Here is a 56,148-nt window from a genome sequence, read left to right on the forward strand (position 1 = left end):
TCTCGACGTCGGCACCGGCGGAGCTTCCGTCGGCACCCTGCGCGAGGACCTCGGTGTTGGCGGCGAGCGAGATGTCGCCGTTACCCTGGCCGTCCTGGTCTGCGGACTGGTGCACGGTGGCGGCGCCTGCTCCGGTGGCTCCTGCAGCGGCGACGCCGGTGGCGGCGATCGCAACGAACGCCATGCGGCGCTTTGCAGCGGTGTCCAGCTTGCGGTGGGCTCCGCCTCGCCGTGCGTCAGTCATCAGTCTGTGTACCTCTCCGTAGTCTTGCAGTCGTGCAGCCTCAGGGCTTTACGGCTTCATAGCCTTGCCGTCATCTGATCGGTCCCAAATCGTGACCGGATCGTTATCAACGAGTCGCAACTCTATCGGCATGGACCTCCTCGGGCAAGCCACTTCGCCAAAAAGGTCACGAATCTATATCGGTGGGTAGGTGGGTTGAGGGGGGTTGATCGGGGCGTTATTTGGTAACGGGCAGGTCACGGCCACCGTGTGACGGGTGTGACGGGGGTAGGTGTGATGTAACGCTCGCAGGTGGGCGTGCCTTCCCGGGGGAGGGCGCCGACGTTGTGCACAATGGGACGGGTGAGTAGTGAATCCCAGCGACCGACGTCGAGACGACAGGGGCCCCGTCGTGGCACACGACGTGGCCCGGACGCTCGACGCCGCGGTACGGCCCGTGGCGCGAGCGGAACGGGGACGGAGCGGTTCGTCGCGGGCGAGAACGGGCGCGTCGCGTCGCGCTCGACCGGCGCCTCGCAGCGTCCTGCGACCGAACGCCCGGGTGAGGACGCCGCACGCCCGGCGCCGACCGGCGCGGAGGGCACCTCCGGCGGCCGGCTGGCACGGTGGTGGGCCCTGTGGGGCCCGCACATCCGCCGCTTCGCCCCGACGGTACTGGTCAGCCATGCGGTGACGCTGGCGATCGCCATCGCCCTGGCCGTGGTGGTCGGGGTGGGCGAGACCTTCACCGCGGTGCCCGCGATGGTCGGTTCGTTCTGGATGGTCGCCAACCTGGCGCCGGTGGGGTTCACCGGCGCGCAGCTCGGCATCGTGCCGTTGCTGCCCGCGGCGTTGATCGTGCTGGTGCACTCCCGTCGGATCCGGGCGACCTGCGGGACGCAGATCACGGTGCGCAACATCAGGGTCTTCGCCTCCCTCGCGGTGGTCGTGCCGATGGTGCTGACCTGCCTCGCGTGGCTGGTGCTGTGGGACGCCTCGCACGTGTTCGCCATCTCGCCGCCGAATATCTTCGTCGCGTTGCTGTCGACGGGCCTGCTCAACGGCTTCATCTTCGTCCTGGGGCTGGGGCCGAAGATCTGGCGGGCGCTGCTGCTGCGTCGCGGTCTGCCGACATGGCCGGTGGAGTCGGTGCGTCTGGCCGGCAGCTTCGTGCGGTGGGTCCTGGTCGCCGGACTGGTGGCCACGCTGGTCCAGCTCCTCTTCAACCTGTCGATGCTCTCCGACGCCTACTCGATCGCGCCGGACGCCTGGGGCAAGATCGGCCTGACGGTGCTCTCCGTCCTCTACCTCCCGAACCTGGCGGTCGGCGGGGCAGCGGTGCTGACGGGCAGCGAGATGCATGTCGGCGACGCCTCGGCGTCGTTGTTCGCGGTGACGAACGCGAACCTGCCGCCGCTGCCGGTGCTCGCCGCCATGCCCCACTCCGACCTGCCGTTCGGCGAGGCGCTGCTCGTGGTGCCCGCGGCGATCGCGCTGGTGATCGTCTACCGCTTCTTCACGGTGCGCTCCTTCGTGGAGTCCCCGGTGTTCACCGCCGTGGGGGCGGGTGTCTGCGCCGGGGTCCTGGGTCTGCTGGTGAGTCTGGCGGCCGGGGGCACGCTGGGTGTCTACGGGTCGGCCGGACCGTTGCTGTGGCTCACCCCGCTGGTCTTCGCCTGCTGGCTGCTGGTTCCGGCACTGCTGGTGCTGGGCTGGGTGTCGCGGAAGGGCGCGCGGGTCATGGAGACCGCCGGCGAGGACGACGAGCCCGAGTTCGAGCCAGAGGCCGAGACGGAGGAGCCCGAGGCTGAGGAAGCGGCCGACGAGTCCGAGCCCGAGGACGCCGACGGGGTCGCCGACGAGCCCGAAGGCGTCGAGGACGACGCCGACGCCGAGGAGTCTGAGCCAGCGGATGAGCCCGCCGACGAGCAGGACGACGAGCCGGAAGACGACCCCGAAGCCGAGCCCGAAGCAGAGCCCGAAGGGGACACTGAAGAGGACCCAGGGGAGGACCCCGGGGACACCGACGTCGAGGAAGACGGTAGGACACAGTAAGCTGGCACATCGTGAGTGAGTCAGTAGCCCCAGCAGTCCCGGCAGACCCGGCAGCGGTCCGCCGCACGGTGCAGCGCGCGGGGGACGTCCTGCGCGTCGTTGTCCTGGCCTCGGGAACCGGGACACTGCTGCAGTCGATGCTCGACGACCTCGGCGAAGGCGTCGAGGTCGTGGCGGTGGGGGTCGACCGGCCGTGCGCCGCCGAGGAGCGTGCCGCGCAGGCCGGCGTCCCCTCCTTCCGGGTGGACTACAACCCGGAGCGGGTCAGCGGCTACGACCGTGCGGGGTGGAATGAACGCCTGGCGTCCGAGATCGCCGCCTACACGCCGGACGTCGTCGTCAGCGCGGGGTTCATGCGCATCCTCGGCGCGCCGGTGGTCGAGCGGTTCCGGGGGCGGATCATCAACACGCACCCGGCGCTGCTGCCGTCCTTCCCCGGCGCCCATGCCGTGGAGGACGCCCTGGCCTACGGCGTCGCACTCACCGGATCGACCGTCCACGTCGTCGACGACGGGGTGGACACCGGACCGATCATCGCCCAGCGTGCTGTGCCGGTGCTCCGGGCCGATTCAGTGGAGTTGCTCCACGAGCGGATCAAGACCGTCGAACGGGCGCTGATCGTCGACGTGCTCCACCAGACCGCGCAGAGCGGTTACACCATCGAAGGACGAAAGGTCTGCATCAATGACTGAAACCACGACTGGAACGACCCGCCCCATCCGCCGCGCGCTGATCAGCGTGTACGACAAGTCCGGGCTGGAGGACCTCGCCACGGGTCTGCACCGTGCCGGGGTGGAGATCGTGTCGACCGGGTCCACCGCCGCGAAGATCGCGGACGCCGGGGTGCCCGTGGTGCGGGTCGAGGAGCTTACCGGGTTCCCGGAGTGTCTCGAGGGTAGGGTCAAGACGCTGCACCCGCGCGTGCACGCCGGCATCCTCGCCGACACCCGTAAGGATGACCACCTGGCCCAGCTCAAGGACCTGGGTGTGGAGCCCTTCGACCTGGTCGTGGTGAACCTGTACCCGTTCACCGACACGGTGGCCTCGGGCGCGGACTTCGACGCGTGCGTGGAGCAGATCGACATCGGGGGCCCGTCGATGGTGCGTGCCGCGGCGAAGAACCACCCGTCCGTGGCCGTGGTCGTCGACCCGGCCGCCTACGGCGACGTGCTGTCGGCCGTGGAGGCCGGCGGGTTCACCCGCCAGGCCCGTACCCGGCTGGCCACCGAGGCGTTCCGGCACACCGCGTCTTACGACGTGGCCGTGGCGTCCTGGATGACGGAGCAGGTCGAGCAGGTCGAGAAGGACGCCGAGGACGAGCAGGACGCCCGCTTCCCGGAGTGGATCGGTCAGGTCAACGAGCGTGTGCACTCGCTGCGTTACGGGGAGAACCCGCACCAGGCCGCCGCGGTGTACACCGCACCGGGCCAGGAGGGTGGGCTCGCCAACGCCGAGCAGTTCCACGGCAAGGCCATGAGCTACAACAACTACACCGACGCCGACGCCGCCTGGCGTTCGGCCTGGGACCACGAGCGTCCCTGCGTGGCGATCATCAAACACGCGAACCCGTGCGGCATCGCCGTGGCAGACGACGTGGCCACCGCCCACCGCACGGCCCACGCCTGCGACCCGGTCTCGGCCTACGGCGGAGTCATCGCGGTGAACCGCCCGGTCTCCGTGGAGATAGCCGAGCAGGTCGCCGGGATCTTCACCGAGGTCATCGTGGCCCCCGGCTACGAGGACGGCGCCGTGGACGTGCTGAGCCGCAAGAAGAACATCCGTATCCTGCAGACCACCCCGCCGGTGCGTGAGGGTGCCGTGGAGCACCGCGAGATCTCCGGCGGTGTGCTGGTGCAGGAGCGCGACCTCGTCGACGCCCGCGGCGACGACCCGGCGAACTGGACGCTGGCCGCCGGTGGGGCCGCGGACGCCGCGACCCTCGCCGAGCTGGAGTTCGCCTGGCGTGCGGTGCGCGCGGTGAAGTCCAACGCGATCCTGCTGGCCAAGGACGGTGCCACCGTGGGAGTGGGCATGGGCCAGGTCAACCGCGTGGATTCGGCGAAGATCGCCGTGGACCGGGCGAACACCCTGGCGGGCGACGAGCGTCGCTCCGAGGGCTCTGTCGCCGCGTCCGACGCGTTCTTCCCCTTCGCCGACGGTTTCGAGACCCTGGCCGAGGCCGGGGTGCGTGCCGTGGTCCAGCCCGGTGGGTCGGTGCGTGACCAGGAGGTCATCGACGCCGCGGTCGCCGCAGGCGTGACGATGTACCTCACCGGGGAGCGCCACTTCGCGCACTGAGTGAGTGCAGGGCGGTTCCGCGGTTACGGGGCTACGATGAGGGTCCATCCTCGAGAGGACCCCACCATGAGCCGCAGGACCACCGCCCACCTCTTCCATTCCCTCGACGGTGTCGTCGAGGACCCCCACCTCTGGCAGTTCGACGCCTTCGGCCCGGAGGAGGGGGAGGCCATGGACGGCCTGCTCGCCCCGGTCACCGACGCGGTGATCGGGGCGACGTTGTGGCGGCAGTGGTCCGAGTACTGGCCCGCCGAGGTTGCCGGCGACGAGACGGACGGCTTCGGTGCCTGGGTGAACCCGGTGCGCAAGCACGTCGTCTCCTCGACGTTGGGGGACGAGCACCCGACGGGCTCCCGTGGAACAGTACGTTGATCACCGGCGACCCCGTCGACTACCTCCGGGACCTCCGGGACTCCGAAGGCGGCGGCATCGCCGTGCTCGGCGGGATCACCACGGTACGCACGTTGTTCCTCGCTGGCGTCATCGACGAACTCACGCTCACGACCCACCCCGTCCTCGCGGGGACGGGTCGCCATCTCTTCGACGCGGAGATGCCCGTCACCCGGCTACGTCTGCTGGACGCCACGAAGACTTCCGTGGGCAACGCCGTGTTGACCTACGGGCTGCGACAGGGTGACTGACACGAGCGCTCAGGTCAGTTGTTTCGCGCCAGCCCGGCGTCGAGCATTGACGACCACCTGTCGACGGTCCGGCGCCGCTGATCCGAGTTGTCGACCAGGACCGCGCCCAGGCCGAGGCCGCGCGCCAGGTCGACCGTCATGCGCAGGAGCTCGCGGGTCGGGGGGTCGAGAAGGTCGGCGTCCAGTGCGATGGCCATGAGTTGCTGGACCTCACGTGCATACCTGCTATCGACCGACACGATCAGTTCGCGCAGGTCACCCTCTGATCCGGCTGCTGCGGACCACACATGCAGGGCGGCGCGGAACGAATCGCTGGTGAAGGAGTCGAAAACGAGTTCCATCACCTCGACGGTCGGTGAACCGCCAGGGGGCGTCCCGAGATCGGCGACGGCCCGGCGAAGTTGATGGGTGAGCCTGGAGTAGAACTCCGCCACCGTTTCCTCGATCAGCACGTCGCGGGTCGGGAAGTGTCGCTGGGCGGCGCCGCGGGAGACGCCGGCCCCGACAGCCACCGCACTGACAGTCGTGTCGGCGGCCCCGTGGTGGGACAGCGTCGAGATTGCGGAGTCGAGGAGTTTTCGGCGTGTCTCCCGGCTCCGGGCCTGTTGTGGGGTGTGCGACATGTCGCCTCCGTTGGTCCATCCACGTCTGGGGTGTTGCTGGACAGGGTAGCAGTGTGGCGTGGTGGACAGGTGCGGAGGAACGCGGAAATGCATCATCTGTGATTCGATATATTGTGCTCTGCCTGGGGATATATCTCTTGTCTGTACCTAGTCCTTGAAATGAATCGTTGGTGATCTCTTTACTTTGTGTGCTGCATCACATACTGTCGTGCTTCAGAACCACATGCTGAGCATTGCAAAACGGAAGTAGTTCCGTGGTGCGAGGAGAGGACCACATGATGACGGCACCAACCGGAGCACCCGACCGCGCCGAGCACACCGTTGACCTCCGTTCGATGGTCACCGATCTTGAAGAACGTCTTGCCCGGGTTCGGCGTGGTGGGGGAGAGAGGGCGAGGCAACGACACGTGGACCGGGGAAAGATGCTTCCCCGCGACCGTGTCGACTCCCTGCTGGACCCCGGCAGTCCTTTCCTGGAGATCGCACCGCTGGCAGCGGAGGACATGTACGACGGGAAGGTGCCGGGTGCCGGAATCGTCGCCGGGGTCGGACTCGTGGAAGGCCGGCTATGCCTCATCGCAGCGAACGACGCGACCGTGTCAGGGGGCACCTACTACCCGGTGACGGTCAAGAAGCACCTACGTGCCCAGGAGATCGCGGAGGCGAACCGGCTTCCCTGCATCTACCTGGTCGACTCGGGCGGGGCGATGCTGCTCCAGCAGGACGAGGTCTTTCCGGACCGGGACCACTTCGGACGCATCTTCTACAACCAGGCCCGGATGTCCGCTGACGGGATCCCCCAGCTGTCAGCTGTGATGGGGTCGTGCACTGCAGGTGGTGCCTACGTTCCGGCGATTTCCGATGAAGCGGTCATCGTCGACGGTCAGGGGACGATCTTCCTCGCGGGCCCACCGCTGGTCAAGGCGGCGACAGGGGAGGACGTGAGTGCCGAGGACCTCGGCGGCGGTGCCATGCACTCCAGGATCTCCGGAGTCACCGACCATCTCGCCGCGGACGACGCGGACGCCATCCAACGAATCCGCGACATCGTCGCAACCCTTCCGCCGGACGCTCCCGCCGGAGCGTCGGACGAACGCGGCACCGCAACGTCCTGCCGGCCACAGACCGACCTCTACGACATTGTGCCGCCGGACCTCAAGACCCCCTACGACGCACGTCAGGTCATTGAAATCCTGACGGACACGGGTTCCGTCCACGAGTTCAAGGCAGAGTACGACGACTCCGTGATCACCTGCTTCGCCAGGATCGAGGGGCACAGGGTCGGGATCATCGCCAACAACGGCGTCATCTTCGGAGACGGGGCGGTGAAGGCGGCCCACTTCATCGAGCTGTGTGAACAACGGGGCACACCGCTGCTGTTCCTCCAGAACACCACCGGGTTCATGGTCGGCAAAGACTATGAACAGGGAGGCATCGCCAAGAACGGCGCCAAGATGGTCACCGCCGTGGCGACGGCGAGCGTACCGAAGCTGACCGTGATCACGGGCGGAGGATTCGGAGCCGGGAACTACGCCATGTGCGGTCGCGCCTACTCACCCAGGTTCCTCTGGACGTGGCCGAACGCCAAGGTCTCGGTGATGGGCGGGGCCCAGGCCGCCATGACGCTGTCCACCGTGCGTGCCGCGAAACAGGAGCGCGAGGGCCACACATGGTCTGAATCGGACCGCGCGGAGTTCGAGCAACCGATCCGGGACCTGTTCGACGAGAAGTCCAGCTGCTGGTACGGCACCGCCCGCCTCTGGGACGACGGCGTCATCGACCCCGCCGACACCCGGCGCATCCTGTCCATGGCCCTGGACGTCTGTGCACGGGTCCCACGTGATGACCAGGCCGGTTCCGGCTTCGGCGTATTCCGGATGTGAGGAAGCAGAATGAACATGTTCGACACCGTCCTTGTCGCCAACCGGGGCGAGATCGCCTGCCGGGTCATACGCTCGGTCCAGGACGCGGGGCTACGCGCCGTCGCCGTCTACTCCGACGCCGACGCGGCCGCCCCGCACGTGGGTGCCGCGGACCTGGCCGTGCGGCTCGGCCCGGCCGCGGCCGCCGAGTCATACCTCAACATCGACCGGGTTCTCGCCGCCGTCGCCGCCTCCGGCGCCGGTGCCGTCCACCCCGGTTACGGGTTCCTGTCCGAGAACGCGGACTTCGCACGTGCCTGCGAGGACGCCGGCATCGTCTTCATCGGGCCGTCCGCCGAGGCCATCGAGGAAATGGGTGACAAGATCACCGCCAGGGCCACCGTCGAGTCCAGGGGAGTGCCGACCGTGCCCGGCATCTCGCGCCCCGGTCTCACCGACGAGCAGCTCGTCGACGGGGTGACCGGCGCCGACGGAGGCGACGGGGTGGAGTTCCCCGTGCTCATCAAGCCCTCGGCCGGGGGCGGGGGCAAGGGCATGCACGTCGTGGAGGAGCCGGACGGACTACCGGGGGCCATCGCCACGGCACGTCGGGAGGCGGCGTCCACCTTCGGCGACGACACCCTGTTCATCGAGCACTACGTGGAGACTCCACGGCACATCGAGGTGCAGGTCATGGCGGACGCACACGGCAACGTGATCCACCTCGGCGAGAGGGAGTGTTCGCTGCAACGGCGCCACCAGAAGGTCATCGAGGAAGCGCCGTCGACGTTGCTCGACGCACAGACACGGACACGTATCGGCGAGGCGGCCTGCGACGCCGCCCGGGCGTGCGGCTACCGGGGTGCCGGAACCGTGGAGTTTATCGTCTCCGCCTCGAGGCCGGACACCTTCTTCTTCATGGAGATGAACACCCGGCTGCAGGTGGAGCACCCGGTCACGGAGCTGGTGACGGGCATCGACCTGGTGGACCTGCAGATCAAGGTTGCCCAGGGCGAGCACCTGCCCATAACCCAGGAACAGGTGACGATGACCGGACATGCCGTGGAGGCCAGGGTGTACGCCGAGGACCCCGCCAACGGCTTCCTGCCCACCGGCGGGCTGATCACCTCCCTGCGTTGGCCCACCGGCCCCGGCGTACGCGTCGACGCAGGAGTCGTCGAAGGCCAGGAGGTCAGCCCGGACTACGACCCGATGCTCGCCAAGGTCATCTCCCACGGTGCCGACCGGGACCAGGCGGTGCAGCGCCTCGACGAGGCTCTCGCACGGACTCTCATCGTGGGGCCCGGCACCAACATCGAGTTCAACCGGTACCTCCTCGAGGATCCGAAGGTTCGCGCCGGGGAGCTCGACACCGGACTGCTCGACCGCATCGCAGACGACTTTGCGGAACGCCAGGCACCCGGGGAGGCCGTTCTGGTCGCCGCGCTCGCGCTGCGGGACTCGGCGAGGCAGGAGGAGGGTAGGTCTGGCCGGCACCGTGCCTGGGCACAAGCCGACGGCTGGAGGCTGGGTGGGGTACCGGCACCCTTCCGGACCAGACTCGCCGTGCCCGGTACCGGTCCCGTCGACGTCCGCCTGGACGTGGACGGCGACCGGGTGACCTGTACGCAGACCCCGGTGGATCCGGAGCAGACCGCAGATGGGCCGGTGCAGGCCACGCTCACCACCTACCCGGGTTCCGGGAAGGACGAGACGAACCGTGTGCTGACCCCGCGAGGGGAGATCGCGCCGGGGCGTCGCTGGTTGAGCAGGAACCTGGCTGTCCTGCTGGACGCGGCGGGTGGGCGGTCGGTCGCCGTCTCCGGCAGTGAGGGGACCTGGGTTTTCGAACCCCTCGGCCTGTCCAGTTCCGCGGTGGACCTCCAAGGCGGGGAGGACGACGTCCTCAGCCCCATGCCCGGCACCGTCGTCGCCGTGCCCGTGCAGGACGGCGCGACGGTGACCGGGGGCCAACCGCTGATCGTGCTCGAGGCCATGAAGATGGAGCACTGCCTGACCGCAGCGCATGACGGAACCGTGAGCCTCGGTTGCGCCGTGGGCGACAAGGTCGGCGCCGGCACGGTCCTGGCGACTGTGGCCGCCGTGGCCGCCGTCGCCGACACCGAACCCGAACAACCACACCACTCGTGAAAGGACGCACCATGTCTCCTCAGTCTGTATCTTCCACACGTTCCTCCATCGCCGATGACGGACTCTCCACGGAACTCGCTGACCTGCGTCGCACGGTCGAGGAGTTCGCCAACGAGGTCGTCGACCCGAAGGCCGCCGACAACTACCGGAACCACACCTTCGACTACGACATCGTCGCCCAGATGGGGGACCTCGGACTCTTCGGTCTGCCGTTCTCCGAGGAGTACGGCGGCATGGGCGGCGACTACTTCGCGCTCGGAGTCGCCCTCGAGGAGCTGGCCCGCGTCGACCAGTCCGTGGCCATCACCCTTGAAGGCGGATGCTCTCTCGGAGCAATGCCGATCTACCGCTTCGGTGATGAGGCGCAGAAGGAGAGGTGGCTTCCCGACCTCGTCACGGGCCGGGCACTCGCCGGATTCGGTCTCACCGAACCGGGTGCCGGATCGGATGCCGGCGGGACGGCGACCACCGCGAAACTCGACGACGGTCACTGGGTGGTCAACGGGTCGAAACAGTTCATCACCAATTCCGGGACCGACATCACCTCGCTGGTCACCACGACCGCGGTGACCGGCACCCGCGAGGACGGGAGGAAGGAACTCTCGGCGATCATCGTGCCCACGGATACACCCGGGTTCACCGCGGAACCCGCCTACGACAAGGTTGGTTGGAACAGTTCGGACACCCACCCGCTGAGCTACGACGACGTCCGGGTCCCGGAAGCCAATCTCCTCGGCACCCGGGGCAGGGGATTCGCGCAGTTCCTCTCCATCCTCGCCGAGGGGCGGGTGGCGATCGCGGCACTGGCGACCGGCGTGGCCCAGGGATGCGTGGACGAGGCCGTGTCCTATGCGAGGCAGCGGACGTCCTTCGGCCGGCCGATCGCGGAGTACCAGGGGATTTCCTTCAAGATCGCCCGGATGGAGGCACGCGCCTGGTCCGCGAGGCAGGCGTGGAGGTCTGCGGCGAGGAAGATGCTCACCGGTGCCGACTTCAGCAGGGAGGCGTCCATCGCGAAGATGCTCTCCGCTGAGGCGGCGATGGACAATGCACGCGACGCGACACAGGTGTTCGGCGGTGCCGGCTACATGAACGAGACCCGCGTGGCCCGTCACTACCGTGACTCCAAGATCCTCGAGATCGGTGAGGGCACCACGGAGGTCCAGCTCATGCTCATCGCCCGGTCGCTCGGCCTGGAGGGCCCCGAGAGCGGGAAGGGGAGGTCATGAACACGGTCGAACAACGTGGCCTGTGGCTGGAGGAGTTCAGTGAGGGCACGACCTACCTGCACCGTCCGGGGCGGACGGTGACGGAGGCGGACAACACCTTCTTCACCACGCAGACGATGAACACCCAGCCACTCCACCTCGACGCGGCGTGGGCGTCGACCCAGCACGGTTTCCGGGGTGAGCGCCTGGTGAACTCGATGTTCACCCTGTCCACGGTGGTGGGCCTGTCGGTGAACCAGCTGACGCTCGGCACGATCGTGGCCAACCTCGGTTTCACCGACGTGGCGTTCCCGGCCCCCATGTTCCACGGAGACACCCTGTACGCCGAGACCACGTGCATGTCCACCAGGGTCTCGGAGTCACGACCTGGCCAGGGTGTGGTGGAACTCCGGCACGTGGGGCGCAACCAGCACGGCGACGTCGTGTGTACTGCAGTGCGATCCACGCTGGTGCGACGTCGGCCGGAACAGCCAGGGGAGCAGGGGGCCGGGTCATGACGCAATCGGTAGATCGCTGGGCCCCGCCCGGCCCGGCCCTGCTCTTCGCCCCGGCCGACCGCCCGGAGCGTTTCACCACCGCGGCCGAGCGGTCGGACGCCGTCATCCTCGACCTGGAGGACGGGTGCAGGAGGGAGAACCGTGCCACCGCCCGACGGAACGTCGTCTCCGCCGGACGTGAGGGCACACTGGATCCGGCACGCACGGTCGTGCGGGTCAACCCGCCGGGCACCGGCGACTTCGGGGAGGACGTGCGCGCGGTCGCCGCGTCCGGTTTCCGGACGGTGATGCTGCCGAAGACCGAGGGCGCCGACTCGGTGGAGGCATTGCGTGACGTCCTCCCCGAGGCGGAGGCTTGGCGGGTCATCGCCCTCGTCGAGACGCCGAGAGGCGCCTTGTCCCTGGCCTCCGTCGCCGACCATCCGCAGGTGGACGCCCTGATGTGGGGTGCCGAGGACCTGACGGCGGCCCTCGGCGGCACCGCCTCACGGTACGGTGCGGACGAACTGCCCACCACTGGTGGAGGCGTCTCCGGAAGTCCCGGAGGGTACCGGGAGGTACCGCGGCTCGTCCGCTCGATGGTCCTGCTGCACGCAGCGGCGGCGAACATCGTCGCCCTCGACTCGATCCACGCCGACACCTCGGACACCACCGGTGCGGGGGCCGAGGCCGTCGACGCGGCGGCCAGCGGTTTCTCGGCGACCGTCGCCATCCACCCCGGTCTCGTCCCCGTCATCCGGGAGGCGTACCGGCCCACCCGGGAGCAACAGGAGTGGGCCCGCCGGGTGGTCGCCGGGGCCGCCGCCAACTCCGGTGCCTTCGCCGTCGACGGCAGGATGATCGACGCACCGCTGCTCCGCCAGGCAGAGGAGATCCTGAACCGTACGTCCACCACAACACAACCACCACACGAGCACAGGAGCTGAAACCCATGGCACCCGTTTTCCTTTCCTCCCCCGGCGACATCGACCCGTCGTTGTCCCACGCGCTGGGGCCGACGGACACACACCTGCTCGACGAGACCATCGGCCAGAACCTGGCCCGGACGGTCGCCGCCTTCCCGGACAAAGACGCACTCATCGACCTCTACGGCGACATCCACCTCAGCTACCAGGAACTGCACCGCAAGGTGCTCAAGCTGGCGTCAGGACTGCACAACGCCGGATACCGGAGGGGCGACCGCATCGGGGTGTGGTCACCGAACCGGTGGGAGTGGGTCATCCTGCAGTTCGCCACCGCGGAGATCGGTGCGATCCTGGTCTGCATCAACCCCACGTACCGTGCCCGTGAGCTGACGTACGCGGTGAACCAGTCGGGGGTCAAGGGACTGTTCTCCGCCGGTAGGTTCAAGGACTCCAACTACCGGGCGATGGTCGGTACGGTCGAGCACACCTTCGACCGGCCCTACAAGGAGACGATCTTCTTCGGCTCCGAACGCTGGGAGGAGTTGGCCGGCCACGCGGTCCTGGACCTGAAGGCGGTGCGGGATTCACTCGATCCCCACGATCCGATCAACATCCAGTACACCTCGGGGACGACCGGCATGGCCAAGGGAGCCACGCTGACCCACCACAACATCCTCAACAACGGCTACCTCATTGGTGAACGGCTGAGCTACACCGAGAACGACCGGGTGGTCGTTCCGGTACCGATGTTCCACTGCTTCGGCATGGTTCTGGGGGTTCTGGCCGCCTTCACACACGGGGCGGCGGTGATCTTCCCGGGGCCGGTCTTCACTCCGGAGAGCACGTTGGAGGCGGTCCACCTCGGACAGGGGACAAGCTTGCTCGGCGTCCCGACCATGTTCATGGCCGAACTGCGGGCACTGGAACAGCTCAAGGAGAAGGGCAAGGAGTTCGACCTGTCCGGTCTGCGCACCGGGATCATGGCGGGGACCTCCTGTCCCACGACGACGATGCGTGAGGTCATCGACGTCCTCGGCATCACGGAGATCAGCATCTGCTACGGGATGACCGAGACCTCGCCGGTCAACCACCAGACCCTGCCGGATGACCCGGTGGAGAAGAGGGTCGAGACGGTCGGCCGGGTCGGTCCGCATCTGGAGGTGAAGGTCGTCGACCTCGACGGGGCCACTGTGCAGCGTGGGGTACAGGGTGAGCTGCTGGTGCGCGGTTACTCGGTGATGCGTGGATACTGGGACATGCCGGAGAAGACGGCGGAGGCGGTCGACCCCGAGGGGTGGATGCACTCCGGTGACCTCGGTGTGATGGACACCGAGGGTTACGTCCAGGTCACCGGCAGGATCAAGGACATGGTCATCCGCGGCGGGGAGAACATCTACCCGCGGGAGATCGAGGAGTTCCTGTACGAGCACCCCGACATCGCCGACGTCCAGGTCATCGGGGTGCCCGACGAGAAGTACGGCGAGGAGCTCATGGCCTGGGTCATCATGGATGACGGCAAGGAACCGCTGACCGTGGAGGACATCCGTTCCTACTGCGACGGCCAGTTGGCCAGGTTCAAGGTGCCCAGGTACGTGCACGTCACGGACGCTTTCCCGATGACCCTCTCCGGCAAGGTCAGGAAGGTCGAGATGCGGGAGAAGTCCATCAGCATCCTGGGGATCTACGAGAAGTCCTCGCCCCGTCGGTGAGCGCCCGCCGTGCGGCGTTGACGCCGCACATGAAGTGCACCCCGCCGCCGGGAGCGGTGGACGAGGAGCACAGGTAGACCCCCTCCACCCCGGTGGAGTAGGGGTCCGGGCTCAGCCGGGGACGGGCGATCAGCTGGACCAGGTCGTTGGCCCCGCCGGAGATGTCCCCGCCGAGGTTGTTGGCGTTGTGCTCCTGCACCGCCGACGGGGGAGAGGCGACCCAGTCCACGACCATGTCGCGGAAACCGGGGGCGGCCCGCTCGATCTGGGCGGTGACGAGCTCGAAGGTCTCCTGCGCGCTGCCGTCCCATCCGGCGGGCACGTGGGCGTAGGCCCACAGCGGGTTCAGCCTGCGCCCACCGGTGACTCTGCTGCGCGAGGGGTCGGCGAGGTACTGCTGGCCGACGAGGGTGAACGGGCGGCGGGGGAGCCGTCCCGACCAGCAGTCCTTCTCGGCGGCGGCGATCTCCTCGGCCGTGCCGCCGAGGTGGACGGTGCCGGCGCGGTGGGCGTCCGGCGACAGCCACGGTACGTCGCCGTCGAGCACGTAGTCGATCTTGGCGACGGCGGGGCCGCGGCGGAACCGTGACCATGCCCGCGCGGTGCGGGCGGGCAGCCGCTCGCCGAGGATGCCGGCGGCGGTCTCCACGGAGGTGTCGAGCAGGACGATGTCGGCGTCCTGCGCCTGCGCCAGGTCGGTGACACGGGTGTCGGTGAGCACCGTGCCCCCGAGCTCCTCGAGCTCGGCGACCAGGGCGTCGGCGATGGACTGGGACCCTCCCACGGCGACGGGCCAGCCGTGCCGGTGTCCGGCGACGGTCAGCAGCGTGCCGGCTGCGGAGGACGCCGGGAGGTGCAGCGGGGTGAAGGCGTGGGCGGCGACACCGGCGAACAGGGCGCGCGCCTCCGCCGAACGCCACCGCCGCCACGACCAGGACGCCGGCAGCGCCGCACCGGCCCCGAAGGCGGCCAACAGCACCGGGTGGCGGGGCACGTGCAGCAGCGGGCCGAGGAACTCCTCGGCGACGGCGTCCGCCCGCGTCGCGAGCGGACCGAAGGACGCCTGCCAGAGCCGTCCGTCCTGCCCCGGGAGTCCTTCGCCGGTGGTCTGCGGCGAGGTGTGCAGTGTGGCGGAGCGTCCGGCGGACAGGACGTGGACCATGTCCACCGGCGCGGAGGCGAAGCGCAGCCCGTGGCGTCGCAACGCCGGCCCGAGCGAGGGGTCACGCAGCAGCGGGCTGGCCTGGGCCAGCGGATGGGCCGCCGAGCACAGGTCGTGCAGTACCCCGGTGTGCATCAGTTCGGCGCTGCGCACCCCGCCGCCCACCGTGGGTTCGGCCTCGAGCACGGTGACGTCCAGCCCGGCCCGGGCCAGGACGACCGCGGCGGCCAGTCCGTTGGGGCCGGAACCGACGACGGTGGCGGTGGATGCAGGCATGGCACCGACCCTATCGCGCGACCGTCGAATATCGCCCGAACCGCACCCGGAACGCCGTCGGGGACCATAATGGGACGCACGGAACTCTTCCACGAAAGGAACATGGCACCATGAGCAACCCCACCCCGTCCCCCGAGGACGTCGTCATCGTCGGAGCCGCCCGCACCGCCCAGGGCAAGATGCTCGGCGCGCTGGCCTCCAAGTCCGCCGTCGAGCTCGGCGCGGCGGCCATCACCGGTGCCCTGGAGAGGGCGGGTGTGGCGGCGGAGACCGTCGACTACGTCTACATGGGCCAGGTCGTCCAGGCCGCCGCCGGCCAGAACCCGGCGAAGCAGTCCGCGGTCACCGCGGGCCTGCCGATGTCCACCCCGGCGGTCACCGTGAACAAGGTGTGCCTGTCCGGGCTGGACTCGGTGATCAACGGTGCGCGCATGCTCAAGGTGGGTGACGCGCAGGTCGTGGTCGCCGGTGGTCAGGAGTCGATGACCAACGCCCCGCACCTGGCCGCCGGTGTGCGCGCCGGGGCGAAGTTCGGTTCGCTGGCGCTGCAGGACTCCCTGGAGCGCGATGGTCTGGCCGACCCGGTGCACGGCACGGCGATGGGTGTGGAGACCGAGGCCGGCAACACCGACCGAGGCATCACCCGTGAGGCGCAGGACGAGGTCGCCGCCCTGTCGAACCAGCGCGCCGAGGCCGCCATCGCCGACGGCACCTTCGCCGAGGAGATCGTGCCCGTGGAGGTCCGCAAGCGTCGCGAGACCGTGGTCGTCGACACCGACGAGGGCGTGCGCCCGGGCACCACGCAGGAGGGGCTGGCCGCGTTGCGTCCGGCGTTCGCGAAGGACGGGACGATCACCGCCGCCTCAGCGTCGCAGATCTCCGACGGTGCGTCGGCCGTGGTGCTGACCACGCGTGCCTACGCCGAGGAGAACGGGTTGACCGTCCTGGCCACCCTGGGTGCCTCCGGCGAGACCGCGGGGCCGGACACGTACCTGCACTCCCAGCCGGCGCAGGCGGTCTCCGCCGCACTCGACAAGCAGGGCTGGTCGACGTCCGACCTGGACTTCCTGGAGGTCAACGAGGCCTTCGCCTCCGTGGTGGTGCAGTCGGTCAAGGACCTTGACTACCCGCTGGAGAAGACGAACATCCACGGCGGCGGTATCTCGCTGGGCCACCCGATCGGCGCCTCGGGCGCCCGCCTGGTGGTGACCGCCGCCTACGAGCTCAACCGTCGTGGCGGGGGACGTGCTGCGGTGTCACTGTGCGGTGGCGGCGGTCAGGGCGACGCGCTGCTGCTCTGGCGCTGACGTCCCCCACGGCTTCGGGGAGGTGGGGTCAGGGGCGGTAGCCGAGCCGGCGGGCGGCGAGTTCGCGCAGGATCTCCACCGTCCCGCCGCCGATCCCGTTGATCCTCATGTCACGGTACTGCCGCTCGACCTCTGTGCCCTCCATGAACCCGGCGCCGCCGAACAGCTGGACGGCCTGGTGGGTCACCCATTCCCCGGTCTCGGTGCAGGTGTTCTTGGCGAAGCATGCCTCGGCGACCAGGTCGTCCTCCCCGTCCTCCACCCGGTCGACGAGACTGCGGACGTAGGTGCGTGCGACCTCCGTCCGTCGGGCCATCTCCGACAGCGTCATCTGGATGCTCTGACGTGCGATCAGGGGTTCACCGAAGGTCTCCCTGTCGCGGCACCACTGGACACTGAGGTCGAGGCAGCGCTGCGCCTGGGAGTAGGCCTGGATGGCCATGCTCAGCCGTTCGGTCACGAAGGCCATGGAGATCAGGAGGAACCCGGAGTTCTCCTCACCGACGAGGTTGCCCGTGGGGACGCGCACGTCGGTCAAGGAGATCTCGGCGGTGTCGGACGAGCGCCACCCCATCTTCGTCAGCTTGCGGGTGACCTCGAAGCCCGGGGTGTCGTTGTCCACGACGATCAGCGAAACCCCCCGGGCACCTTTGAGCGCATCGCCGCCGGTGCGGGCGGCGACGACGGTGAAGTCACCGCGGACGGCGGAGGTGATGAAGGTCTTCGAACCGTTGATGACGTACTCGTCGCCGTCCTTGACGGCGGTGGTCTTCAGGTTGCCGACGTCGGAGCCGCCACCGGGTTCGGTGATCCCGAGGGAGCCGATCCTGTCGCCGCTCAGGGTGGGACGGACGTACTTGTCGATGAGGTCGTGGTCCCCGCCGGCGACGATGTGGGGGCAGGAGATGGTCACGGTGAACAGTGACGCCTGGACACCGGCGGCCACCCCGGCCTCGTGCATGGCCTCGGCGACGGCAGTCGACTCGCGCATTCCCGCGCCCTCCCCACCTGCCTCGGTGGGGAATGCCAGGCCCAGGAGGCCGAGTTTGCCTGCTTTCCCGGAGAGCTCCCGGGGGATCTGTCCATCCTCCTCCCACTGGTCCTGGTAGGGGAGGATCTCGGCCGCGGAGAAGTCGACGGCCGTCTTGCGGAGTGCGGCGATCTCTGGGGTGTTCCAGTGCTTGTGGCTCATACAGGTCCTTTCGTGATGTGGGTCAGGTGTCTGTTACCGATTACGGACGACTGATTTCGGCGGGCCGGCGAAGATCTGCGCGAATTCCGCCCACCGCCGGGGTTCCTCGCCCTCGAAGACCAGGGAGAGATCCTTGACCTCCCGTCGCTGTGAGACGAACAGGCAGAAGTCCAGCGCAGGCCCCTTCACCGTCCCGATGGCAGATCCGTCGTCGGGCCCCCACGACCACGTCCCGCCGTCGGGGGACTCGAGTTCGACGAGGAACTCCCCCTCGGGCGCGGTGAGGTCGTTGATGACGTAGGAGAAGTCGCGGGTGATCACCCCCAGGTGGCAGATGTCCCGCAATCCGCCGGACACGGGGCGTTCGATGCCCAGGGCGTCCGCGACGTCCTGGCCGTGGGCCCACGTCTCCATGAGTCTCGCGGTCGCCATGGAGCGCAGGCCCATAGGCGGTCCGAACCACGGGTACTTGCGTGGCGTGCCGGCCGCCTCCTGCCGAAAAGCCTCGTCAAGTTGCTTTCTCGATGTGCGCCAACGTTCCAGCAGCTCCGGGATGGGGGATGCTGCCCCCTCCGCCGCCGTCCTGTCGGTGATGCTCTCCGGGTTCGCCCGCGCATCGAGGTCGTAGGTCGAGAAGGGCCCGTCGTCGCTGGTCGAGGCGAGCGAGGCCGAGGCTGCCTCGTCGGTCCATGACAGATGGGCGATCTGGTGGGCGATGGTCCACCCGGGCGCGGGGGTCGGACGAGACCATGTGGAGCCGTCGATGTCCCGGACCAGCCCTTCGAGGGCGTCGCCCTCTTTTCTGAGGACGTCCAGGGTGGCGAGGGTGGGATCGGGGGAAGTGGGCATGGAACCTCCGGTGTCGGGGTGATGTGCACCACATACTGACATACTTTCCTGCAAAAAAGAAGCACTTGCGATTAATTTTTGAACCCTGTATGTCTTGTAGGCAAAACAAGATTCGCGGATCAGATGACGGATGGGAGAGGTAGCCATGGGAGACAGGCTCGATCGTGGGTTCGGCAACTGGGTCACACTGCACAGCAAGAGGTATCCGGAGTCGGTGGCCTACATCGACGGTGAGACCGGATCCGTACGGACGTATGCTCAGCTCGAGGAGCGTACGAACGCGCTGGCGGACGTGCTCGCCAAGCGCGGTACGGCACGTGGGGACCGGGTCGCCCTCGTGACGATGAATTCCATCGAGACGATGGAGATCCTGGTGGCGGTGGCGAAGCTCGGGGCGATTGCGGTGCCGATCAACTACCGTTTGACGTCGAAGGAGATCGAGTTCATCCTCCTGGACTCGGGCGCGTCGAGCCTGTTCTTCTCGATGCCGTTCCTCGACCTCGTGAATGACGCGTGTACGGACGAGACCAGGGTTCGTGACCGGTTCGTGGTCCCGGATTCGGAGATGAGGTTGACCGGGAAGTCGTCGGACCTCGAGGCCATGATCACCCGGGGAAGTTCGGAGCGAGTGGTGCGGGAGGTCAATGAAGCCGACATCTGCGTGGTGATGTACACCTCCGGCACCACCGGCAAGCCGAAGGGCGCCATGCTGAGCCACGGGAACTTCGTCTGGAACGCGGTACACAGTCTAGGGCTCGGTGATGGGTGGACCGCAGGGGACAGGACGATCTCAGCGGCACCCCTGTTCCATATCGGGGCGCTCGGCGTCAACACCCTGCCGTTCCTCTTCATCGGCGGGAGTTGTGTGGTCCTGGAGAACTTCGTCCCGGCGAACTGGATCTCCTCCGTCGAGAAGTACGGGGTCACCAATGCATTCCTCGTGCCCGTGATGTGGTCGGCCGTTCTCGGTGACGCGTCCTTCGGGGCAGGGCAGGTGCGGAGCCTACGTTTTGCCGTCTCGGGAGGAGCTCCCTGTCCGGTCGCGGTGATTGAGGCTATGCGTGAACTCGGGGTCCCGTTCACCGAGGGGCTGGGGATGACCGAGACGAGCCCCCTTTGCGCCGTGCTACGTCAGGACGAGGTACTTCGGAAGAAAGGCACGGTAGGAAAGCTCGTACAGCAGGTCGAGTTCCGGATCGAGGACGACGCCGGGGAGGACGTGGGGGTTGGACGCGTTGGCGAACTACTCGTGCGCGGCCCGAACGTGTTCTCCGGCTACTGGAACAATCCGAAGGCGACGTCCGAGGCTCTCCGGGACGGCTGGTTCCACACCGGAGACCTGGCCAAGGTGGACGAGGAGGGGTTCTACACGTTGGTGGACCGCAAGAAGGACATGGTCATCACCGGAGGGGAGAATGTCTATTCAACCGAGGTGGAGTCGGTGGTGCGCGGGCACCCGGACGTTCGCGACGTTGCGGTGATCGGCATCCCGGACGAGAAGTGGGGTGAGGCGGTGACCGCGGTGGTGGTTCGAGCCGAAGGTTCCTCGCTGACGCCTGAGGAGCTGATCGCGTGGTCGCGCCGAAGCTTGGCGGGGTTCAAGGTGCCGAAGTCCGTGGAGTATGTCGACGTCCTACCGCGCAATGCCACCGGTAAGGTCCTCAAACGAACGCTGCGCGCTGAACGCACCGGGAGTGAGATGTCTGTACGCCGGTGACGATGCGCTTGTACTCACCCGAGCAACAACGTGATCACCGCGATGGAGGGGATGGACAGCATCGTGCTGATCACCGCGGTATCGCGGGCCAGCACGGTGTTCACACCGAAACGCTGCGAGTAGGTGAACACGTTCTGCGCCGTCGGCAGTGCCGCCACCACGACGAACACCAGGAGAGCGGCACCGGAGGCGTCGAAGAGCAGGCGGGCCGCGGCGTAGGCGATCAGGGGGTGCACGACGGTCTTGGTCAGTGCGGCGAGCCACACGCTTCGCCGTGGACTGGTCTCCCGGTCGAGGACGGAGACCTCCGCCATCGACAGCCCGAAGGCGACGAGGGCGGCCGGCACGGTGCCCGCGGCGAGCAGTGCGACGGGCTCGGCGAGCATTTCCGGCAGCGTCCAGCCGGTGTTCGTGTACAGCAGGGACAGGACGATGCCCACGGTGGCCGCCACGATCAGTGGGTTCCGGATGACGCCGAGAACGAGTTCGCGCACCAGGGGGCCGATGCTGCTGCCGGCACCCGCGGCGTCCCGGCGGGCCTTGCGGGTGGTCACATCCAGCAGTAGGACGGTGGCCGGACCGTACAGGGCGACCTGGAAGATGATCACCGGGAGTGAGGCGGTCGGGTCGTCGAGGACGTGGGTGGTGATGGGCACGCCGAGGTTCGAGCCGTTGCAGTAGGAGCAGGCGAGCATCGTGATCAGGCTGTCGGACGTCGGCCGGCGGGCGAGGAAGCGGTAGCCCAGGAATCCGACGGCCCCGGCGAGCAACGTGCTGATGACCACGATGGCGAGGTTCTCGCCGAAGACGGTGGCGAGGTCGGCCTCGCGCAGGAAGTTGATCAGCAGTGCGGGGGTGGCGAGGTAGAACACGAACATGTTCAGCGCGTACACCGCATTCGGTCCGAGCAGTCTGCGGCGGCCCACCAGGTAGCCGAGCGCGATGATGATCACCACCACCATGAACCCACTCAGAACGTTAAGCATGTGCACCATTAGATCAGGCCGGTGACCGCCCCCGACGATGCGGGGGAGGTGACCGGCCTGCTGCGGTGAGGAGGGCTGGTGTCAGCGGTTGTAGACCACGTACGACTTCGCCCACTTGTCGCAGATGTGCTGGCGGTGCGGGTCGCGGGCGATGAGCACGCCGAGGGCGGCGTAGATCGCGATGGATGCGATATTGCCGATGAAGGGGATCCATCCGACGACGATGCCCGCGAGGTACCAGCTGTTACGGATGAAGGAGTCCTTCGCGGAGATGACACGGCCGTCGGCGTCGACGACCTTGATACCCAGGGCCATCTTGCCCAGCGTGCGACCCGCGGTGGTCTCCATGCCGACACGGTAGGCGAACCACAGGACAAGGGAGAGCAGTGAGTAGAGGTAGAAGTTGCCGAGGTCGAGCTCGGGCTCGACACCGACCTGGCCTGCGTCCAGCCAGGCGGAGTAGTCGTCCATCCACGACATGAAGCCCGGGGCGATGAAAATCGCAGCCAGGACGACGGCCACGAGGAAGAAGAGGAGGCCGTCCAGCAGGAAGGCGCCCAGCCGTCGACCCGCCCCCGGGTACGCGTTGGAGGGGACGAGGCTGTTCGGGTCGTAGGCCTGCTGACCGTAGCCGAAGTCCTGGTTGGGGTACTGGGGCACGCCACCCTGCCCGGTGTAGTCACCGTAGGAGGGCATGCCGCCGGTGTGCTCGTTGCGATCCTCGGGGGAGTTGTTCGGGTTGTACGGGTTCGTCATGTGGCCTTTCACGGTGTGTATGGACGTCTCAGGGTAACACCCCGTCGACGGGTACGACTGAACCCCGCCTCCGGCACAGGGCCGGGACGGGGTTCAGAAGGTCTTAGTTAAACGCGCGCTGCTGCTACGTCGGAGTCCGAGGCAGGATCAGCGGCTGTGGAACGGCAGAAGAGCCATTTCACGGGCATTCTTGATCGCGGTGGCGACCTCGCGCTGCTGGCGGGGGGTCAGGCCGGTGACGCGGCGGCCACGGATCTTTCCGCGGTCGGAGATGAACTTACGCAGCAGTGCGTAGTCCTTGTAGTCGACGGTCTCGATGCCCTCGGCCTTGAGCGGGTTCTTCTTCGGGCGGCGGGACTGCTCGAGCCGCGCCTTCTTGTGGTTGGTGCGCTTCATGCGTGTGCTCCCTTTTACCAGCTGGACTTGCGAACGCCGGGCAGCTCACCGCGGTGAGCCATCTCGCGGACGCGGACACGGGACAGACCGAACTTGCGGAGGTAACCGCGGGGACGGCCGTCGGCGGCGTCACGGTTACGAACACGCACGGGGGCGGCGTCGCGCGGCTGACGGTTCAGCTCGAACTGAGCCTCGGCACGCTGGTCGTCGGTGGAGTTCGGGTTCTTGATGATCGCCTTGAGCTCGGCACGGCGCTCAGCGAAGCGAGCGACGATTTCCTTACGCTGCTCGTTCTTCGCGATCTTGGACTTCTTAGCCATAGATTAACGCTCCTCGCGGAACTCGACGTGCTTCCGGACGATCGGATCAAACTTCTTGAGCGTGATCCGGTCCGGGTTGTTCCGCTTGTTCTTGCGGGTCACGTAGGTGTAACCGGTGCCCGCGGTGGACTTCAGCTTGATGATGGGGCGGATATCGTTACGTGCCATCAGATCTTCTCCCCACGTGCGCGGATCTTGGCGACGACGGCTTCAATGCCGTTCTTGTCGATGGTCTTCAGGCCCTTGGTGGAGACGTTCAGCGTGATGGAACGACCCTCGGAGGGCAGGTAGAACGAACGGCGCTGGATATTCGGGTTCCAGCGGCGGTTCGTGCGGCGGTGCGAGTGCGAGACGGTTTTGCCGAAACTCGGCTTCCGACCCGTGACCTGGCAATGTGCCGACATGGGTATCTTTCTCCTTCCGCCCGCGTAAGCGGTCCCTCGTGCCGCGCCGACAGTGGAGGACACCACTGCGAAAACCCACATCTAGACGGGATGTGGGGCCGGGGCACTGTCTGGGGCCGATCGCGCGTGCGATGACGTTTACTAAGACAACAGCGTTGCACGACACTACCCCATGGTGGCGTGCAGGCATAATCGTTGTGGGGGAGAGGTCCGGGCCGGCCGGCGATTTTCCACCACGGGTGTGCAGGGGATAGGATGACAGATCGTGTTGCGCCCTGCATGTCGTCGTGTCTGCACGGACGCGCCCACACTCCAAACCCGACCCAGGCACGACCTGCCGTGCCGGGCACCGACTCCGGTGCCCGGGGCGAGGGACCGACCTGGCGCACAACCCTGAGGGATTGAGAATGAAGAACGATATCCACCCCGACTACCACCCGGTGGTCTTCAAGGACGCCAGCACTGGCCACCAGTTCCTGACGCGTTCCACCGCCACCTCCGACCGCTCCGTGGAGTGGGAGGACGGCAACGAGTACCCGCTGATCGTCGTTGACGTCACCAGCGAGTCCCACCCCTTCTGGACGGGTGCACAGCGTGTCATGGACACCGCCGGTCGCGTCGAGAAGTTCCAGCGTCGCTACGGCAACCGTGTTCGCCGTACCAAGAAGAACGAGGAGGGCTAAGAAATGGCAGTTCCGAAGCGCCGTCTTTCCCGCGCCAACACCCACCACCGCCGTTCGAACTGGAAGTCCGACAACGTCGCACTCCAGACCGCGAAGATCGACGGCCGTGAGGTCCAGATCCCTCGTCGCCTGATGAAGGCCGCGAAGCTGGGTCTGGTCGATCTCGACTAGTTCGCGACCACGTTCGCGCACTACCCGGACGCCCCCGCCGACACTGTCGGCGGGGGCGTCCTCGCGTCTTCTGCCGTACCGCCCCCGCGGGAGCCTCTTACGTTGTATCCTGGCAATGTCCCCGCGTCCGTGCTGTTCGCCGCGCATGCTAGTTCGAGTCGGTTGACGGTTCCCTGTCAGTTGCCTGTGGTTTCGGCATAGCGGTGTCGTTTCCGCGTGGTCCTGGTGCAGAATGGCGGGATGAAGATTCTTGTTGTCGACGACGATCAGACGGTAAGGGACTCTCTACGTCGCTCTCTCACGTTCAACGGCTACGACGTAGCTTCGGCGGGAGACGGTGACGACGCCCTCCGTCAGATTCGTCAGGAGTCACCGGACCTGGTGATCCTCGACGTCGAGCTCGAGGGGGTCGACGGCCTCACAGTGTGCCGCGACCTCCGAAGTGCCGGAAACGACGTCCTTATACTCATGCTCTCCGAAAGTACCGATGTCTCCGACCGTGTGACGGGCCTCGACGCCGGGGCGGACGACTTCATGTCGAAGCCGTACGCCCTCGAGGAGGTGCTCGCCCGGGTGCGCTCCCTGCACCGTCGGTCCGTGCGTACCGCCGTCGCCAAGAGCGTCGAGGTCAAGCCCCTCGCCTTCGAGGACCTGTCGCTGAACCCGGAGACCCGTGAGGTCAGCCGCGGTGACCGGAAGATCAGCCTGACCCGTACCGAGTTCGCCCTGCTGCAGCTGCTGATGCGCAACCAGCGCAAGGTGCTCAGCCGCACGAAGATCCTCGAGGAGGTCTGGGGCTACGACTTCCCGACGTCCGGTAACGCCCTGGAGGTCTACATCGGCTACCTGCGTCGTAAGACGGAGGAGGGTGGGGAGTCCAGGGTCATCCACACCGTGCGCGGCGTGGGCTACGTGCTGCGCGACGACGCGCCGTAAACCCTCCCGCTGGCAGAATGCTGAGTGCGCGCCCCACGCTTGCCGTGTGTGGCGCGCACACGTTCCGATCGCACTGTCAGGCGGCGCGGACGAGACGTCAATCTGGGTCAGCCATAATCAGTTACGTCAGAACATAGTTGAGTCAGCCGACGGGACACGCCGGCGAAGGAGAGTCAGATGTCCGGGGAAGATCGGAACGGCAACGACTACAACGGCGCAGGCGGCCCCGCCGGCGTAGGCGGATCACACGAGGCGGGGACCGACGCCTGGGGGAGGACCTCACCGGACTACCGGCAGGGCGCGCCCGACGGGCAGTCCGGCTTCTCCGACCCCGGCGCACAGCAGCGACACTGGGAGGCGCTGTCCAGCCAGTACCCCAGCAACGAGGGGATGCCCGGCTACCCCGTGGCAGGGCCCGAACTTCCCCCGGGCGGCGCGCCTGCGGCGACGAAGGACTCTCCCCGCAGGTTCTCCACCCCGGTGGTCGCCGCCCTGGTGCTCGCGGTCGGTGTCGCTTCGGCGGCCGTCACCGCCGGCATCGTCCAGAACGGCGACAGCAGCTCCGGCGTCACGTCCTCCCTGAACAGCTCGGGCAGCGGTGAGAGGGAGAACACCTCCGTCTCCGACCCCGACCCGGGAACGGTGGAGGACGTCGCCTCGAACGTGCTCCCCAGTGTCGTTTCCATCCAGGTCACCACCCAGCAGGGTGGTGCTGAGGGATCCGGTTCGATCATCAGCTCCGACGGGCTCATCCTCACCAACAACCACGTCGTCTCCGGCTCCGACGAGGGCGAGATGACCGTCACCACCAACGACGGGCGCCAGCTGCAGGCCGACGTCGTCGCCACCGACCCCCAGACCGACCTCGCCGTGGTCAAGGCCAACGGCACCGACGACCTGCAGCCCATCGCCATCGGCGACTCCGACTCCCTCCAGGTCGGCGAGACCGTGGTAGCCGTGGGCTCGCCGCTCGGCCTGTCCTCGACCGTGACCACCGGCATCGTATCGGCGATGAACCGTCCCGTGCAGGCCGGCGGTGAGGACGGCGGCGAGGCGTCGCTGATCGACGCCATCCAGACCGACGCCGCCATCAACCCGGGCAACTCCGGCGGCGCCCTGGTCAACCTCCAGGGTGAGCTCGTCGGCATCCCCTCGGTGATCGCCACCCTCGGCGGCGAGATGGGCGGGGAGTCCGGGTCGATCGGCCTGGGCTTCGCCATCCCCTCCAACCAGGCGGAGGACACCGCCCAGCAGCTCATCGACAACGGTTCGGCCACCCACCCGGTCATCGGGGCGACGGTCAACACCGGCACCGAGACCTCCTCCAACGGGGCCGAGATCGTCAAGGTCGTCGGCGGCGGTCCGGCGGCAGACGCCGGGATCCGCGACGGCGACATCGTGACCAAGGTCGACGACCGGATCGTGGACAGCGGCGTGAGCCTCATCGCCGCCATCCGGTCCCACAACGTCGGAGACGAGGTCACGCTGACCGTCACCGACGGTAACGGTGGCAATGAACGGGAGATCGGTGTGACGCTGTCGGCGTCCGAGGACGACTAGTCCGCGACCATTCAACCCCCTAGACCTATACAGCGGGCCGTTCTCCGGATACCGTTGACGGGACCCCGCACACCGCGACGGGCTGAGAAGTACCTGAGGAGCTCACCACCATGTCCCAAGAACACTATGTCGACACCGACGAGACCGAAGACTCGGCCGGTGTGATCACCGTGCCGGGCATCGAGGACTTCGCCCGCGTGGAGCAGGAGTCGATCGAACGCCTCGACGCCGAGATCACCGAGCCGGGGGACGAGGTCTTCCGCTCCATGGACATCCAGGAGAACGGCCGGGAGTCGAACAACCCGCGCCATTCCCTGCTGCACGCCCTCGTGGTGATCGTCACCGACCACCCGGACGACGCAGACCAGTCCGGTGAGCTCGTGGCGGAACTCCTCGCAGAGGAGGACTACATGGTGGACGCGGTGCTCACCGTCGAGTCCGGCAAGTCCGCGGTCCGCCAGGCACTGGAGACCGCCGTCGTCGGCGGCGCGGACCTGGTCATCACCGTCGGCGGCACCGGCGTCAGCCCCAGGGACAAGGCTCCGGAGGCCACCAAGGCGGTCCTGGACAAGCGGATCCCGGGTCTCTCCCAGGCGCTACGCTCGTCCGCACTGGCCTGCAACGCCGTCGACGGCGGGCTGTCGCGCGGTGTGGCGGGGGTGTCCGGGTCCACAGTGGTGGTGAACCTCGCCGCCACGCGCGGTGCGATCCGCGACGGGATGGCCACGCTGTGCCCGCTGGTGCGCCACGTCATCGCGGACCTCAGCAGGGCATGAGACGCCGTCGTAAGACGGGCGTGCTGGGCAAGGGGCATGCCCCGGACCTCGATCTGGACATCAACCTGGGCAGCCAGGGAAGCGGGGAAAGGCCGGACGCACAGCGTCCGGCCGATGACGGGGGATTCGGGGAGGATTTCTGGGAGGGTCAGCGCCCTCCCCACTGGTGACGCGAAAGGGGGTCAGCGTGCCGAGTGCCGTCCGCCGGTCTCGGTCGAGCTGCCGGTGGAGTCAGCGGTGCCGGTGGTGTCGGGGATCTCGCCGGCGAGCCCGTTGGACGCGGAGGTGAGGCCGCTTTGGTTCGCCAGGAGGTCACGGATCTCGACCAGCAGGTCCACCTCGGAGGCCACGGTCTCCTCCGGGTCGATGCCCTTACGCCGGGCGTTGAGCTCGTTGAGCTTGTTCATCGGGGCGACGAGCAGGAAGTAGACCACGCCGGCGATGATCAGGAAGTTGATCGCCGCGGTGATGATCGCACCCAGGTCGATCTGGGTGCTCTCCATGCCGGAGCGCAGCTGGAACTTCAGCCCGTCGACCTCCGTGCCGCCGAAGCAGTTGATCAACGGCTGGATCAGGGAGTCTGAGATGGCGGTGACGATGGCGGTGAACGCCGCACCGATGATCACGGCGATGGCGAGTTCCATCACGTTTCCGCGGGTGATGAAGTCTTTGAAACCCTTGATCATGATGCTCTCCTTGTGCTGGTTGAACCGGGTGATGTTGGTCGGTCTACCGGTGGTCCCGGCTGGCCGTGGTGGTCGGGAAGCTGCCCGAGTCGGTCACGACGCACTCGACCGAGATGTCCAGCTGGGTGCGGGGGACGTCGACCCCGAATTCCTCGTGGTCCACGACTGCCACAATTCTGCCAGTTTTCGCGGCGCCGGTGACGTCGACGAGCGTGCGGTCGTAGAATCCGCCGCCCTGCCCCAGACGTGTGCCGTCACGGTCGACGGCGAGTGCGGGGATGACCAGGGCGTCTAACCTGGTTGTCAGTTCCAGGGTGGATATCGGTGCCGGAACCTCCGGTGTTTCCTCAGATTCTGTGATCCCGAACGCACCGGTGCGCGTGGAGTGTCCGCCCAGGTAGGGAAGCCAGGTCAGCGGCCGTGCTGGGCCGGTGACCACCGGCAGCCAGACCTCGTGGCCGGCGTCACGCAGGACGTCCGGGAGTGCCGCCCCGCCGGGTTCGCCCGGCAGTCCGGCGAAGGCGGCCACGGCCCCGGGGCAGGACGCGCCGGCGGCGTCCTGCAGCAGCGCCAGGAGGTTCGCCGCGATGGCGGCGTCGCGGCGGCTGCGTTCCTCCTCGGGGACCGCGGCGCGTGCCGCGCGGACGCGGGCGCGCACCGCACGCTTCGCGGTTGCGGTGGTGTTTGTCACGGCGTCGTCACCCATAGGCCCTGATGGTAATACCTCCGGGGGTGGTGACGGTGAGGCCGGCGTGCCCGTTTTTCGGGCCACGGTGTGTTCTCGCCCGGCCAACTGGGGGTGACGCCTGTAGGATTCGTGTCATGGCAACTACCAACTCAACTGCTCCCTCCGGCTCTCCAGACGTCGTCGCCGACGGCGTTCCCACCGGTGGGATCCGAACTGTCGTGGTACCTGCCGCAGGCCTGGGCACCCGTTTCCTGCCTGCCACCAAGACAGTTCCCAAAGAACTCCTCCCTGTCGTCGACACCCCCGGAATTGAACTGATCGCCAAGGAGGCCTCCGAGGCCGGCGCGTCCCGTCTCGCGGTGGTCACCTCACCCCGCAAGCAGGGGATCATGGCCTTCTTCGACCGCGACGAGCTCCTGGAGGACACCCTCGAGTCCCGCGGCAAGACCGACCAGCTCAACAAGGTCCGTGCCGTCAACGAGATGATCACCGCGGTGTCGGTGAACCAGGACCGCCCGCTGGGCCTCGGCCACGCCATCGGCTGCGCCGAGGACGCCCTCGACGAGGACGAGGACGCCTTCGCCGTCCTGCTCCCGGACGACCTCGTGCTGCCGTTCGGCGTGATGAACGAGATGATCGAGGTGCGTAAGCGCCTCGGCGGCACCGTGCTGTGCGGGTTCGAGGTGCCGGAGGACGAGGTCTCGAACTACGGCGTCTTCGAGGTCGCCGAGCCGGACGACGAGCTCGGCGACCAGGTCCGCCGGGTGACCGGCATGGTCGAGAAGCCGGACGCGGCGGACGCACCGTCCAACATCGTGGCCACCGGCCGCTACCTGCTCGACCGCTCGATCTTCGACGCGCTGCGCCGCACCGAGCCGGGCAAGGGCGGGGAGATCCAGGTGACCGACGCGATCGCGAAGTTGATCGAGGAGGGCCACCCGGTCCACGTCTACGTGCACCGCGGCAACCGCCATGACCTGGGCAACCCGGGTGGTTTCATCCGCGCCTGCGTGGACTTCGCGCTGAACGACCCGTCCTACGGACCGTCGCTGGAGAAGTGGCTGGAGCAGCGACTCGACAAGTGACCCTGGCAGGACTTCTCGACGGTGGTGCCCGACATGGGCGCCACCTTCTGCTGTTGTGGGGTGTCGAGGCGGTAGAGTCTGCACGAGTAGAACCTGCACGTACACCCCGACTTCCCCTACCGAGACACCGTGAGGACGGCCCACGTGAGAACTGTTGAGGAGCAGCTGGCCACGGTCAGCGCCGCGGCAGTAACACCGGAACCGGTGCGCACCGCGATTTCAGAGGCACTGGGTCTGCGGTGCGCCGAACAGGTCGAGGCGGAGGTCTCCGTCCCCGGCTTCGACCAGGCCGCCGTGGACGGCTACGCGGTGCGTTCCGTGGACGTCCGCCACGCCGGCAGCGTGGACCCGGACGTGCCGTCCGCCCGGCTGCCCGTGGTCGGCGACGTCGGTGCGGGCTCGCACCGTCCGGTACGTCTGCAGCCGCGCCAGGCGGTGCGGGTGCAGGCCGGCGCGCCGATCCCCACCCTCGCCGACGCGGTGGTCCCGCTGGACTGGGCGGAGGACGACGGGCGTCGCACCGAGGCCCTGCGTCCGGTGGCCGGCGGCCAGTTCATCCACCGCGCGGGGTCCGACGTGCAGCCCGGCGACGTGGTCGTGGAGCAGGGTTCGGTCATCGGCGCCGCACAGGTGGGCCTGCTGGCCGCGGTCGGACGCTCCAAGGTGCTGGTCTACCCGCGGCCGCGGATGGCGGTGCTGTCCTTCGGTCCGGAACTGGTCGACATCGACCGTGAGCCGGGGCTGGGACAGGTCCACGACGTGAACTCCTATGCGCTGGCCTCGGCCGGACGCGAGGCCGGGGCGGACGTCAACCGGCTCGGCATCGTCGGCGGTGAGGACCGTCGGCTGCGCGACATCATCGAGGGCCAGCTGATCCGTTCGGAGATCCTGGTGATCTCCGGGGGAGTGGGCGGTGCGTCCAGTGACCGGTTGCGCGAGATCCTGTCGGGCATGGGTGAGCTGGACGTCTCACGCGTGGCGATGCGCCCGGGTTCGGTGCAGGGCTTCGGCATCCTCGGCGCAGACCGGGTGCCCACGTTCCTGCTGCCGTCGAACCCGAGTGCCGCGCTGGTGGCGTTCGAGGTGATGGTGCGTCCGCTGGTGCAGATCCTGCGTGGTCAGCGGCAGTCGATGCGTCGGGTGGTCAAGGCGCGCACCATCGCAGGGCTGGAGTCCGCCCCGCACCGTCGGGGTTTCATCCGCGCCCAGCTGATGCGCGACCGGGAGACCCGCGAGTTCCTCGTGGACCCGTTGGGTGCCACCGCCGGCGGGGAGCCCACGCACCTGCTCGGCAGCCACGGCCAGTCGAACTGCCTGATCGTGGTGCCCGGTGACCGCACGCGCGTCGAGCCCGGCGAGGTCGTCGACGTGATGTTCCTGACGAACAGGGTGTGAGGACACCCGTGTTCCTCACCGGCCGGTCGGTCCGGCACCCGGGCTGGCCCGCCACGACCCCCTCCCTGCCCACCGCACTGGGGCAGGTGCGCCTGCGGCCGTTGTCCAGGCGCGACGGGCGGCACTGGGCGGAGTTCCGCAACGCCGACGAGCACCTGCTGCGCCCGGTCGAGCCCACGGTGCCGGGGCCGTGGTGGGAGTCCCACACCCGCGCGGTGTGGCGGCGCAACTACGCGGGCCTGGCGTCCCTGGCGGTGGAGGGGCACCTGCTGCCCTTCGCCATCGAGGTCGACGGTGCGTTCGCCGGCCAGTTGACCCTGGGCAACGTGCAGCACGGTGTGGTCTGCAGCTGCTGGATCGGCTACTGGGTGTACTCCGGGTTCAGTGGCTCCGGCGTCGCGACGGCCGCGGTGCGGCTCGGCGTGGAGCACGCGGTGACGCAGGTGGGCATGCACCGGTTGGAGGCGACCGTGCTGGAGTCGAACGTCTCGTCCCGCCGCGTGCTGGAGAAGGTGGGTTTCCGGCAGGAGGGGCTGCTGCGGCGCAACCTGCACATCAACGGTCAGTGGCAGGACCACCTGCTGGTGGGGTTGACGGCGGAGGAACGGCGCGGGCTGTAACGGAACCGACCTGAACCGACACGGTGCGGCGCGCCTGCGTCCCCGCGGCGACGGTGGCACGTATCGTCGGGTCAGTATCTATTCCCTGCTCGTAGATCTTCGTGTAGACCCCCGTGTAGACCCTGTCGTCGGTGAAAGGAAAGGCCGCTAGTGTTCGGCTCCCTCAGCTCTCTGATCCTGATCGCGGTCGTCTGGCTTCTTCTGCTCGCGCCCCTGTTCCTGCGTAACCAGTCCCCGGTGCGCCGTACCTCCACGGCCCTGTCGGAGACGCGTGTGCTGCATGAGGGCGGTTCGGAGATCTCCAGGCCGCGGAAGCGCCCGTTGCCTGCGGAGTCGCTGTACCACGCCGATGTCGACGAGGACATCGAGCTGGTCGAGGCGGAGCCGGAGAGGGTGATCATCGACGACACCGGGCGTGACGTGCCGGGGATCATCGAGGGTGAGGTCGTCGGTTACCGTCCGCTCGACGAGGAGGACACCGGCGAGTTCGCCCCGGTCGCGCCGGACGACGAGACGCCGGACGCCGTCGCGGAGGACGACGACGCCTACAGCGTCGAGGTGGTTGCCGACGAGGCCGAAGGCGCCGGGGACGCCGAGTTCGTCGAGGCTGAGGCCGTGGAGCCGGTCGAGACCCTCGAGGCACTGGATGAGCCGGCCGACGAGCAGCTCACCGACCCGGACGCCGAGTCCACCGCGGGTCGCTTCACCAGCATCCCGGCGGCGTACCTGCGTGGCGGCGACATCGACGTGTCGGTGGGCACCGGCGAGCACCCGGTCGACGACGAGGGTTACCCCGCCGACCCCGCCGACGCCGGGGACGCCGATTTCCTCGACGACGCCTACGGTGACGGTGAGCTCACGGCGGAGGAGCTGGACTACGCGGCGGCCCGCCGTGGTCGTGGCTTCTACGACCCGGAGACCTCGCAGCGTCTGGTGGAGGCCCGTCAGACCCGCCGGAAGCGTGTGCTGTGCGTGCTCGCGGCATTGTGCGTGGTCTCGGTCGTGGCCGCGGTCGTGCTCGGCGGCGCGGTGTGGGTGGCCGTGGTGGCCACTGTCGCCATGTCGGGCGTGTACCTGTACTACCTGCGTCGTCAGGTGGTGGAGGAGGCGAAGCTGCGCCGTCGCCGGATCGCCCGGATGCGTCGTGCCCGCCTGGGTGTGCGCAACACCGACGACCGTGAGCTCGGCGTCCCCGACCGGCTGCTGCGTCCCGGTGCGGTGGTGCTGGAGAGCGACGACGCCGACCCTGAGTTCGCCGACCTCGACTACACCGCCTACGCGGAGTACGACGAGTACGACGGCTACGACGGGTACGAGGAGTACGACGACTACTACGACGAGCGGGGTCCCCACATCCGTGCGGTGTAGCGGCACCGGGGGAGTTAAGATGACGTCATCATGAACAATCCTGCCTTCCGCGATGCGGCCCTCCTCGTCCTGCGTGTCGCCCTCGGGGTCGTCTTCATCGCCCACGGGTGGGACAAGGTCTTCCAGGTGGGGGTGGACCAGACGGCCCAGCAGTGGGCGTCGATGCACATCCCGCAGCCCACGTTGTCGGTGTGGGTGGTGTCGGTGGTGGAGATGCTCGGCGGCGCGCTCGTGTTGCTGGGCTTCCTGACCCCGGCGGCAGCCGGCGTGCTGGCCCTGGACATGGTCGCCGCGTTCTACTTCGTGCACCTGGGCAACGGACTCTTCGTCGCCGACGGTGGCGGGGAGTTCGTCATCGTGCTCTTCGCCGCGTGCGTGATGCTCATCGTCTTCGGTGCCGGGCGGGCGAGCCTCGACAAGGCGCTCTCGCGGTTCGGGTGACGTCGGTGGAGGATCCCTACGACGTCCACGCCGCGGTGCGCGCGGCCCTGTCCGCCGAACTCGACGGGGAGGACGCGCCGTCCGGCGTGGACGACGACATGATCGAGACGCACCTCTCCGCCTGTACGGACTGCAGTGAGTGGTTCGCCGCGGCGAGTGACCTGAACCGTCGGCTGCGTATGTCGCTGGCGTCCTCGACGGGCCCCGCGCAGGACGCCCCGGGGGAGGCGAGCGAGCTGGCGGCGTCGATGGTGCGCCTGGCCGACGAGACGCCGCAGCTGTCGCACCGGCTGCGCAACCGCTCACTGCCGTTGGTGCTCAGCCGACTGGCGATGGTGGCCGTGGCGCTGTGCTACATCGCCTGGTCGGTGCTGCTGCTCACCGGTGCCGCGGGCACCGGTGCCGGGGCGGCGGACGGTCCGGGTGGGGAGGTGGGCAACGCCGGCGACCCGGACGTGGCCTCGTTGTCGGTGGACGCTGCGGCGGTGCGCCTCGCACTCGCCGCCGGGTTGCTGTGGGGCGCGGCGCGGCCGCGCTCGGCGCCGGGCCTGCTGCCGGTGTTCCTGGCGTTGTGGGGGTTCGGCGCGGGGTTCGCCACCCGCGACGTGGTGCTGGGGCTGCTGGACGGTGCGGTGGACGTGACGATGGTCGCCGGCCTGCTGCTGCACCTGGCGGCGTGTGCGGCGTTGATCGGGGTGTGGTTGTCGCGCAATCACGCCGTCGCCCCGCTGCGGCAGTCCCTGCGCGGGCTGTCGGCCCGTCCGGTCAGCTACAGCCCGGACGACGTGCAGGCGAACTCCAGCTGGCGACCGGGAGACCCCGGCGACTCAGGTCCAGCCGGGCAGCCAAATCCGTAGCTGCCACTGTTCGTCGGTGATCGGCATGCCGGTGAAGATGGGCAGGAAGAACAGGAACATCCACACCACCAGCACCAGGTAGGCCACGGCGACGAGCATGCCCGTGCGCTCCAGGACGAGGACGCGCAGCTCGCCGACGACGCCCACCTGGCCGGACGCCGCGGCGTCCGGCACGTCCCGCGTCGTCTTTCGTAGCGACCATCCGGAGACCTGGCCCAGGCACAGGGCCAGCCCGATGATGAGGAAGGGCGCCAGGTTCGTGGCGTAGAACAGGTACATCTGCCGGTCCACGTTGAGCAGCCACGGCAGGAAACCGGCGGCGTAGCCGACGACCGGCACCAGCCAGCGCATGTCGCGGCGTCCGATCAGGCGCCACAGGCCCCACAGCAGCACCGGTACGGAGAGCCACCACATCGCCGGCGTGCCGATCAGCAGCACGGTCTCGCGGTGCCCGTCGGCGGTGGTGGAGGAGTGGTAGAGCAGGGCGCGGGTGGTCGCCAGCCAGTCCCACGGCTTGGACTCCCACGGGTGGTGGTGGCCGTTGGAGTTGGTCAGTTCGGAGTGGAAGCCCAGCACGGACACGTGGTAGTAGATGAAGTTCAGCCAGGTGTCCGGCAGGAAGTCCAGTCCCCAGGACGCGATCTGGTCGTTGCCGGCCTCGGCCTCGTGGCGGAAGACCCCGGTCTCCGAGGCGAACCAGGACCGCCAGGACAGCAGGTACACCACCAGCGGTGCGAGCACGATCGAAGCGAAGCCGGGGAGGCAGTCGCGGCCCACGGTGCCGAGGAAGGGACGTTCCACGCCGAAGCGACGGCGACGCCACCAGTCCAACGCCACCACGGTGACCCCGAAGAAGGCCATGTAGTACAGCCCCGACCACTTCACCGCCAGGGCGCAACCCAGGGCGACGCCGGCGGCGAAGCGCCACCAGCGGAAGCCCAGGCGCGGGCCCAGCGGACGGTCGCCGATGCGTCCTTCGGCCAGGACGCGGCGGAAGCGCCGCTCCATCTCGCCGTGGTCGCGCAGCAGCAGGTACACGGCGAGGACGACGAAGAACACCTGGAAGTGGTCGAGCATCGCCGAACGTCCGGTCACGAAGAGGATGCCGTCGCACAGGGCCAGGACGCCGGCGGACAGGCCGACCCAGTCGGAGCCGCTGAGGCGGCGGGCGGTGGCGGCGATCAGCAGGATCACGCCGACCGCCAGCAGTGCCACCACGATGCGCCAGCCCCACGGGTTGTTGCCGAACACGGCCATGCCGAGTGCCTCGAGGTGCTTGGCCAGGGGCGGGTGCACGATCAGCCCGTAGCCGGGGTTGTCCTCGATGCCGCCGCGCACGATCTGCCACGACTGCGGCACGTAGTGCTTCTCGTCGAAGACGGGGGTTCCGTCGTCGGTGGGGTGCGACAGCCACGGCAGTCGGCTGAGCAGGCCCAGCACGCCCAGGGTCGCCAGGATCGTCCACCAGCGCCGGGGACCCCGCTGGGGACGCTGCCGCGGTGCGGCGGCGGTGGCGGTGGTGGCTGGAGTCTGCGTCACAGTGGGCAATCCTATACGTCGCGGCCCGGGGTCCCGCCCCCGGCGGGTAGGCTCTGGTGACCATGCAGGAGAACACCCCGGACCCCCGGACCGTGACCACCGTGACCACCGTGACCACCGTGCTGCAGCGCGCCGCCGGGCGGCGTCCCCTCGCCGGCGGTGGGGTGATCCTGGCGGCGACGCCGCTGGGCGACCCGTTGGACGCGTCCATCCGGCTGATCGACGCCCTGGGCAGCGCCGACGTGGTCGCCGCCGAGGACACCCGGCGGACCCGTGCACTGGCGGACGCCCTGGGCGTGGAGATCACCGGTCAGGTGGTCTCCAACTTCGACCACAACGAGGCCGACCGGGCCGCCGGACTGGTAGAGCGTGCCGCCGCGGGGGCGCGGGTCCTGGTGGTCACGGACGCGGGCATGCCCTCGGTCTCCGACCCGGGGTTCCCGCTGGTCCAGGCGGCGCAGGACGCCGGGGTGCCGGTCACGTGCCTGCCCGGCCCCTCGGCGGTGCCGACCGCGTTGGCCCTGTCCGGGGTGGGTGTGGGGCACTTCGCCTTCGACGGTTTCGCCCCTCGTAAGGACGGTGCGCGGCGCCAGTGGCTGGAGTCGGTGCGCGACTCGACCCGGGCGGTGAGTTTCTTCGAGTCACCGCACCGTCTGGCGGCCACGCTGGCCACCGCGGCGGAGGTCTGCGGCGCGGACCGGGAGGCCGCGGTGTGCCGCGAGCTCACGAAGACCTTCGAGGAGGTCGTCCGCGGGCCGTTGGGTGAGCTGGCGCAGTGGGCGTCGGACGGGGTGAAGGGCGAGATCACGGTGGTGATCTCCGCGTCCGCCGGCGGCACCGACAAGTCCCCGGAGGACCTGGTCGACGAGGTCGAGGAGAAGGTGGCACAGGGGCTGCGTCTCAAGGACGCCAGCCGCGAGGTCTCCGCAGCGCACGGGGTGTCGCGTCGGGAGCTCTACGAGGCGGTCCTGGCGGCGCGCCAGGTGTGACCGGGCGGACACACCCTCCGGGGTGACCGGGCCCCGTGTCCGGGGAGTATGGCAGAGTGGTCTGCATGTCCGTTTCAGAAGAGAACCCACAATCAGAGGATATCGGCCCCCCGGGCACCGACGCTGACGGTGCCCCGTTCACGGATCCCGGTCTCAACATGGAGAAGATCTCTCCTGTCGCCACCGAGGACATGCTGCCGCCCCCTGCCGAGGACGAGAACGCGAAGGTCGACAAGACCGTCACCGGTTTCGCCGCGGTGATCGTGCTCGCGGTCGTGGTCTGGGGTCTGGTCGCCCCGGACAGCTTCTCCTCCTTCGCCGACGCGGCGCTGGACTTCATCGTCACCGACTTCGGCTGGGTGTACATCATCGCCGGCTCGGTGTTCGTGTTCTTCATCCTGTACGTGGCCCTGAGCAAGTTCGGCAACATCCGGCTGGGCCAGGACGACGAGCGGCCCGAGTTCAACGCGGCCAGCTGGATCGCGATGATGTTCGCCGCCGGCATGGGCATCGGCCTGATGTTCTACGGCGTTGCCGAGCCGATGAACTTCTACCGCAACGGTGTGCCCGGGGAGGCGACCGAGAGCAACCCGGTGGCCTTCTCCACCACGCTGTTCCACTGGACGCTGCACCCGTGGGCGATCTACGCGATCGTCGGCCTGGCCATCGCGTACGGCACCTTCCGCCTGGGCCGTAAGCAGCTGCTCAGCTCGGCGTTCATCCCGCTGATCGGCGTGCGCCGTGCCGAGGGCTGGCTGGGCAAGCTGATCGACGTGCTGTCGATCTTCGCCACCGTCTTCGGTACCGCCGCCTCCCTGGGCCTCGGTGCGCTGCAGATCGCCTCCGGCCTGAACGCCACCGACATCGTGGACGACCCGGGCACCGGCTGGCTGCTGCTGATCATCGGTGTGCTCGGCATCTGCTACCTGATCTCGGCCTACTCGGGTGTCGGCAAGGGCATCCAGTACGTCTCGAACTTCAACATGGTCATGGCCGCGATCCTGGCGTTCTTCGTCCTGATCGTGGGCCCGACCGTGGTCATCGCCAACACGATCCCCACCGCCTTCGGCAACTACCTGCAGGAGTTCTTCGGCATGGCCGCCCGCACGGCGGACACCTCGCCGGGCATGGACGAGTGGCTCGCCGGCAACACCCTGTTCTACTGGGCGTGGTGGATCTCCTGGTCGCCCTTCGTCGGTACCTTCATCGCCCGCATCTCCCGCGGCCGTACCGTGCGTGAGTTCATCCTCGTGGTGATGCTCGTGCCCACCGCGGTCTCCGTGGTCTGGTTCTCCATCTTCGGTGGCAGCGCCATCCACCAGGAGAACGCTGGTTCCGAGATCTACGGTGACGGCAACTCGGAGAACATGCTGTTCAACCTGCTGCACGACCTGCCGTTGGGCACCGTCTCCTCGATCATCGCCATGGTCCTGCTCGCCACGTTCTTCATCACCTCGGCGGACTCCGCCTCCACGGTGATGGGCACGATGAGCCAGAACGGCAAGCTCGTCGCCGACCGCAAGGTCACCGTGCTGTGGGGTCTGCTGACCGCACTGATCGCCGTCGTCCTGCTGCTGTCCGGTGGCGACGACGCCCTCAACAGCCTGCAGTCCGTGACGATCATCGCGGCCAGCCCGTTCGTGATCCTCATCTGCTTCCTGTGCCTGTCGATCTACAAGGGTCTGTCGCAGGACCCGCTGTTCCTCGACGAGAAGCAGAAGCGGGCCTTCGCCCTGCGTCTGGCGCGCGAGCGCCGGCACCAGGAGACCGCCGAGGCACGTGCCGCCCGTGAGCGGCGTCGCGGCAAGCGCGGCGACTCCGCGGAGAAGGCCGGCTCGAAGTAGCCGCCGACCGCACTCCGCACGCCGGCGCGCACCAGGGGAAACCGTCCCCGGGTGCGCGCCTTCGTCGTGCCATGGCTTAGTCTGGTCGCATGTCGAAACACGTCCTCACCGCCGTCGCCTGGCCCTACGCCAATGGACCCCGCCACATCGGACACGTCGCCGGGTTCGGCGTCCCCTCCGACGTCTTCGCCCGTTTCCAGCGAATGTCGGGGAACAAGGTGCTGATGGTCTCCGGGACCGACGAGCACGGCACCCCGCTGCTCGTGCAGGCGGAGAAGGAGGGCGTGGGGGTCCAGGAGCTGGCCGACCGCTACAACCGCGTCATCGTGGAGGACCTCGCCGGTCTGGGCCTGTCCTACGACCTGTTCACCCGCACGACCACCCGCAACCACTACGCGGTGGTCCAGGAACTCTTCCGTGGCCTGAACGACAACGGCTACATGCTGCGCCAGACCACCACCGGGGCGATCAGCCCGTCCACCGGGCGTACCCTGCCGGACCGGTTCATCGAGGGCACCTGCCCGTTGTGCGGCGCCACGGACGCCCGCGGCGACCAGTGCGACAACTGCGGCAACCAGCTCGACCCTGCCGACCTCATCGACCCGCGCTCCAAGATCAACGGCGAGACCCCGGACTTCGTGGAGACCGAGCACTTCATGCTCGACCTCCCGGCCGTCGCCGAGGCGCTCGAAGGCTGGCTGACCACCCGTGAGGGCTGGCGTCCCAACGTCCTGAAGTTCTCCCTCAACCTGCTCAAGGACATGCGTCCGCGCGCGATGAGCCGCGACATCGACTGGGGCGTCCCGGTGCCGATCGAGGGCTGGCAGGACAACAACGCCAAGAAGCTCTACGTGTGGTTCGACGCGGTCGTCGGCTACCTCTCCGCCTCCATCGAGTGGGCCTGGCGCTCCGGTGAGCCGGACGCGTGGCGCGAGTGGTGGTCGGACCCGGAGGCCCTGTCCTACTACTTCATGGGCAAGGACAACATCACCTTCCACTCCCAGATCTGGCCGGGTGAGCTGCTCGGCTACGCCGGCAAGGGTGCCCACGGCGGCGAGGCCGGCGAGTTCGGCGAGCTCAACCTGCCGACCGAGGTCGTCTCCTCGGAGTTCCTCACGATGTCCGGCTCGAAGTTCTCCTCGTCGAAGGGCGTGGTGATCTACGTGCGCGACTTCCTGGAGGAGTTCGGCCCGGACGCGCTGCGCTACTTCATCGCCGTCGCCGGCCCGGAGAACATGGACACGGACTTCACCTGGGACGAGTTCGTGCGCCGCATCAACACCGAGCTGGCCAACGGCTGGGGCAACCTGGTCAACCGCACGGTGTCGATGGCGCACAAGAACTTCGGCGAGGTGCCCGCCGGCGGCGAGCTCTCCGCCGAGGACACCGACCTGCTGGAGGACGCCGCCTCGGCGTTCGACACCGTCGCCGAGTGCCTGGAGCACTCGCGGTTCAAGGCGGGCATCGCCGAGGCGATGCGCATCGTGGACCGCGGCAACCAGTACATCGCAGCCCAGGAGCCGTGGAAGCTGGCGAAGGACGAGTCCCAGCGTGAGCGCCTGGCCACCGTGCTGCACACCGCGCTGCAGGTGGTCTCGGACGCGAACACGCTGCTGACCCCGTACCTTCCGTTCTCCGCGCAGCAGGTCTTCGAGACCCTCGGCGGTACCGGCGTGTGGGCCGCCCAGCCGAAGGTCGTGGAGGTCACCGACGATTCGCCGCGCACCCCGGTGGGTGTGGGTCTGCCGGCCGAGGGCCGCAGCTACCCGGTGATCATGGGCGACTACGACGACCAGAAGGCCCACTGGGGACGCACGGCGCTCACCGCGGGTACCCCGCTGGCGAAGCCGTCCCCGCTGTTCACGAAGCTGGATCCCGAGCTCGCCGAGACCGGCCCGTCCTGGGCCTCGGTCCAGGCCTCGGCGGAGTAGGCCATGACCTCCGGCACCCGCTTCACCGACCGGCTCCGCGCCGAGCACGCCGACACCTGGGACGCCGCGGTGACCCACCGTTTCGTCCGGGAGCTGTTCGCCGGCACGCTGCCGGACGCGCGGATGGCGGAGTACCTGGTCCAGGACTACCGTTTCGCCGACGGGTTCATGGCGTTGCTCGGCACCGCGGTGGCCACGGCGGACAACTACCCGGCCCGTCGCCGCTTCGCCCAGTTCCTCGGGGAGGTCGCCGGCGACGAGGACACCTACTTCGTCGAGGCGATGGCGGAGCTCGGCGCGCAGGACGGTGAGGGCGGGGCCGCGGTGCCGGACTGTCCGGCGACGGCGGGGTTCCGCCGGCTGTTCGCCGACGCCGCGGCGTCCGGCAGTTATGTCGCGGTGGTCAGCGTGCTGGTGGTGTGCGAGTGGCTGTACCTGGACTGGGCCACGCGGCCGGAGAACACCGCCCTGGCACCCGGCGGTCGCCCGGAGCGCCACGTGCACGCCGAATGGGTGCGCCTGCACGACTACCCCGACTTCCACGATCTGGTGGCGTTCCTGCGCGACGAGGTCGACCGGGTGGGGGAGTCGGACCCGCAGACGGCCCGCGAGTACTTCGGACGCACGGTGGACCTGGAGCTGGCCTTCTTCGGGGAGTCCCTGCCGGCCAGCTAGCCTGGGGGCATGTCACGACGTAAGCCCCGCCCCACACCCGTCCCGCCGGAGGCCCTGCCGGCCCTGTTCGACGCGCACACGCACCTGGCGTCCTGCGGTGAGCAGGACGCCGCGGCGGTGCGCGCGGTGATGGACCGCGCGGCGGCGACCGGGGTGGCCGGGGTGTGCACCGTCGGCGACGGGATCGCCGAGGCGGAACTGGCGCTGCAGGCTGCCCACGCCGACGAGCGCGTGGTGGCGGCCTGCGCGGTGCACCCGACGAAGGCCGACGAACTGACCGGGGACGTCCGCGACCGCCTGCGCGAGCTGGTGGCCGACCCGCGGTGCGTGGCAGTGGGGGAGACCGGCCTGGACACCTACTGGATCACCCACGACCCGGGGAACACCGCCTCCCTGGACGTCCAGGAGGAGGCGTTGCGCTGGCACATGGACCTGGCCGCGGAGGTGGGCAAGCCGCTGATGATCCACAACCGTGAGGCCGACGGCGACTTGATGCGGGTGCTGGCGGACGCCCCGGCGGAGCTGCCGGTGATGCTGCACTGCTTCTCCTCGCCGCTGGAGGTGGCCCGTGAGGCTGTCGGGCGCGGTTACTACCTGAGCTTCTGCGGCAACGTGACCTTCAAGCGCAACGAGGAGCTGCGGCAGGCGGCGGCGCTGGTGCCGTCGGACCGTCTGCTGGTGGAGACCGATGCGCCGTACATGATGCCGGAGCCCTACCGGGGCAGCCGCAACGAGCCGGCGTACGTGGGCTACACCGCGCGGTGCGTGGCCGAGGCCCGGGGGATGGACGCGGCGGAACTCGGGGAGTTGGCCACGGCGAATGCACGGCGGTTGTACGGGATCTGAGACGGTGGTGCCCGTGTGACCTGTGGGCCGGGAGTGGCATGCGGGTGTGATCATGGTGACAGAAACGGGGGGAGAAGCCGCGATTTCTTGATCGTGACCCAATCGTTACCGTATCGTGACCAACGTTATTCGATATGGCCTGAACCGCCGCCCCTGATCCGCAGGGTCGACGCCACCGGAGGTAGAAGAGCGCGTGTCCCCCAAGAAGAAGTCCACCCTGCACCGCATCAACAGCACCAGCTCGGTCCCGCTGCGCGCGGCGACCGGCGGCATGCTGGCGGTCCTCGTCGTCGGCGGCACCGTGGTCGCCACGAACCACAAGGACGTCACCCTCGACGTCAACGGTGAGATCATGCAGGCAAGTGCGATGTCGGGGGACATCCGCGGCCTGCTCGAGGACAACGACGTCGACGTCGCCGACCGCGACATGATCACCCCGGGGCTCGACGAGAAGGTCGAGGACAACGGCACCGTGACCGTGCGCTCGGCACGCCAGGTCGCCGTGACCGTGGACGGCCAGCTCAAGGACGTGGACACCACCTCCCTGACCGTCGCCGACCTGCTCTCCGAGCTGGGCTACGGGGAGAACGCCGCCGCCCTGTCCGAGGGCACCGGCACGCAGATCCCGGTCGACGGCATGGAACTCAACATCACCACGCCGCGCGACTTCACCCTCAACGACGGCAACCCCGGCGAGGAGCCGGCGCGCCTGTCCCTGGCCGCCGCCACCGTCGGCGAGGCCCTGGAGCTGCGCGGCACCCCGCTCGGCGAGGACGACGTCGTCACCCCGTCCGCCGACACCCCGCTGACCCCCGGCACCCACATCGAGGTCCACCGCGTGACCACCGACGAGGTCACCGAGGAGCGTCCCTTCGACCCGCCGGTCACGGTCAAGGAAGACCCGGACAAGCCCGAGGGCGAGGAGGAGGTCGTCGAGGAGGGCTCCACCGGCCTGGAGAAGGTCACCTTCAAGGTCACCACCACCAACGGCGACGAGACCGGCCGCGACGTGGTCGACCGCACCGAGCTGGAGCCCGCGACCGAGCGCGTCGTGGTCCGCGGCACCAAGAAGGCCTCCTCCGGCTCCTCCGCCTCCGCTGCCGCGGTGGCCGGCGGTTCGGTCTGGGACGAGCTCGTGCAGTGCGAGGCCACCGGCGACTGGTCGGCCAACACCGGCAATGGCTTCTCCGGCGGCCTGCAGTTCACCCCGTCCACCTGGGCAGCCTACGGCGGCACCGAGTACGCCCCCGAGGCGCACATGGCCTCCCGTGAGCAGCAGATCGCCGTGGCCGAGAAGGTCCAGGCGGCACAGGGCTGGGGCGCCTGGCCGGCCTGCACCTCCAAGATGGGGCTGAGCTAACAGCGGTGGTCCGGTTCCCGGCGGGCACGTGGGCTATCCTGGTCAACCGTGGAACATGAGAACAGCACGGGCGTCCGACTGCTCGGCCCCGGCGACATCCGGGAGCTGGCGGCGGAGCTCGACGTCACCCCGACCAAGCGCCTGGGCCAGAACTTCGTCATCGACCCGAACACGGTCCGCCGGATCGTCTCGGCCGCCGAGGTGGGGGAGCACGACCATGTCGTGGAGGTGGGCCCGGGGCTCGGGTCGCTTACCCTGGCGCTGCTGGAGTCCGTCGGACAGGTCACCGCCGTGGAGATCGACAAGCGCCTGGCCGGACGGCTGGAGCAGACCGTCGGCGAGTTCGCACCCTCGCGTGCCGACGACCTCACGGTGCTCACCGCCGACGCGCTCACCCTGACCGGCGGGGAGATCGCCGAGCCCACCGCGCTGGTCGCCAACCTGCCCTACAACGTCTCCGTGCCGGTGCTGCTGCACCTGCTGGAGGTGTTCCCCAGCATCCGTCGGGTGCTGGTGATGGTGCAGCTGGAGGTCGCCGACCGTCTCGCCGCGGACCCCGGTAGCCGCGTCTACGGGGTTCCCAGCGTGAAGGCCGGTTTCCACGGCAGGGTTCGCAAGGCCGGCACGATCGGCAAGAACGTGTTCTGGCCGGCGCCCAAGATCGACTCGGGCCTGGTGCGCGTCGACCGCTGGGACGACTCCGACCGCCCGTGGCAGGCGCAGCTGGAGGAACTGGGGGAGGACGCGCTGCGCCGCGAGGTCTTCGCCGTCACCGACGCCGCCTTCCTGCAGCGCCGCAAGACCTTGCGCGCGGCGCTGTCCGGTTACTTCGGTTCCGGCCCGGCGGCCGAGGAGGTGCTGACCCGGGCGGGCATCGACCCGCGCGAGCGTGGGGAGAAGCTGGACTCCGCAGCCTTCGTGGACCTGGCGGTGGCGTCCTTGGCGGGCAGGAACTCATGACGGTCGGACGTTCCGTCACCGCCACCGCCCAGGGCAAGGTCAACCTGCACCTGGCCGTCGGTGACGCCCGCGACGACGGCTACCACGAGTTGCGCACCGTCTTCCAGGCCCTGGACCTCACCGAGTCCGTCACGCTCACCGTGGCGGGCGTCCACGAGGGTGTGCCGGACGACCTGGCCGAGCTCATCGGCTCCTTCACCGTCACCGGACGCGACGCCACGAAGGTGCCGGTGGGCGATCAGCTGGCCGACAACCTCGCCGTGCGCGGCGTCCTGAGCGTCCTGGAGCACTACCGTGACGGGCTCGCCGGCGTGCCGGCGGCGTCCTTCCCCGTACTGGACGTGCTGGTCGACAAGGGTGTACCCGTCGCCGGCGGCATGGCCGGCGGCTCGGCGGACGCGGCGGCGGCGATGGTCGCCACCCGCGAGATCATGCATGGCCCCGGCTTCGACCGCGTACCGCGTCCGGACGACGACACCCTCGCGGTGCTCGCCGCCGACATCGGGGCCGACGTGCCCTTCTGCCTCACCGGCGGCACCGCCCTCGGCCAGAACCGGGGGGACGTCCTGGTGCCGGTGCTCACCCGCGGCACCTACCACTGGGCGCTGGCGATGGATCCGCGCGGCCTGTCGACCGCGGACGTCTTCGCCCGGCTCGACGAGCAGCGCGCGGCCTCAGCCCGCGGCGAGCGTCCCGACCTGCGCGCCGAGGGGCCCGAGGGTGCTCAGCGCGCGATCCTCACCGGGGACGTCGATGAACTCGCCCGTCACCTCGACTCCGCGGTGGTCAACGACCTGCAGGCCCCGGCGATCAGCCTCAGCCCGGACCTGCGTGGCACGCTGGCCGCCGGACGCGACGCCGGAGCGTTGGCCTGCCTGGTGTCCGGTTCCGGGCCGACGGTGGCGATGCTGTGCCGCGACCGCGGCCACGCGGTCGACGTCGCGTCCACGCTGGCGGCGGAGGGCGTCGGCGGCCGTGCCGTAGCGACCACCACCGCGGCGTCCTGCCGACACGGGGCGCGTATCGTAGCTGGGGCGTAACACCCCCACCGAGAGGATCCCCCCGAACCGCCATGGCAACACCGGTCAACCTGATCAACCTGGAGAACGTCGAGAAGTCCTACGGTCTCAAGACCCTGCTGGACAAGGTCAGCCTGGGCGTGAACTCCGACGACCGTATCGGCGTCGTCGGCCTGAACGGTGGCGGCAAGTCCACCCTGCTGCGGGTCCTCTCCGGCGACGACACCGCCGACGCCGGCCGGGTGTCGCGGAACAACGACCTGCGCATGGCGCGCGTCTCGCAGGACGTCGACCTCGCCGGCGACACCGTCGGCGCGTCCGTCCTGGAACCGCTGGGCCTGCAGACCTACGAGTGGGCCTCGGACCCGCGCGTGCGTGAGGTGCTGCACGGCCTCGGCGTCGCCGAGCTGGGGGAGGACGGCCTGGACACCCCGGTGGCCGGGCTCTCCGGCGGCGAGCGCCGTCGCGTGGGCCTCGCCGCGGCGCTGGTGAGGGACCTGGACCTGCTGATCCTCGACGAGCCGACGAACCACCTGGACGTCGAGGGTGTGCAGTGGCTGGCGTCGCACCTGCTGTCGCGGCGCTGCGCGCTGATCGTGGTCACCCACGACCGTTGGTTCCTCGACACCGTCGCCAACCACACCTGGGAGGTCCATGACGGGGTCGTGGACGTCTACGAGGGCGGTTACAACGACTGGACGTTCGCCCGCGCCGAGCGTGCCCGGCAGGCCGACGCCGCCGTGCAGCGCCGCGCCAACCTGGCGCGCAAGGAGTTGGCGTGGCTGCGTCGTGGCGCGCCGGCCCGCACGTCCAAGCCGCGCTACCGCATCGAGGCGGCCGAGGCGTTGATCCAGGACGTCCCCGCCCCGCGCGACTCCGTGGAGCTGATGAGTTTCGCCACCCGGCGCCTGGGCAAGAAGGTCATCGAGCTCGAGGACGCCACCGTGGCCACCCCGGACGGCCGACCCCTGGTCGAGGACCTCACCTGGCGGCTGAACCCCGGCGAACGCATCGGCCTGGTGGGTGTGAACGGCTCGGGCAAGACCACGTTGCTGCGCACCCTGGCCGGCGAGCACCCGCTGGCGGCGGGGCGTCGGGTCGAGGGCCGCACGGTGAAGATCGGCTGGTTGCGCCAGGAGCTCGACGACCTCGACCCCGCCCGCCGGCTGCTCGACGCGGTGGAGGACGTGGCCTCCCGGGTGCAGATCGGCGACAAGGAGCTCACCGCCTCGCAGATGGCCGAGCGGCTGGGCTTCTCCTCGAAGCGTCAGCGCACCCCGGTCGGTGACCTCTCCGGTGGCGAGCGCCGCCGACTGCAGCTGACCCGTGTGCTCATGGCGGAGCCGAACGTGCTGCTGCTCGACGAGCCCACCAACGACCTGGACATCGACACCCTGCAGGAACTCGAGAGTCTGCTGGACGGCTGGGCCGGGACCATGGTCGTGATCTCCCACGACCGCTACCTCGTGGAGCGGATCTGCGACTCCACCTGGGCGCTGTTCGGCGACGGGCGGCTGACGAACCTGCCCGGCGGGATCTCCCAGTACCTGGACCGGCGTGCCGAGCAGGCCGCCCTGGAGAACCGGCACACCGGCAACATGGCGCTCGGCGGGGCGTCCGACAAGACGGCTGAACCTGCAGCCCCGACCGCGCCGGCGTTGTCCGCGCAGGAGGACCGCGCGCTGTCCAAGGAGCTCGGCGCGCTGGAGCGCAAGATGTCCAAGGTGCAGGCGAACGTGGACGACCTGAACCGCCGTATGGCGGAGGCCTCGGCCCCGGCGGACGGCAACATCGACACCGCGCTGCTGTCGGAACTGGACATGAAACTGTCCGCTGCCAGGGACGAGCACGAGGAACTGGAGATGAGCTGGCTCGAGGTCGCCGAGCGCAGGGAGACCGGCTGCTAGACTCACTAGCCATACATGACGTTGACGTGCGTGGAGGCTGAGTGGTGCAGGTGGTTCAGGACGACAACTCGCCCGACTTCCCCGGAGTGATCGTCCGGCAGGACCACGGGGCGAAGCCCGAGCCGGAGCACCGGGGGTTCCTGCGCGGCCTGATGGAGCCCAGCACGTGGGGGCTGGTGGTCGGTGCGTTGATGTTCGCGCTGTCGCTGACCCCCTCGCTGCTGACGCGTGACTGGTTGTTCCAGGGCGTGGCCGCCGGGCTGTCGGCGGCGACGGGCCACCTGGTCGGCGTGGTGCTCCAGTGGGTGTGGGTCCTGTGGATCCGCGACCTGGTGGAGCCGCTGATCACCGTGGTGACCCGGGGGCGGACGATTCCGCCGCGGTGGCGTCCGCGGCTGCGGGTCGCGCTGATCGCGGTCATCGTGGTCGCGCTGCTGGTGTGGATCCTCTTCGCGGTGCAGTGGCAGCAGCAGATCGCCGACATCATGGGCGACGAGGCATACTCCGCCGGCGAGTTCTTGAAGGTGCTGCCGGTCGGCCTGCTGCTGTGGGTGGGTTTCTACCTGGTGGGCAAGATCGTGGTGCGCGGCACGGTGCTGCTGGCACGCGCGGTACCCGGTCAGCACACCCGGTACGGCCTGAAGCTGCTGGTGTCGTGGGCGGTCGTCGGTGTGGTCACGGTGTTCGTGGCCGACCAGATCCTGCCGGGCACGATCCTGCGGGTCAGCGAGCGGATCTCCTCGGTGCGCGACCAGGAGATCCGCGAGGATCTGGTGGAGCCCACGGTCCCGGAGCGCAGTGGCGGGCCGGGGTCGCTGAACGAGTGGGAGGACCTCGGTGCCTACGGCACGCGGTTCACCGCGCTGGGCCTGTACAAGGACCAGCTCGAGGAGCTCACGGGACGTCCCGCCGAGGAGCCGATCCGGGTGTACGCCGGGTTGGGCAACGGCGACACCGACCGCGCGCGTGCCCTGAACGTGGTCGACGAGCTGGAGCGCACCAACGCCCAGGACCGTGAGGCGTTGATGGTCGCGCCGACGACGGGCACGGGGTGGGTGAACCCCACCGCCGCGCAGGCCTTCGAGTTGATGTTCGACGGGAACACCGCCATCGCCGCCGACCAATACTCCTACCTGCCGAGCGCGTTGCAGTTCATCACGGACCGCAACCGGGTGCGCGAGGCCGGCAAGGAGCTGATCGACGCGGTCGCCGACTGGTGGGAGCGCCTGCCGGCGGACAACCGTCCGAAGCTCTACGTGTACGGCGAGTCTCTGGGCACCACGGCCGGGGAGGGTGGGTTCTCCGGTGTGCGCGACATCGCCTCCACGGTGGACGGTGTGCTGTGGTTGGGCCCGCCGAACAGCAACGAGCTGTGGCGGGACTTCGTGACGCGTCGCGACCCGGGGACCCGTGAGGTTGACCCGGAGTACTCCGGCGGCATGATGGTGCGCTTCGCGGAGAACTCCGAGCAGATCCAGCGGTGGATCAACGACCCGGAGGACGGCGGGACGTCCTGGGACGGTTCGCGTGTGCTCTACGTCCAGCACCCCTCGGACCCGGTGGTGTGGTGGTCGCCGAACCTGCTGTTCCGGGAGCCGGACTGGCTGAAGGAGCCGCCGGGCTTCGACCGGTCGCCGACGATGCAGTGGATGCCGATCGTCACCTTCTGGCAGGTGACGTTGGACCTGCCGCGTGCGGGCAACGTGCCCAACGGGCACGGCCACAACTACGGCACCTCCGTGCTGGACGGTCTGGTGGCGGTGGCGGGGGAGGACCGCTTCTCTGTCGACGACGTGGAGCGGTTGCGTGTGCAGCTGGACGATGCGATGGAGAACCAGGGCCCGGAGAAGGAGGTCGGTGTCGACAACGGGTGATCCGGGCCGACGCTGACTGAATTCAGTATGAGCATATAGACATTTCTGCATCACTATTCTGACCTGGACCTACAGGTAGTGCCAGGGTGGCGACCATCCGTGACCTGCCGTCGCGGCGCGTTCTCCCCGGGCGACCGATTGCATAAGTGCCATGAACAGTGCCTATGGATAGTCAAGCCCCCCTTATGGGGGTGTGTAGTTTGGCCTGTCTAACACATGAACAACTCAGTCGGTAGGCTATGTGGTGCAGCGAGGTTAATCCTTCGCTGTGAACCTCATATACTTCTATCGAAAGGCATCATCATGCTGGACATCATCGGCACCATCGTCAACTCCATCGGCGACTTCTTCACCGAGGCTCTGGAACTCGTCACCGGCTCCATCGCTGGCGAGTAAGTCGCACTAGCGACGTTGGCCCCCGCACTTCGGTGCGGGGGCCTTCTCTTGCGTCCGTGCGGTGAATAGGTACGTTCCCCGACATAAGGTATGTTTAACATGTGCGGACGTGATGAACCCGCGCTGAGAGCACATCTTCGTGTGTGCCTGCCTTTCGCGAATCCGCGCACCGGGCCCCTGTTGAACGGGGCTGGTGCGCGGATTCTTTTATCGTTCTAGCTGTTCAGGACGGTGAACGCCGATCATTTTCACCCCAAACGGGGGTATGTAGTCTGCCCCATGTAACAACCTCGGGACTTTCATCGGTATCGTTCCTGTAGCAGCGAGGCATGAGCAACGCCGCAGAAAATCATATACATCTATCGAAGGGTCTTCCCATGATCGACATCATCGGCACCATCGTCAACGCCATCTCCGGCTTCTTCACCTCCGCCCTGGAGACCATCACCGGTTCCATCACCGGTGCTGAGGCCGGCGACGAGTAAGTCGCTTCACGGTGACGCCAACCCCCCGCACCCACGGTGCGGGGGTTTTGCTGTTTCCGGTCTTCGTTACGGGTGCGGCCAACCTGGGTGGCTGCGCTCTGTGAAGACGGCGTTGGGCATCGAGCGCCATCTCCCCACGGGTCGGATGAGGGGGTGCTTGTCGTGGCAGACCTGTTTCACTCGGCGGTTCCACCGTTCGATGAGCGAGGAGTACTTCTTCAGGTGCCAGATGTATCTCTCTCCGGTTCTGACTGAAACCTTTGAGAGGCGGTCGTCGAGCCCCTCAGAAGTCTTCCCTCCGACGGCCCACTTCATGACGATCTCTGCTTTCTCAAGGTGAGATTCGGGGATGGCGACTGTCCGGGAGATCTTCCCGCACGATCGGTCGAACTCTGGGCGGGCCTTCATGAGTGGAGTCCAGGCGTTGCCGTAGTGCGCGTATATCGACAGGTCGTAGAAGGATCCCGGGCCTACAGCCCACAGTTCGAACTCCACACGCCGTTGTTCATTGACTGAGCTGGAGGATTCTAATGAGACGGCGAGTGCGTGCCGCATGCTTCCGAGTTTGGCCACCTTGAGCTGGCTGTAGGCGATGTACAGGCCTATCGCCGTGCCTGTTGCGGCGAAGATGCTGGCGATGTTCCCGATGACGTCCATGCTCATGGCGATAACCTAGTGGATCTCGGAGGAGCGTGACGAGCGACTGGCGTCCTGTGATTGTGCTTCGTTCCCGTCATATGCCCATCGCAGCGTGCCCAGATACCGGAGTTCCTGAGCTCGTCCGGAATCTCCCGGCGGTGAGCGACCTTGTGACCTGCGCTGACGCTCACCTAGAAGCACGCGTAGAATCGCCGCCATGATCTTGATCAACGTCCGATTCCGCCCGCTTCCCGAGTACGTCGAGAACTTCCGGGAGGTCGTCGCCGACTTCACCGACGCCACCCGCGCCGAAGCCGGCAACCTCTGGTTCGACTGGTTCCGCGGCACCGACGATCCCACCGAGTACTTCCTGGTGGAGGCCTTCGAGGACGGGGCCGACGGGGCCCACGTGGAGAGCGACCACTTCAAGGCCGCCTGCGAGCTCTTCCCCACGGTGCTCTCCGAGACCCCGCAGATCGTTAATACCTCCATCCCCGGTAAGAGGGAGTGGGACCGCATGACGGAGTTCTCCGTGGAGTGACGGGGTAAACTCGTCAGACATGACGTCACGGAACGCACCTGCCGAAAACCCGACCGCGACCCGCCCGCCGAAGCTCGACAAGGTCGCCTACGAGAAGGAGCTCAAGAAGCTCCAGGCGGACCTCGTCGACATGCAGCAGTGGGTGCGGGAGACCGGTGCCCGCGTGGTGGTCATCATGGAGGGCCGCGACGCCGCCGGCAAGGGTTCAGCCATCAAGCGCATCACCCAGTACCTCAACCCCCGCTACTGCCGGGTCGAGGCACTGCCCGCGCCGACGTCCCGCGAACAGGGGCAGTGGTACTTCCAGCGCTACGTGGAGAAGCTGCCCTCGGCCGGTGAGATCGTGATCTTCGACCGCTCCTGGTACAACCGCGCCGGCGTGGAGCGGGTCATGGGCTTCTGCACCGCCCCGGAGTACCGCCGCTTCCTGCACCAGGCACCCATCTTCGAGCGGCTGCTCGTGGAGGACGGCATCATGCTGCGCAAGTACTGGTTCTCCGTCTCCGACGAGGAGCAGGTCGCCCGCTTCACCTCCCGCCGCGAGGACCCGCTGCGCCAGTGGAAGCTCTCCCCGATGGACCTCCAGTCCATCACCCGGTGGGAGGACTACTCCCGGGCGAAGGACGAGATGTTCGCCCACACCGACACCCCCACCGCCCCCTGGTACACGGTGGAGAGCGAGGACAAGAAGCGTTCACGCATCAACGTGATCAACCACCTGCTGTCCTCCGTGCCGTGGGAGAAGGTCGAGCACACCCCGCCGCACATCCCCGAGCGCCCGGAGGTGGCCTCCGACTACGAGCGTCCCCCGCGCACCGAGTTCCGCTACGTGCCGGACCTGGCCTCGAAGCTGGAGCGCAAGCCCAAGAAGAACAAGAAGAAGGGCAAGTAGCCCCTCAGGCGTAGTGCGCCTCGATTTCCCGCTCGAAGTGCTCGTGGATCACCTTGCGGCGCAGCTTCAGTGACGGGGTGACCTCCTGGTACTCCACGCCGAGGTCGCGGTGCAGGATCGTGAACTTCTTCACCTGCTCCCACCGGTTGAGGTGGCTGTTGAGCTCGTCCACGTAGCCCTGCACCATCTCCCGGGTCTCCGAGGCACGCACGATGTCCTTGTAGCTGCCCGACAGTCCCTGGCGTGCGGCCCAGGCGCTGACCGCCTCGTCGTCCAGGGTGATCAGCGCGGAGACGAAACTGCGGTCGTTTCCCACGGTCACGATCTGGCTGGCCACGGGGCAGAGGCCCTTGAACTTCGCCTCGATCTGGGCGGGGGCCACGTACTTGCCGTTCGAGGTCTTGAACAGCTCCTTCTTGCGGTCGGTGATCCTGACCCGGCCCTCCTCGTCGATCTCGCCGATGTCACCCGTGGAGAACCACCCGTCGGCGTCGAGCACCTCGGCGGTGGCCTCGGGGTTGTTGTGGTAGCCGTCCATCACGCCCGGCCCGCGCAGCTGCACCTCCCCGTCGTCGGCGATGCGCACCTCCACGCCGTCCAGGGGCGGGCCCACGTAGCCGGCCCGGTAGGACTGCGGCCGCGTCAGGCAGGACGCCGCACTCGACTCGGTCAGCCCGTACCCCTCGAGGATCGGCATGCCGGCCGCGCCGAACCAACGCGCCACGTCCGTGTTCAACGCCGCCGAGCCGGAGATGAAGTAGTGCACGTTGTTCCCGAAACGTTCCCGGATCTTCGACATGACCAGCTTGTCGCCGATCTTCGCCTGCAGCCGGACCCACGTGCCCGCGGAGCCCACGCCGTTGTCGGCGGTGAAGACCTGCACGCCCACCCGGCTGGCCCAGTGGAAGAGCTTCTCCTTCACCCCGCCCTCGTTGGCCATCATCGTCGCCACACCGTTGTAGGCCTTCTCGAAGATGCGCGGGGCCGAGCCCATGAACGTCGGCTTCACCACGCCGAGGTTCTCCACGATCTTGTCGATCCGCCCGTCGATGGCGGTCTCGAAACCGATCTGCAACGGCAGCACGAGCAGCAGCTTGCCCATCACATGGGCCAGGGGGAGCCACAGGAACTGCTTGTCGTCGATGGTGAGCAGGTCCTCCGGCCCGGAGTTGGAGGTCTGCTCGGACGCGTGCGCCTCGAACACCCACACCCGGTGGGGGAGCCGCACACCCTTGGGCCGTCCGGTCGTCCCGGAGGTGTAGATCAGGGTGGAGAGGTGCTCCAGGGTGGTGGCGTCGATCCGGTCGTCGACGGCGGTGGGGTTGGCGTCCATGTACTCCCGGCCGGTGGCGCGGAGCTCGTCGAGCGTGACCGCCCATCCGGTAGCGTCCTGCGCGAGTTCCGCGGGGACCTCACCCTCCAACAGGACCACGGTGCCCACGTCCGGGATCGACTCGCGCAGGGAGAGGAGCTTGCCCAGCTGGTCGGCGTCCTCGGCGAAGACCAGGCGGGAGCCGGAGTCGTCGAGGATGTACGCCACGTCGTCGGCGATGGAGGTGGGGTAGACCGTCACCGTGGCCGCGGAGGCGTACATGATCCCGTAGTTCGCCAACGCCCACTCGTAGCGCGTCGAGCTGGCGATGGCGACGCGGTTCTCCGGCTCGATCCCCAACGACATCAGTCCGCCGGCGACCTCGGTGGCCTGCGTCCCGAGCTCGGCCCAGGTGACGGCCTCCCAGGTCTCGTCCCCGCCCGCGTGCGGCACGGGGTAGCTGTAGGCCCTACGGTCGGGCGTGGCCCCGATACGGTTGCGGAGCATGTGCCCCACGGACCGGACCGCGGGGTCGATGCGCACGGTGGCGGGCGCTGGGCTGGGCGAAGGTGTCATTCGGACTCCATCCGGGACGAAGGTGTGCTTTGTGTCACGATAGCAAAATGACTGTGTGGTGACCGGTGTTTCCCGAAGCATCTTCCGCGGTTCCGTGCCACCATGGCTGACATGGCTTCCGCAACCTCGTCCCCGTACCCCGAAAGTCCTCTCGTGCGTGTCGAGTCCCTGCACGGCACCGGCATCGTCACCCTCGACCGGCCGAAGGCGCTCAACGCGCTCAACCACGAGATGATCAACGCCGTCGCCGCCGCGCTCGACCGGTTCAGCGACGACGCGGACGTCCGCCAGGTGCTGCTGTGCTCGGCGGGGGAGAAGGCCTACTGCTCCGGCGGGGACGTGCGCTCCGTCCGCGAGTCAGACCTCACCGGCGACTACACCGCCGGCGACGACCTCTTCCGCGACGAGTACGACATGAACCACGCGCTGGCGACGTTCCCGAAGCCCACCGTCGCCCTCGTCGACGGCATCACCATGGGCGGCGGCCTCGGCGTCTCCGCACACGCCGACGTCCGTGTCGTCACCGACCGGACGTGGGCGTCGATGCCGGAGATGGCGATCGGCTTCATCACCGACGTCGGCATCTCCCACGCCTTCACCCACCTGCCGAACGTCCCGGAGGACGCCCGGACCGCCGTGGGCCTGTTCCTGGCGACCACGGGTTACCGCATCACCGCCGCCGACCTGCTGTGGAGCGGCCTGGCGACCCACCGCCTGCCGGACGGTGAGGCCGAGCGCTTCCAGGACGTCCTGCTGCAGGACGGCCTGGACGCCGCGCTCACGCTCACCCACCGCCCCGAGGAGGCGTCCTGCTTGGAGGAGAACCTCGGGTGGATCGCCGAGACCTTCGCCGGCGACGACTGGGCGGCGGTCGACGCGCGCCTCGCCGCGGCGTCCGGCGACTTCGCCGAGGAGGTCCGCGGCCTGCTCGCGCCCGCCAACCCGCTGTCGCTGTTCGCCGCGGCCGTCCTGCTGAACCACTCGGCGGACGCGACGCTGCGCGGCGCGCTCGACGCCGAGTACGCGCTGGGACGCCTGCTGCGCCGCCAGCCGAACTTCCCCGAGGGGGTGCGCGCCGTGCTGGTCGACAAGGACCGCGACGCCCACTTCACCCCGGCCAGCGTCGCCGAGGTCACCGACGAGCAGGTCGGGGAGCTCAGACGGACAGTGGCTCAGGCGTGACCTCGGCGCTCCTGCGCTGAACCCGCACCCAGACCACGAAACCCCAGGCCACGAACACACCGTAGACCAGGTAGAGCACGGCGCTGGGGTAGTAGCCGGCGGTGAACAGCAACGGCACGCCGACGACGTCCACCGCGATCCAGATCAGCCAGAACTCCGTCCAGCCTCTGGCCATGCCGAAGGTCGCGAGCAGCGAGCCGGTGAAGATCCAGGCGTCCGCCCACGGACCCCAGGACCCCAGTGCGCTGAACACCCACGCGAAACCGCAGGTGCCCACCACCGCGACCACGAGCATGCCCACCCGCTCCCGGTTCGACGCCCAGTGCGGCTGCACCGCCTCGTAGGTGTCCGCCGGTT

At 68.4% G+C, this 56,148-nt stretch carries 54 protein-coding genes and 1 pseudogene (1 of these 55 only partly in view); 38 read left to right on the forward strand and 17 right to left on the reverse strand.

The features are described from left to right. Positions 1–244: pseudogene (locus ACT3UN_RS11820) on the reverse strand (M23 family peptidase); the annotation flags it as partial. Positions 245–577: 333 nt separating this feature from the next. Here ACT3UN_RS11820 and ACT3UN_RS11825 point away from each other — a divergent pair. From ACT3UN_RS11825 to ACT3UN_RS11845, 5 genes are all read left to right on the forward strand, one after another. Beyond that, a complete protein-coding gene (locus tag ACT3UN_RS11825; protein ID WP_441582692.1) occupies positions 578–2,278 on the forward strand; it encodes a cell division protein PerM in 1,701 nt (566 codons plus the stop codon). Positions 2,279–2,346: 68 nt separating this feature from the next. Then, positions 2,347–2,970, forward strand: a complete 624-nt coding sequence (gene purN / locus ACT3UN_RS11830; protein ID WP_441582695.1) for a phosphoribosylglycinamide formyltransferase — start codon at positions 2,347–2,349, stop codon at positions 2,968–2,970. Continuing rightward, positions 2,963–4,576 (forward strand): bifunctional phosphoribosylaminoimidazolecarboxamide formyltransferase/IMP cyclohydrolase, encoded by a 1,614-nt coding sequence (gene purH / locus ACT3UN_RS11835; protein ID WP_444657176.1) that lies wholly within the window; start codon positions 2,963–2,965, stop codon positions 4,574–4,576. Before purN ends, purH begins: the two co-directional genes overlap by 8 nt. A 66-nt stretch (positions 4,577–4,642) precedes the next feature. Continuing rightward, entirely contained in the window at positions 4,643–4,948 is a 306-nt protein-coding gene (locus tag ACT3UN_RS11840; RefSeq protein ID WP_444657177.1) for a hypothetical protein, read from the forward strand. Beyond that, complete coding sequence (locus tag ACT3UN_RS11845) at positions 4,945–5,217, forward strand: dihydrofolate reductase family protein (RefSeq protein ID WP_444657178.1); 273 nt, start codon at positions 4,945–4,947, stop codon at positions 5,215–5,217. The genes ACT3UN_RS11840 and ACT3UN_RS11845 overlap by 4 nt, the downstream gene beginning before the upstream one ends. A gap of 14 nt (positions 5,218–5,231) precedes the next feature. Here the strand turns inward: ACT3UN_RS11845 and ACT3UN_RS11850 are convergent, their stop codons facing one another. Continuing rightward, entirely contained in the window at positions 5,232–5,840 is a 609-nt protein-coding gene (locus ACT3UN_RS11850; protein ID WP_301442780.1) for a TetR/AcrR family transcriptional regulator, read from the reverse strand. Between the two features lie 278 nt (positions 5,841–6,118). Here ACT3UN_RS11850 and ACT3UN_RS11855 point away from each other — a divergent pair, with 278 nt between their 5' ends. Genes ACT3UN_RS11855 through ACT3UN_RS11880 form a run of 6 tightly spaced genes read left to right on the forward strand, consistent with a single transcriptional unit; the run spans position 6,119 to position 14,193 of the window. Next, a complete protein-coding gene (locus ACT3UN_RS11855; RefSeq protein WP_441582690.1) occupies positions 6,119–7,723 on the forward strand; it encodes a carboxyl transferase domain-containing protein in 1,605 nt (534 codons plus the stop codon). A 15-nt stretch (positions 7,724–7,738) separates the two neighbouring features. Beyond that, the gene (locus ACT3UN_RS11860) at positions 7,739–9,853 is read left to right on the forward strand and encodes an acetyl/propionyl/methylcrotonyl-CoA carboxylase subunit alpha (protein WP_441582689.1); all 2,115 of its coding nucleotides are present in this window, start codon (positions 7,739–7,741) and stop codon (positions 9,851–9,853) included. Positions 9,854–9,864: 11 nt separating this feature from the next. Next, positions 9,865–11,082: an acyl-CoA dehydrogenase family protein gene (locus ACT3UN_RS11865; protein WP_441588279.1), complete on the forward strand. Its 1,218-nt coding sequence runs from the start codon at positions 9,865–9,867 to the stop codon at positions 11,080–11,082. Then, entirely contained in the window at positions 11,079–11,579 is a 501-nt protein-coding gene (locus ACT3UN_RS11870; protein WP_301442777.1) for a MaoC family dehydratase, read from the forward strand. Before ACT3UN_RS11865 ends, ACT3UN_RS11870 begins: the two co-directional genes overlap by 4 nt. Then, complete coding sequence (locus tag ACT3UN_RS11875; RefSeq protein ID WP_301442776.1) at positions 11,576–12,505, forward strand: HpcH/HpaI aldolase/citrate lyase family protein; 930 nt, start codon at positions 11,576–11,578, stop codon at positions 12,503–12,505. The genes ACT3UN_RS11870 and ACT3UN_RS11875 overlap by 4 nt, the downstream gene beginning before the upstream one ends. Before the next feature lie 5 nt (positions 12,506–12,510). Next, the gene (locus ACT3UN_RS11880; protein ID WP_301442775.1) at positions 12,511–14,193 is read left to right on the forward strand and encodes an AMP-binding protein; all 1,683 of its coding nucleotides are present in this window, start codon (positions 12,511–12,513) and stop codon (positions 14,191–14,193) included. On the opposite strand, the gene ACT3UN_RS11885 is transcribed toward ACT3UN_RS11880, so the two are convergent. Continuing rightward, positions 14,150–15,631, reverse strand: a complete 1,482-nt coding sequence (locus tag ACT3UN_RS11885) for a phytoene desaturase family protein (protein WP_441582687.1) — start codon at positions 15,629–15,631, stop codon at positions 14,150–14,152. The two genes, ACT3UN_RS11880 and ACT3UN_RS11885, sit on opposite strands and share 44 nt — an antisense overlap. Positions 15,632–15,741: 110 nt before the next feature. Between ACT3UN_RS11885 and ACT3UN_RS11890 the strand changes: the two genes are divergently transcribed. After that, positions 15,742–16,938, forward strand: a complete 1,197-nt coding sequence (locus ACT3UN_RS11890) for an acetyl-CoA C-acetyltransferase (RefSeq protein ID WP_441582686.1) — start codon at positions 15,742–15,744, stop codon at positions 16,936–16,938. A gap of 28 nt (positions 16,939–16,966) precedes the next feature. On the opposite strand, the gene ACT3UN_RS11895 is transcribed toward ACT3UN_RS11890, so the two are convergent. Beyond that, positions 16,967–18,130, reverse strand: coding sequence for an acyl-CoA dehydrogenase family protein (locus tag ACT3UN_RS11895; RefSeq protein ID WP_441582685.1), 1,164 nt, complete (start codon positions 18,128–18,130; stop codon positions 16,967–16,969). Between the two features lie 33 nt (positions 18,131–18,163). Continuing rightward, the gene (locus ACT3UN_RS11900) at positions 18,164–18,979 is read right to left on the reverse strand and encodes a TIGR03084 family metal-binding protein (RefSeq protein ID WP_301441966.1); all 816 of its coding nucleotides are present in this window, start codon (positions 18,977–18,979) and stop codon (positions 18,164–18,166) included. A gap of 145 nt (positions 18,980–19,124) precedes the next feature. Between ACT3UN_RS11900 and ACT3UN_RS11905 the strand changes: the two genes are divergently transcribed. Continuing rightward, entirely contained in the window at positions 19,125–20,696 is a 1,572-nt protein-coding gene (locus ACT3UN_RS11905; protein WP_301441965.1) for an acyl-CoA synthetase, read from the forward strand. Positions 20,697–20,710: 14 nt separating this feature from the next. On the opposite strand, the gene ACT3UN_RS11910 is transcribed toward ACT3UN_RS11905, so the two are convergent. The 6 genes from ACT3UN_RS11910 to rpmB form a co-directional block, all read right to left on the reverse strand. Continuing rightward, positions 20,711–21,682, reverse strand: coding sequence for an AEC family transporter (locus ACT3UN_RS11910; RefSeq protein WP_441582684.1), 972 nt, complete (start codon positions 21,680–21,682; stop codon positions 20,711–20,713). Positions 21,683–21,763: 81 nt separating this feature from the next. Continuing rightward, positions 21,764–22,438, reverse strand: coding sequence for an RDD family protein (locus ACT3UN_RS11915; protein ID WP_301441963.1), 675 nt, complete (start codon positions 22,436–22,438; stop codon positions 21,764–21,766). Positions 22,439–22,585: 147 nt separating this feature from the next. Then, a complete protein-coding gene (rpsR, locus tag ACT3UN_RS11920; RefSeq protein WP_038546820.1) occupies positions 22,586–22,834 on the reverse strand; it encodes a 30S ribosomal protein S18 in 249 nt (82 codons plus the stop codon). A 14-nt stretch (positions 22,835–22,848) separates the two neighbouring features. Continuing rightward, positions 22,849–23,154, reverse strand: coding sequence for a 30S ribosomal protein S14 (gene rpsN / locus ACT3UN_RS11925; RefSeq protein WP_301441962.1), 306 nt, complete (start codon positions 23,152–23,154; stop codon positions 22,849–22,851). A gap of 3 nt (positions 23,155–23,157) precedes the next feature. Beyond that, positions 23,158–23,322, reverse strand: a complete 165-nt coding sequence (gene rpmG / locus ACT3UN_RS11930) for a 50S ribosomal protein L33 (protein WP_010187624.1) — start codon at positions 23,320–23,322, stop codon at positions 23,158–23,160. Continuing rightward, on the reverse strand, positions 23,322–23,558 hold the full coding sequence (gene rpmB / locus ACT3UN_RS11935; RefSeq protein ID WP_301441961.1) for a 50S ribosomal protein L28: 237 nt from the start codon (positions 23,556–23,558) through the stop codon (positions 23,322–23,324). The genes rpmG and rpmB overlap by 1 nt, the downstream gene beginning before the upstream one ends. 407 nt (positions 23,559–23,965) lie before the next feature. Here rpmB and ACT3UN_RS11940 point away from each other — a divergent pair, with 407 nt between their 5' ends. The 6 genes from ACT3UN_RS11940 (at position 23,966) to ACT3UN_RS11965 (ending at position 27,854) form a co-directional block, all read left to right on the forward strand. Further along, complete coding sequence (locus ACT3UN_RS11940) at positions 23,966–24,241, forward strand: type B 50S ribosomal protein L31 (RefSeq protein ID WP_038546832.1); 276 nt, start codon at positions 23,966–23,968, stop codon at positions 24,239–24,241. Positions 24,242–24,244: 3 nt separating this feature from the next. After that, positions 24,245–24,412: a 50S ribosomal protein L32 gene (gene rpmF / locus ACT3UN_RS11945; protein WP_441588303.1), complete on the forward strand. Its 168-nt coding sequence runs from the start codon at positions 24,245–24,247 to the stop codon at positions 24,410–24,412. Positions 24,413–24,652: 240 nt separating this feature from the next. Continuing rightward, the gene (locus tag ACT3UN_RS11950) at positions 24,653–25,348 is read left to right on the forward strand and encodes a response regulator transcription factor (RefSeq protein WP_301441959.1); all 696 of its coding nucleotides are present in this window, start codon (positions 24,653–24,655) and stop codon (positions 25,346–25,348) included. Between the two features lie 177 nt (positions 25,349–25,525). After that, a complete protein-coding gene (locus ACT3UN_RS11955; RefSeq protein WP_444657179.1) occupies positions 25,526–26,908 on the forward strand; it encodes a trypsin-like peptidase domain-containing protein in 1,383 nt (460 codons plus the stop codon). A gap of 110 nt (positions 26,909–27,018) precedes the next feature. Continuing rightward, positions 27,019–27,684, forward strand: a complete 666-nt coding sequence (locus ACT3UN_RS11960; RefSeq protein WP_301441957.1) for a MogA/MoaB family molybdenum cofactor biosynthesis protein — start codon at positions 27,019–27,021, stop codon at positions 27,682–27,684. Then, positions 27,681–27,854 carry a hypothetical protein gene (locus ACT3UN_RS11965; protein WP_301441956.1) on the forward strand — a complete coding sequence of 58 codons (174 nt, stop codon included), beginning with the start codon at positions 27,681–27,683 and terminating at the stop codon, positions 27,852–27,854. Before ACT3UN_RS11960 ends, ACT3UN_RS11965 begins: the two co-directional genes overlap by 4 nt. A 12-nt stretch (positions 27,855–27,866) precedes the next feature. Here the strand turns inward: ACT3UN_RS11965 and mscL are convergent, their stop codons facing one another. Beyond that, positions 27,867–28,370, reverse strand: coding sequence for a large conductance mechanosensitive channel protein MscL (gene mscL / locus ACT3UN_RS11970; RefSeq protein WP_444657180.1), 504 nt, complete (start codon positions 28,368–28,370; stop codon positions 27,867–27,869). Positions 28,371–28,413: 43 nt separating this feature from the next. Further along, positions 28,414–29,076: a 5-formyltetrahydrofolate cyclo-ligase gene (locus ACT3UN_RS11975; RefSeq protein WP_444657181.1), complete on the reverse strand. Its 663-nt coding sequence runs from the start codon at positions 29,074–29,076 to the stop codon at positions 28,414–28,416. Between the two features lie 116 nt (positions 29,077–29,192). On the opposite strand from ACT3UN_RS11975, the gene ACT3UN_RS11980 reads away from it, so the two are divergent. The 6 genes from ACT3UN_RS11980 (at position 29,193) to ACT3UN_RS12005 (ending at position 34,824) form a co-directional block, all read left to right on the forward strand. Beyond that, positions 29,193–30,143 (forward strand): UTP--glucose-1-phosphate uridylyltransferase, encoded by a 951-nt coding sequence (locus ACT3UN_RS11980; RefSeq protein ID WP_441582680.1) that lies wholly within the window; start codon positions 29,193–29,195, stop codon positions 30,141–30,143. Between the two features lie 144 nt (positions 30,144–30,287). After that, complete coding sequence (glp, locus tag ACT3UN_RS11985) at positions 30,288–31,538, forward strand: molybdotransferase-like divisome protein Glp (RefSeq protein ID WP_444657182.1); 1,251 nt, start codon at positions 30,288–30,290, stop codon at positions 31,536–31,538. Beyond that, positions 31,535–32,158: a GNAT family N-acetyltransferase gene (locus ACT3UN_RS11990; protein ID WP_441582678.1), complete on the forward strand. Its 624-nt coding sequence runs from the start codon at positions 31,535–31,537 to the stop codon at positions 32,156–32,158. Before glp ends, ACT3UN_RS11990 begins: the two co-directional genes overlap by 4 nt. Positions 32,159–32,308: 150 nt before the next feature. Next, positions 32,309–33,526, forward strand: coding sequence for a divisome protein SepX/GlpR (gene sepX / locus ACT3UN_RS11995; protein WP_444657183.1), 1,218 nt, complete (start codon positions 32,309–32,311; stop codon positions 33,524–33,526). Positions 33,527–33,556: 30 nt separating this feature from the next. Then, complete coding sequence (locus ACT3UN_RS12000; RefSeq protein WP_301441949.1) at positions 33,557–33,967, forward strand: DoxX family protein; 411 nt, start codon at positions 33,557–33,559, stop codon at positions 33,965–33,967. A 5-nt stretch (positions 33,968–33,972) separates the two neighbouring features. After that, positions 33,973–34,824 carry a zf-HC2 domain-containing protein gene (locus ACT3UN_RS12005; protein WP_444657184.1) on the forward strand — a complete coding sequence of 284 codons (852 nt, stop codon included), beginning with the start codon at positions 33,973–33,975 and terminating at the stop codon, positions 34,822–34,824. On the opposite strand, the gene ACT3UN_RS12010 is transcribed toward ACT3UN_RS12005, so the two are convergent. Next, positions 34,795–36,363 (reverse strand): dolichyl-phosphate-mannose--protein mannosyltransferase, encoded by a 1,569-nt coding sequence (locus tag ACT3UN_RS12010; RefSeq protein WP_444657185.1) that lies wholly within the window; start codon positions 36,361–36,363, stop codon positions 34,795–34,797. The two genes, ACT3UN_RS12005 and ACT3UN_RS12010, sit on opposite strands and share 30 nt — an antisense overlap. A 62-nt stretch (positions 36,364–36,425) precedes the next feature. Between ACT3UN_RS12010 and rsmI the strand changes: the two genes are divergently transcribed. From rsmI to ACT3UN_RS12060, 10 genes are all read left to right on the forward strand, one after another. Next, on the forward strand, positions 36,426–37,352 hold the full coding sequence (rsmI, locus tag ACT3UN_RS12015) for a 16S rRNA (cytidine(1402)-2'-O)-methyltransferase (RefSeq protein WP_444626752.1): 927 nt from the start codon (positions 36,426–36,428) through the stop codon (positions 37,350–37,352). A gap of 65 nt (positions 37,353–37,417) precedes the next feature. Then, the gene (locus ACT3UN_RS12020; protein ID WP_444657186.1) at positions 37,418–39,196 is read left to right on the forward strand and encodes a BCCT family transporter; all 1,779 of its coding nucleotides are present in this window, start codon (positions 37,418–37,420) and stop codon (positions 39,194–39,196) included. 89 nt (positions 39,197–39,285) lie between these two features. Then, positions 39,286–41,127, forward strand: coding sequence for a methionine--tRNA ligase (metG, locus tag ACT3UN_RS12025; protein ID WP_444657187.1), 1,842 nt, complete (start codon positions 39,286–39,288; stop codon positions 41,125–41,127). Between the two features lie 3 nt (positions 41,128–41,130). Further along, positions 41,131–41,802 carry a TenA family protein gene (locus tag ACT3UN_RS12030; protein WP_444657188.1) on the forward strand — a complete coding sequence of 224 codons (672 nt, stop codon included), beginning with the start codon at positions 41,131–41,133 and terminating at the stop codon, positions 41,800–41,802. A 9-nt stretch (positions 41,803–41,811) separates the two neighbouring features. Next, positions 41,812–42,648, forward strand: a complete 837-nt coding sequence (locus ACT3UN_RS12035; RefSeq protein ID WP_441582727.1) for a TatD family hydrolase — start codon at positions 41,812–41,814, stop codon at positions 42,646–42,648. 193 nt (positions 42,649–42,841) lie between these two features. Then, the gene (locus ACT3UN_RS12040; RefSeq protein ID WP_301442727.1) at positions 42,842–44,008 is read left to right on the forward strand and encodes a resuscitation-promoting factor; all 1,167 of its coding nucleotides are present in this window, start codon (positions 42,842–42,844) and stop codon (positions 44,006–44,008) included. A gap of 48 nt (positions 44,009–44,056) precedes the next feature. Then, positions 44,057–44,968 carry a 16S rRNA (adenine(1518)-N(6)/adenine(1519)-N(6))-dimethyltransferase RsmA gene (gene rsmA / locus ACT3UN_RS12045; protein WP_301442726.1) on the forward strand — a complete coding sequence of 304 codons (912 nt, stop codon included), beginning with the start codon at positions 44,057–44,059 and terminating at the stop codon, positions 44,966–44,968. Continuing rightward, complete coding sequence (locus tag ACT3UN_RS12050) at positions 44,965–46,008, forward strand: 4-(cytidine 5'-diphospho)-2-C-methyl-D-erythritol kinase (protein WP_441582726.1); 1,044 nt, start codon at positions 44,965–44,967, stop codon at positions 46,006–46,008. The genes rsmA and ACT3UN_RS12050 overlap by 4 nt, the downstream gene beginning before the upstream one ends. 32 nt (positions 46,009–46,040) lie before the next feature. After that, the gene (locus ACT3UN_RS12055; protein WP_444657189.1) at positions 46,041–47,894 is read left to right on the forward strand and encodes an ABC-F family ATP-binding cassette domain-containing protein; all 1,854 of its coding nucleotides are present in this window, start codon (positions 46,041–46,043) and stop codon (positions 47,892–47,894) included. A gap of 41 nt (positions 47,895–47,935) precedes the next feature. Continuing rightward, the gene (locus ACT3UN_RS12060; RefSeq protein WP_444657190.1) at positions 47,936–49,768 is read left to right on the forward strand and encodes an alpha/beta hydrolase; all 1,833 of its coding nucleotides are present in this window, start codon (positions 47,936–47,938) and stop codon (positions 49,766–49,768) included. Between the two features lie 947 nt (positions 49,769–50,715). On the opposite strand, the gene ACT3UN_RS12065 is transcribed toward ACT3UN_RS12060, so the two are convergent. Then, on the reverse strand, positions 50,716–51,312 hold the full coding sequence (locus ACT3UN_RS12065; protein ID WP_441582723.1) for a hypothetical protein: 597 nt from the start codon (positions 51,310–51,312) through the stop codon (positions 50,716–50,718). Between the two features lie 193 nt (positions 51,313–51,505). Between ACT3UN_RS12065 and ACT3UN_RS12070 the strand changes: the two genes are divergently transcribed. Next, positions 51,506–51,829, forward strand: a complete 324-nt coding sequence (locus ACT3UN_RS12070) for a putative quinol monooxygenase (protein WP_441582722.1) — start codon at positions 51,506–51,508, stop codon at positions 51,827–51,829. A 19-nt stretch (positions 51,830–51,848) separates the two neighbouring features. Then, entirely contained in the window at positions 51,849–52,721 is an 873-nt protein-coding gene (ppk2, locus tag ACT3UN_RS12075; RefSeq protein WP_301442721.1) for a polyphosphate kinase 2, read from the forward strand. Between the two features lie 4 nt (positions 52,722–52,725). Here the strand turns inward: ppk2 and ACT3UN_RS12080 are convergent, their stop codons facing one another. Then, entirely contained in the window at positions 52,726–54,609 is a 1,884-nt protein-coding gene (locus ACT3UN_RS12080; protein ID WP_444657191.1) for an AMP-dependent synthetase/ligase, read from the reverse strand. A 111-nt stretch (positions 54,610–54,720) separates the two neighbouring features. Between ACT3UN_RS12080 and ACT3UN_RS12085 the strand changes: the two genes are divergently transcribed. Continuing rightward, positions 54,721–55,791: a 3-hydroxyisobutyryl-CoA hydrolase gene (locus ACT3UN_RS12085; RefSeq protein WP_301442719.1), complete on the forward strand. Its 1,071-nt coding sequence runs from the start codon at positions 54,721–54,723 to the stop codon at positions 55,789–55,791. Here the strand turns inward: ACT3UN_RS12085 and ACT3UN_RS12090 are convergent. Continuing rightward, on the reverse strand, positions 55,766–56,148 hold the 3' portion of the coding sequence (locus tag ACT3UN_RS12090; protein WP_441579851.1) for a nicotinamide mononucleotide transporter family protein. Its footprint extends 370 nt past the window's final position; 383 of the gene's 753 nt are visible here — the last part of the coding sequence; the start codon falls outside the window, past its right edge; its stop codon occupies positions 55,766–55,768. The genes ACT3UN_RS12085 and ACT3UN_RS12090 overlap by 26 nt on opposite strands.

This window comes from Corynebacterium sp. AOP12-C2-36, from assembly GCF_052379185.1.
Lineage (GTDB): Bacteria > Actinomycetota > Actinomycetes > Mycobacteriales > Mycobacteriaceae > Corynebacterium.

Bases quoted from the DNA above. Each gene is read 5' to 3' on its own strand.
- ACT3UN_RS11950 (WP_301441959.1), top strand. From the start codon at position 24,653: ATGAAGATTCTTGTTGTCGACGACGATCAGACGGTAAGGGACTCTCTA.
- ACT3UN_RS11940 (WP_038546832.1), top strand. From the start codon at position 23,966: ATGAAGAACGATATCCACCCCGACTACCACCCGGTGGTCTTCAAGGAC.
- ppk2 (WP_301442721.1), top strand. From the start codon at position 51,849: ATGACGTCACGGAACGCACCTGCCGAAAACCCGACCGCGACCCGCCCG.
- ACT3UN_RS11910 (WP_441582684.1), bottom strand. From the start codon at position 21,682: ATGCTTAACGTTCTGAGTGGGTTCATGGTGGTGGTGATCATCATCGCG.
- ACT3UN_RS11960 (WP_301441957.1), top strand. From the start codon at position 27,019: ATGTCCCAAGAACACTATGTCGACACCGACGAGACCGAAGACTCGGCC.
- mscL (WP_444657180.1), bottom strand. From the start codon at position 28,370: ATGATCAAGGGTTTCAAAGACTTCATCACCCGCGGAAACGTGATGGAA.
- rpsN (WP_301441962.1), bottom strand. From the start codon at position 23,154: ATGGCTAAGAAGTCCAAGATCGCGAAGAACGAGCAGCGTAAGGAAATC.
- rpmG (WP_010187624.1), bottom strand. From the start codon at position 23,322: ATGGCACGTAACGATATCCGCCCCATCATCAAGCTGAAGTCCACCGCG.
- ACT3UN_RS11840 (WP_444657177.1), top strand. From the start codon at position 4,643: ATGAGCCGCAGGACCACCGCCCACCTCTTCCATTCCCTCGACGGTGTC.
- ACT3UN_RS11900 (WP_301441966.1), bottom strand. From the start codon at position 18,979: ATGCCCACTTCCCCCGATCCCACCCTCGCCACCCTGGACGTCCTCAGA.
- ACT3UN_RS11975 (WP_444657181.1), bottom strand. From the start codon at position 29,076: ATGGGTGACGACGCCGTGACAAACACCACCGCAACCGCGAAGCGTGCG.
- ACT3UN_RS11855 (WP_441582690.1), top strand. From the start codon at position 6,119: ATGACGGCACCAACCGGAGCACCCGACCGCGCCGAGCACACCGTTGAC.
- ACT3UN_RS12080 (WP_444657191.1), bottom strand. From the start codon at position 54,609: ATGACACCTTCGCCCAGCCCAGCGCCCGCCACCGTGCGCATCGACCCC.
- ACT3UN_RS11895 (WP_441582685.1), bottom strand. From the start codon at position 18,130: ATGAGCCACAAGCACTGGAACACCCCAGAGATCGCCGCACTCCGCAAG.
- ACT3UN_RS12030 (WP_444657188.1), top strand. From the start codon at position 41,131: ATGACCTCCGGCACCCGCTTCACCGACCGGCTCCGCGCCGAGCACGCC.
- ACT3UN_RS11905 (WP_301441965.1), top strand. From the start codon at position 19,125: ATGGGAGACAGGCTCGATCGTGGGTTCGGCAACTGGGTCACACTGCAC.
- ACT3UN_RS11825 (WP_441582692.1), top strand. From the start codon at position 578: ATGGGACGGGTGAGTAGTGAATCCCAGCGACCGACGTCGAGACGACAG.
- ACT3UN_RS12050 (WP_441582726.1), top strand. From the start codon at position 44,965: ATGACGGTCGGACGTTCCGTCACCGCCACCGCCCAGGGCAAGGTCAAC.
- ACT3UN_RS11980 (WP_441582680.1), top strand. From the start codon at position 29,193: ATGGCAACTACCAACTCAACTGCTCCCTCCGGCTCTCCAGACGTCGTC.
- ACT3UN_RS11885 (WP_441582687.1), bottom strand. From the start codon at position 15,631: ATGCCTGCATCCACCGCCACCGTCGTCGGTTCCGGCCCCAACGGACTG.
- rpmF (WP_441588303.1), top strand. From the start codon at position 24,245: ATGGCAGTTCCGAAGCGCCGTCTTTCCCGCGCCAACACCCACCACCGC.
- ACT3UN_RS12085 (WP_301442719.1), top strand. From the start codon at position 54,721: ATGGCTTCCGCAACCTCGTCCCCGTACCCCGAAAGTCCTCTCGTGCGT.
- ACT3UN_RS11915 (WP_301441963.1), bottom strand. From the start codon at position 22,438: ATGACGAACCCGTACAACCCGAACAACTCCCCCGAGGATCGCAACGAG.
- ACT3UN_RS12000 (WP_301441949.1), top strand. From the start codon at position 33,557: ATGAACAATCCTGCCTTCCGCGATGCGGCCCTCCTCGTCCTGCGTGTC.
- ACT3UN_RS11860 (WP_441582689.1), top strand. From the start codon at position 7,739: ATGTTCGACACCGTCCTTGTCGCCAACCGGGGCGAGATCGCCTGCCGG.
- ACT3UN_RS11875 (WP_301442776.1), top strand. From the start codon at position 11,576: ATGACGCAATCGGTAGATCGCTGGGCCCCGCCCGGCCCGGCCCTGCTC.
- ACT3UN_RS11965 (WP_301441956.1), top strand. From the start codon at position 27,681: ATGAGACGCCGTCGTAAGACGGGCGTGCTGGGCAAGGGGCATGCCCCG.
- ACT3UN_RS11870 (WP_301442777.1), top strand. From the start codon at position 11,079: ATGAACACGGTCGAACAACGTGGCCTGTGGCTGGAGGAGTTCAGTGAG.
- ACT3UN_RS12055 (WP_444657189.1), top strand. From the start codon at position 46,041: ATGGCAACACCGGTCAACCTGATCAACCTGGAGAACGTCGAGAAGTCC.
- rpsR (WP_038546820.1), bottom strand. From the start codon at position 22,834: ATGAAGCGCACCAACCACAAGAAGGCGCGGCTCGAGCAGTCCCGCCGC.
- ACT3UN_RS12020 (WP_444657186.1), top strand. From the start codon at position 37,418: ATGTCCGTTTCAGAAGAGAACCCACAATCAGAGGATATCGGCCCCCCG.
- purH (WP_444657176.1), top strand. From the start codon at position 2,963: ATGACTGAAACCACGACTGGAACGACCCGCCCCATCCGCCGCGCGCTG.
- ACT3UN_RS11955 (WP_444657179.1), top strand. From the start codon at position 25,526: ATGTCCGGGGAAGATCGGAACGGCAACGACTACAACGGCGCAGGCGGC.
- ACT3UN_RS12065 (WP_441582723.1), bottom strand. From the start codon at position 51,312: ATGAGCATGGACGTCATCGGGAACATCGCCAGCATCTTCGCCGCAACA.
- ACT3UN_RS11890 (WP_441582686.1), top strand. From the start codon at position 15,742: ATGAGCAACCCCACCCCGTCCCCCGAGGACGTCGTCATCGTCGGAGCC.
- ACT3UN_RS11850 (WP_301442780.1), bottom strand. From the start codon at position 5,840: ATGTCGCACACCCCACAACAGGCCCGGAGCCGGGAGACACGCCGAAAA.
- rpmB (WP_301441961.1), bottom strand. From the start codon at position 23,558: ATGTCGGCACATTGCCAGGTCACGGGTCGGAAGCCGAGTTTCGGCAAA.
- ACT3UN_RS11865 (WP_441588279.1), top strand. From the start codon at position 9,865: ATGTCTCCTCAGTCTGTATCTTCCACACGTTCCTCCATCGCCGATGAC.
- rsmI (WP_444626752.1), top strand. From the start codon at position 36,426: ATGCAGGAGAACACCCCGGACCCCCGGACCGTGACCACCGTGACCACC.
- metG (WP_444657187.1), top strand. From the start codon at position 39,286: ATGTCGAAACACGTCCTCACCGCCGTCGCCTGGCCCTACGCCAATGGA.
- ACT3UN_RS12035 (WP_441582727.1), top strand. From the start codon at position 41,812: ATGTCACGACGTAAGCCCCGCCCCACACCCGTCCCGCCGGAGGCCCTG.
- ACT3UN_RS11880 (WP_301442775.1), top strand. From the start codon at position 12,511: ATGGCACCCGTTTTCCTTTCCTCCCCCGGCGACATCGACCCGTCGTTG.
- ACT3UN_RS12070 (WP_441582722.1), top strand. From the start codon at position 51,506: ATGATCTTGATCAACGTCCGATTCCGCCCGCTTCCCGAGTACGTCGAG.